General features: G+C 43.6%; 53 protein-coding genes and 1 tRNA gene (1 of these 54 cut by a window edge). 25 read left to right on the forward strand and 29 right to left on the reverse strand.

The annotated features are described in order from the left end of the window. Nucleotides 1-346, forward strand: partial view of a mechanosensitive channel MscK gene (mscK, locus tag FE392_RS11580; protein ID WP_319930379.1) — the end only. 3086 nt of this gene lie to the left of the window's left edge; only the last 346 of its 3432 coding nucleotides appear in the window; its start codon lies off the left edge, out of view; the stop codon is at nt 344-346. 34 nt (nt 347-380) lie between these two features. On the opposite strand, the gene rsmS is transcribed toward mscK, so the two are convergent. Together rsmS and priC are read right to left on the reverse strand one after the other, a co-directional pair. Further along, nucleotides 381-545, reverse strand: a complete 165-nt coding sequence (gene rsmS / locus FE392_RS11585; protein ID WP_319930380.1) for a pleiotropic regulatory protein RsmS — start codon at nt 543-545, stop codon at nt 381-383. Between the two features lie 20 nt (nt 546-565). Next, complete coding sequence (gene priC / locus FE392_RS11590; protein WP_319930381.1) at nt 566-1108, reverse strand: primosomal replication protein PriC; 543 nt, start codon at nt 1106-1108, stop codon at nt 566-568. A 208-nt stretch (nt 1109-1316) separates the two neighbouring features. On the opposite strand from priC, the gene apt reads away from it, so the two are divergent. From apt to recR, 4 genes are all read left to right on the forward strand, one after another. Then, on the forward strand, nt 1317-1868 hold the full coding sequence (gene apt, locus FE392_RS11595) for an adenine phosphoribosyltransferase (protein WP_319930382.1): 552 nt from the start codon (nt 1317-1319) through the stop codon (nt 1866-1868). 121 nt (nt 1869-1989) lie between these two features. Continuing rightward, nucleotides 1990-3984 (forward strand): DNA polymerase III subunit gamma/tau, encoded by a 1995-nt coding sequence (dnaX, locus tag FE392_RS11600; RefSeq protein ID WP_319930383.1) that lies wholly within the window; start codon nt 1990-1992, stop codon nt 3982-3984. A 48-nt stretch (nt 3985-4032) separates the two neighbouring features. Continuing rightward, nucleotides 4033-4362, forward strand: a complete 330-nt coding sequence (locus tag FE392_RS11605) for a YbaB/EbfC family nucleoid-associated protein (protein ID WP_319930384.1) — start codon at nt 4033-4035, stop codon at nt 4360-4362. Continuing rightward, nucleotides 4362-4970, forward strand: a complete 609-nt coding sequence (gene recR, locus FE392_RS11610) for a recombination mediator RecR (protein ID WP_319930385.1) — start codon at nt 4362-4364, stop codon at nt 4968-4970. Before FE392_RS11605 ends, recR begins: the two co-directional genes overlap by 1 nt. 1 nt (nt 4971) lies before the next feature. On the opposite strand, the gene FE392_RS11615 is transcribed toward recR, so the two are convergent. Beyond that, nucleotides 4972-5133: a hypothetical protein gene (locus tag FE392_RS11615; RefSeq protein ID WP_319930386.1), complete on the reverse strand. Its 162-nt coding sequence runs from the start codon at nt 5131-5133 to the stop codon at nt 4972-4974. A 123-nt stretch (nt 5134-5256) separates the two neighbouring features. Between FE392_RS11615 and htpG the strand changes: the two genes are divergently transcribed. From htpG to FE392_RS11640, 5 genes are all read left to right on the forward strand, one after another. Beyond that, on the forward strand, nt 5257-7146 hold the full coding sequence (gene htpG / locus FE392_RS11620) for a molecular chaperone HtpG (protein WP_319930431.1): 1890 nt from the start codon (nt 5257-5259) through the stop codon (nt 7144-7146). Between the two features lie 169 nt (nt 7147-7315). Continuing rightward, on the forward strand, nt 7316-7963 hold the full coding sequence (adk, locus tag FE392_RS11625; protein WP_319930387.1) for an adenylate kinase: 648 nt from the start codon (nt 7316-7318) through the stop codon (nt 7961-7963). A 192-nt stretch (nt 7964-8155) separates the two neighbouring features. Then, a complete protein-coding gene (gene hemH, locus FE392_RS11630) occupies nt 8156-9121 on the forward strand; it encodes a ferrochelatase (RefSeq protein WP_319930388.1) in 966 nt (321 codons plus the stop codon). Nucleotides 9122-9285: 164 nt separating this feature from the next. Beyond that, nucleotides 9286-10389, forward strand: a complete 1104-nt coding sequence (wzz(fepE), locus tag FE392_RS11635; protein ID WP_319930389.1) for an LPS O-antigen length regulator Wzz(fepE) — start codon at nt 9286-9288, stop codon at nt 10387-10389. 161 nt (nt 10390-10550) lie between these two features. After that, the gene (locus tag FE392_RS11640) at nt 10551-11861 is read left to right on the forward strand and encodes an inosine/guanosine kinase (protein ID WP_319930390.1); all 1311 of its coding nucleotides are present in this window, start codon (nt 10551-10553) and stop codon (nt 11859-11861) included. 82 nt (nt 11862-11943) lie between these two features. Here the strand turns inward: FE392_RS11640 and ybaL are convergent, their stop codons facing one another. After that, a complete protein-coding gene (gene ybaL / locus FE392_RS11645; RefSeq protein ID WP_319930391.1) occupies nt 11944-13662 on the reverse strand; it encodes a YbaL family putative K(+) efflux transporter in 1719 nt (572 codons plus the stop codon). A gap of 220 nt (nt 13663-13882) precedes the next feature. Then, nucleotides 13883-15121, reverse strand: a complete 1239-nt coding sequence (locus FE392_RS11650; RefSeq protein WP_319930392.1) for an MFS transporter — start codon at nt 15119-15121, stop codon at nt 13883-13885. 305 nt (nt 15122-15426) lie between these two features. Here FE392_RS11650 and ushA point away from each other — a divergent pair, with 305 nt between their 5' ends. Continuing rightward, nucleotides 15427-17085, forward strand: coding sequence for a bifunctional UDP-sugar hydrolase/5'-nucleotidase UshA (ushA, locus tag FE392_RS11655; RefSeq protein ID WP_319930393.1), 1659 nt, complete (start codon nt 15427-15429; stop codon nt 17083-17085). 591 nt (nt 17086-17676) lie between these two features. Here the strand turns inward: ushA and ybaK are convergent. The 3 genes from ybaK to copA all read right to left on the reverse strand — a co-directional run bounded on the left by ybaK (nt 17677) and on the right by copA (nt 22060). Further along, nucleotides 17677-18153 carry a Cys-tRNA(Pro)/Cys-tRNA(Cys) deacylase YbaK gene (gene ybaK / locus FE392_RS11660; protein WP_319930394.1) on the reverse strand — a complete coding sequence of 159 codons (477 nt, stop codon included), beginning with the start codon at nt 18151-18153 and terminating at the stop codon, nt 17677-17679. A 58-nt stretch (nt 18154-18211) separates the two neighbouring features. Beyond that, nucleotides 18212-19021, reverse strand: a complete 810-nt coding sequence (locus FE392_RS11665) for a TraB/GumN family protein (protein ID WP_319930395.1) — start codon at nt 19019-19021, stop codon at nt 18212-18214. A 216-nt stretch (nt 19022-19237) separates the two neighbouring features. Beyond that, nucleotides 19238-22060 carry a copper-exporting P-type ATPase CopA gene (gene copA, locus FE392_RS11670; protein WP_319930396.1) on the reverse strand — a complete coding sequence of 941 codons (2823 nt, stop codon included), beginning with the start codon at nt 22058-22060 and terminating at the stop codon, nt 19238-19240. A 79-nt stretch (nt 22061-22139) separates the two neighbouring features. On the opposite strand from copA, the gene cueR reads away from it, so the two are divergent. Further along, nucleotides 22140-22544, forward strand: coding sequence for a Cu(I)-responsive transcriptional regulator (cueR, locus tag FE392_RS11675; protein ID WP_319930432.1), 405 nt, complete (start codon nt 22140-22142; stop codon nt 22542-22544). Here the strand turns inward: cueR and FE392_RS11680 are convergent. The 5 genes from FE392_RS11680 to tesA form a co-directional block, all read right to left on the reverse strand. Beyond that, nucleotides 22541-22996: an NfeD family protein gene (locus FE392_RS11680; protein ID WP_319930397.1), complete on the reverse strand. Its 456-nt coding sequence runs from the start codon at nt 22994-22996 to the stop codon at nt 22541-22543. The two genes, cueR and FE392_RS11680, sit on opposite strands and share 4 nt — an antisense overlap. A 2-nt stretch (nt 22997-22998) precedes the next feature. Further along, nucleotides 22999-23928: an SPFH domain-containing protein gene (locus FE392_RS11685; RefSeq protein ID WP_319930398.1), complete on the reverse strand. Its 930-nt coding sequence runs from the start codon at nt 23926-23928 to the stop codon at nt 22999-23001. Between the two features lie 47 nt (nt 23929-23975). Then, nucleotides 23976-24854: a tetratricopeptide repeat protein gene (locus FE392_RS11690; RefSeq protein WP_319930399.1), complete on the reverse strand. Its 879-nt coding sequence runs from the start codon at nt 24852-24854 to the stop codon at nt 23976-23978. An 88-nt stretch (nt 24855-24942) separates the two neighbouring features. Continuing rightward, nucleotides 24943-25719: an SDR family oxidoreductase gene (locus FE392_RS11695; RefSeq protein ID WP_319930400.1), complete on the reverse strand. Its 777-nt coding sequence runs from the start codon at nt 25717-25719 to the stop codon at nt 24943-24945. A 64-nt stretch (nt 25720-25783) separates the two neighbouring features. Then, nucleotides 25784-26416 carry a multifunctional acyl-CoA thioesterase I/protease I/lysophospholipase L1 gene (tesA, locus tag FE392_RS11700; RefSeq protein WP_319930401.1) on the reverse strand — a complete coding sequence of 211 codons (633 nt, stop codon included), beginning with the start codon at nt 26414-26416 and terminating at the stop codon, nt 25784-25786. Between tesA and ybbA the strand changes: the two genes are divergently transcribed. Both ybbA and ybbP read left to right on the forward strand, forming a co-directional pair. Beyond that, nucleotides 26387-27073 (forward strand): putative ABC transporter ATP-binding protein YbbA, encoded by a 687-nt coding sequence (ybbA, locus tag FE392_RS11705; RefSeq protein ID WP_319930402.1) that lies wholly within the window; start codon nt 26387-26389, stop codon nt 27071-27073. The two genes, tesA and ybbA, sit on opposite strands and share 30 nt — an antisense overlap. Then, nucleotides 27070-29502, forward strand: coding sequence for a putative ABC transporter permease subunit YbbP (ybbP, locus tag FE392_RS11710; RefSeq protein ID WP_319930403.1), 2433 nt, complete (start codon nt 27070-27072; stop codon nt 29500-29502). Before ybbA ends, ybbP begins: the two co-directional genes overlap by 4 nt. A gap of 64 nt (nt 29503-29566) precedes the next feature. Here the strand turns inward: ybbP and FE392_RS11715 are convergent, their stop codons facing one another. From FE392_RS11715 to ppiB, 9 genes are all read right to left on the reverse strand, one after another. Further along, nucleotides 29567-30634, reverse strand: a complete 1068-nt coding sequence (locus tag FE392_RS11715; protein ID WP_319930404.1) for an LLM class flavin-dependent oxidoreductase — start codon at nt 30632-30634, stop codon at nt 29567-29569. A gap of 69 nt (nt 30635-30703) precedes the next feature. Further along, entirely contained in the window at nt 30704-31957 is a 1254-nt protein-coding gene (locus FE392_RS11720; protein WP_319930405.1) for an MFS transporter, read from the reverse strand. Nucleotides 31958-32003: 46 nt separating this feature from the next. Next, a complete protein-coding gene (locus FE392_RS11725) occupies nt 32004-32816 on the reverse strand; it encodes an outer membrane protein OmpK (RefSeq protein WP_319930406.1) in 813 nt (270 codons plus the stop codon). Between the two features lie 259 nt (nt 32817-33075). Beyond that, entirely contained in the window at nt 33076-33405 is a 330-nt protein-coding gene (locus FE392_RS11730) for a hypothetical protein (RefSeq protein WP_319930407.1), read from the reverse strand. A gap of 74 nt (nt 33406-33479) precedes the next feature. Then, nucleotides 33480-34544: a hypothetical protein gene (locus FE392_RS11735; RefSeq protein ID WP_319930408.1), complete on the reverse strand. Its 1065-nt coding sequence runs from the start codon at nt 34542-34544 to the stop codon at nt 33480-33482. A gap of 436 nt (nt 34545-34980) precedes the next feature. After that, the gene (gene purK, locus FE392_RS11740) at nt 34981-36048 is read right to left on the reverse strand and encodes a 5-(carboxyamino)imidazole ribonucleotide synthase (protein ID WP_319930409.1); all 1068 of its coding nucleotides are present in this window, start codon (nt 36046-36048) and stop codon (nt 34981-34983) included. Beyond that, nucleotides 36045-36569, reverse strand: a complete 525-nt coding sequence (gene purE, locus FE392_RS11745) for a 5-(carboxyamino)imidazole ribonucleotide mutase (RefSeq protein WP_319930433.1) — start codon at nt 36567-36569, stop codon at nt 36045-36047. The genes purK and purE overlap by 4 nt, the downstream gene beginning before the upstream one ends. A 189-nt stretch (nt 36570-36758) precedes the next feature. Beyond that, nucleotides 36759-37481, reverse strand: a complete 723-nt coding sequence (gene lpxH / locus FE392_RS11750) for a UDP-2,3-diacylglucosamine diphosphatase (RefSeq protein WP_319930410.1) — start codon at nt 37479-37481, stop codon at nt 36759-36761. 37 nt (nt 37482-37518) lie between these two features. Beyond that, complete coding sequence (gene ppiB / locus FE392_RS11755) at nt 37519-38013, reverse strand: peptidylprolyl isomerase B (RefSeq protein ID WP_319930411.1); 495 nt, start codon at nt 38011-38013, stop codon at nt 37519-37521. Nucleotides 38014-38298: 285 nt separating this feature from the next. Here ppiB and cysS point away from each other — a divergent pair, with 285 nt between their 5' ends. Next, a complete protein-coding gene (cysS, locus tag FE392_RS11760; RefSeq protein WP_319930412.1) occupies nt 38299-39687 on the forward strand; it encodes a cysteine--tRNA ligase in 1389 nt (462 codons plus the stop codon). A gap of 141 nt (nt 39688-39828) precedes the next feature. Here cysS and sra read toward each other — a convergent pair whose 3' ends face one another. The 4 genes from sra to folD form a co-directional block, all read right to left on the reverse strand. Further along, a complete protein-coding gene (gene sra / locus FE392_RS11765) occupies nt 39829-40059 on the reverse strand; it encodes a stationary-phase-induced ribosome-associated protein (RefSeq protein WP_319930413.1) in 231 nt (76 codons plus the stop codon). A 201-nt stretch (nt 40060-40260) separates the two neighbouring features. Then, nucleotides 40261-40866, reverse strand: coding sequence for a DUF8616 domain-containing protein (locus FE392_RS11770; protein WP_319930414.1), 606 nt, complete (start codon nt 40864-40866; stop codon nt 40261-40263). Nucleotides 40867-41014: 148 nt separating this feature from the next. Next, nucleotides 41015-41227 carry a ribosome-associated protein YbcJ gene (gene ybcJ / locus FE392_RS11775; protein WP_319930415.1) on the reverse strand — a complete coding sequence of 71 codons (213 nt, stop codon included), beginning with the start codon at nt 41225-41227 and terminating at the stop codon, nt 41015-41017. After that, entirely contained in the window at nt 41227-42102 is an 876-nt protein-coding gene (gene folD / locus FE392_RS11780) for a bifunctional methylenetetrahydrofolate dehydrogenase/methenyltetrahydrofolate cyclohydrolase FolD (protein WP_319930416.1), read from the reverse strand. Before folD ends, ybcJ begins: the two co-directional genes overlap by 1 nt. 190 nt (nt 42103-42292) lie before the next feature. Here folD and FE392_RS11785 point away from each other — a divergent pair. Further along, a tRNA-Arg gene (locus tag FE392_RS11785) sits at nt 42293-42369 on the forward strand. A gap of 67 nt (nt 42370-42436) precedes the next feature. Here the strand turns inward: FE392_RS11785 and FE392_RS11790 are convergent. The 3 genes from FE392_RS11790 to FE392_RS11800 form a co-directional block, all read right to left on the reverse strand. Then, nucleotides 42437-42619: a helix-turn-helix transcriptional regulator gene (locus tag FE392_RS11790; RefSeq protein WP_319930417.1), complete on the reverse strand. Its 183-nt coding sequence runs from the start codon at nt 42617-42619 to the stop codon at nt 42437-42439. 472 nt (nt 42620-43091) lie between these two features. Continuing rightward, a complete protein-coding gene (locus tag FE392_RS11795) occupies nt 43092-43511 on the reverse strand; it encodes a hypothetical protein (RefSeq protein ID WP_319930418.1) in 420 nt (139 codons plus the stop codon). A gap of 306 nt (nt 43512-43817) precedes the next feature. Further along, a complete protein-coding gene (locus FE392_RS11800) occupies nt 43818-44429 on the reverse strand; it encodes a helix-turn-helix domain-containing protein (RefSeq protein WP_319930419.1) in 612 nt (203 codons plus the stop codon). 352 nt (nt 44430-44781) lie between these two features. On the opposite strand from FE392_RS11800, the gene FE392_RS11805 reads away from it, so the two are divergent. The 9 genes from FE392_RS11805 to FE392_RS11845 all read left to right on the forward strand — a co-directional run bounded on the left by FE392_RS11805 (nt 44782) and on the right by FE392_RS11845 (nt 50765). Beyond that, nucleotides 44782-45018: a transcriptional regulator gene (locus FE392_RS11805; protein WP_319930420.1), complete on the forward strand. Its 237-nt coding sequence runs from the start codon at nt 44782-44784 to the stop codon at nt 45016-45018. A 78-nt stretch (nt 45019-45096) separates the two neighbouring features. Then, entirely contained in the window at nt 45097-45879 is a 783-nt protein-coding gene (locus FE392_RS11810; RefSeq protein ID WP_319930421.1) for a helix-turn-helix domain-containing protein, read from the forward strand. Between the two features lie 15 nt (nt 45880-45894). Then, on the forward strand, nt 45895-46479 hold the full coding sequence (locus tag FE392_RS11815) for an ATP-binding protein (protein WP_319930422.1): 585 nt from the start codon (nt 45895-45897) through the stop codon (nt 46477-46479). Beyond that, nucleotides 46476-47837, forward strand: coding sequence for a replicative DNA helicase (locus FE392_RS11820; protein ID WP_319930423.1), 1362 nt, complete (start codon nt 46476-46478; stop codon nt 47835-47837). Before FE392_RS11815 ends, FE392_RS11820 begins: the two co-directional genes overlap by 4 nt. Nucleotides 47838-47852: 15 nt before the next feature. Further along, a complete protein-coding gene (locus tag FE392_RS11825; RefSeq protein WP_319930424.1) occupies nt 47853-48251 on the forward strand; it encodes an antiterminator Q family protein in 399 nt (132 codons plus the stop codon). 180 nt (nt 48252-48431) lie between these two features. Beyond that, nucleotides 48432-48632, forward strand: coding sequence for a hypothetical protein (locus FE392_RS11830; RefSeq protein ID WP_319930425.1), 201 nt, complete (start codon nt 48432-48434; stop codon nt 48630-48632). An 88-nt stretch (nt 48633-48720) separates the two neighbouring features. Continuing rightward, nucleotides 48721-49761, forward strand: a complete 1041-nt coding sequence (locus FE392_RS11835; protein WP_319930426.1) for a DNA-methyltransferase — start codon at nt 48721-48723, stop codon at nt 49759-49761. A 71-nt stretch (nt 49762-49832) separates the two neighbouring features. Next, nucleotides 49833-50219: a hypothetical protein gene (locus FE392_RS11840; RefSeq protein ID WP_319930427.1), complete on the forward strand. Its 387-nt coding sequence runs from the start codon at nt 49833-49835 to the stop codon at nt 50217-50219. A 213-nt stretch (nt 50220-50432) separates the two neighbouring features. Next, nucleotides 50433-50765: a phage holin, lambda family gene (locus tag FE392_RS11845; protein ID WP_319930428.1), complete on the forward strand. Its 333-nt coding sequence runs from the start codon at nt 50433-50435 to the stop codon at nt 50763-50765. Nucleotides 50766-50805: the final 40 nt, after the last annotated feature.

Below are 50805 nucleotides of genomic sequence, written 5' to 3' on the forward strand. Positions count from 1 at the left end.
TGGTGTCGCATATGGCTCTGATCTTGATAAGGTGAAAGAGGTGCTGTTAAAGGCCGCCAATGATAATAATCGAGTGATGAGCGAACCCGGGCCACAGGTCTATTTCATGAGTTTTGGTGCCAGCACTCTGGATCATGAACTGCGGCTTTATGTGCGTGAATTGGGAGATCGCAGCCGTACCGTTGATGAAGTCAATAGAAGCATTGATAAATTATGCCGGGAAAATGATATTAATATTGCCTTCAACCAGTTGGAAGTCTACTTACACAATGGCCAAGGTGATAGTTTGCAAGAGGTGCAGAAGCCACTAAACGGCGGCAATCACCATTCTGATGGGCATTTTTAAAAATGCGGCCTGATGAAATAAGAATGGATTGAACTTATTTATCAGGCTGCTGAGACTGCTTTTCCAGTTTCCCCTGCAAATCGTGTTTAACAATTTCTAATGCGGCCAGTGCGATGTCAGGGGAAACTTCATTACACTCAAGGAGGTAAATAAGATCGACTGCAAGCTGAATTTCAGGTGGTGCTTGTTTGAGACTCATGATGGGTTATATCCTTCTGACTAATCAGAGTTTTCTTTTTTTTCTATTGTTCTTTCAATGCGCATTAATGCTTGGCGGCAGCGAGCCAGCCTTCCTGCCAGAGCCGCAATTTCTTTTTGCAGTTTATATTTATTTTCTAGTGTAACTTGTTTATTTAATTGTAATTCCCGGTCATCAACCATCGCCATTAAACGGCGTTCATAATCCTGATGCTCTGCCAGGCGTTGGTAAAGATCCCGTTCTTGTGAATGGCGTTCAAATTTATCTTCTTGTTGCCGTAAAGTCTGGGTGGCAATTTCCCGTTTCAACGCCTCTATTTGTGTCACCAGACGTTCAGAAAGGAATGTGACCTGCTCAATGCGGTTGCTGGTTACGCACGTTTTCAATTGTTCCATATTTTGCTTGATTTCCTGCATGTACCCACCCAATTTATTACTGTGGTGATGGAACAGCGATTGATCAAAGCGGGCGATGGAAAAAGGCGTATCAGGGAGTTGTGCGAGATCTTTTTCCAGATTGCTTATCTGTTTTTCAAGTGCACTTAATAAACTTTGTATGCCCATCTACAACCCTTTATCATTAATAATCTGCTCATCAAAGAGCATTTCGTTAAAATGTCTTAATATTGGCTACAGAGCCTTCAGATGTGATAAATGCAAGGCTTGACTTAAGTCAATAAAACATAAGCTGCAATTTGTATCACAGTTGCTTTTTTCTGGTAGTTTGAATAAATTCCACCGTTTCCCTTTTTATAACTGGCTGGCATCGATTATGACCGCTAATGCACAACAACTGCAATTAATTAAAGATAGTATCGAAACAATCCCTGATTATCCGAAAGAGGGCATCCTTTTTCGTGACATTACCACCTTGTTGGATAATCCTGCGGCTTACCAAGCGACAATCGATTTATTGGTAGACCGTTATCAGGATAAAGGCATTACAAAAATTGTCGGTACTGAAGCCCGTGGTTTCTTGTTTGGGGCTCCTGTTGCACTTCGTCTGGGAGTGGGTTTTGTTCCTGTCCGTAAAAAAGGCAAATTACCCCGTGAGACGTTAAGTGAGACTTACGATCTGGAATATGGTACTGACACGCTGGAAATTCATAAAAACAGTATCACAGAAGCCGATCAAGTTTTGGTCATTGATGACTTACTTGCAACGGGCGGCACGATTGAAGCGACAGTAAGTTTGATTCGTCGCCTCGGTGGAAACGTGTCTGAAGCCGCATTCATCATTGGTTTACCAGACTTGGGTGGTGTGGAGCGTTTGAAAAAACAAGGTGTGGAAAGTTATACGATTGTCGAGTTCCCGGGACACTGATTTCCTGCCTACTGTAACAATTGATTGTTCTGATTTTTGCATTATTGGTACATCAGCCTCGCCGTTCATAGTGAGGCTGTGCTAGCATGATAGACAGTCATGTTCAATTTCCTCGGTATTCATGAGCTATCAGGTACTTGCCCGTAAGTGGCGCCCACAAATATTTTCTGATGTGATCGGTCAGCAACATGTGCTGACTGCATTGGCTAATGGTCTTGAGCACCAACGCCTCCATCACGCATATCTTTTTTCCGGCACTCGCGGTGTAGGTAAAACCACGATCGCACGTCTGTTGGCAAAAGGACTGAATTGCGAAACGGGTATAACAAAGACTCCGTGTGGTCAGTGTGCAAACTGTCTTGAAATTGAACAGGGGCGATTTGTCGATCTGATTGAGATCGATGCGGCTTCCCGAACAAAAGTAGAAGATACCCGCGAACTGCTGGACAATGTCCAGTACGCTCCTGCACGCGGCCGTTTTAAAGTTTACCTTATTGACGAAGTTCACATGCTTTCCCGCCACAGTTTCAATGCCTTGCTAAAAACATTGGAAGAACCGCCGGGACATGTGAAATTCCTTTTGGCAACAACCGATCCACAAAAGTTGCCAGTGACAATTCTTTCACGTTGCCTGCAATTCCATCTGAAAGCACTCGATGTGAATCAGATCAGCAGCCAACTGGAGCATGTTCTTAACGCAGAACAAATAGAGAGCGATGCTCGAGCTCGCCAGCTTCTTGCCCGCGCTGCGGATGGCAGCATGCGTGATGCATTGAGCTTAACAGACCAAGCCATTGCGCTCGGGGGCGGGGTGCTGACATCGGATATCGTCAGCCAAATGTTGGGAACGCTGGATGATGAACAACCATTGGCAATGATTGAATCATTGGTTCATGCTGATGGGCAAAAAATGATGGCTTTGGTTGAACAAGTTGCATCCCGTGGTATGGATTGGGAAAACTTGTTGATTGAAATGTTGTCATTGTTGCATCGTATTGCCATGCTCCAACTATTGCAGCAGCAGCCAGAAAATGATTCTTCATCAATGGAAGGGCGCTTGCGCTTGCTGGCAAGGTCTATTTCTCCCACTGATTTGCAGGTTTATTATCAAGCACTGTTGGTCGGTCGCAAAGAACTCCCTTATGCGCCAGAACGCCGGATGGGCGTTGAAATGGCATTATTGAGGGCGTTGGCATTTCATCCCAAAGCGGTCATTGAAGAAACACCCTCACCCGCGGTGGAAATACCTGTAGCCCCCATTCCAGCTCAGGTTGCTCCAAATAATACAGCTAGCGCAGGTCGTACAGGAAATGCTGGTAGAGCAGAAAATGCAGGTAGTGCAGGAAATGAGCCCGTGGCGCAGAATGTGCCTCAAACAATGGATACCACCTCCACTGCCAACAGCCCGACCGAGAAATTATTGCAAGCAAGAAATTTGCTGAATCGTCAAGGGAATATTCCACCAAAAAAGCTTAAGCCGGCAGAGTCTGGGAAGGCTAAGCCGGCAAGTTCGGCGCTGGAGCGATTGGTGGCTGTGGCTGAACAGCGTCCTCAGTCTTATGTCCCCAAGGCACAAGAATCTAAGCCGATAAAGAAAGAAGCATATCGTTGGCGGGCCACGAATGTTCCGGTTGAAGAAAAACAACAATCGGTTACCACACCAAAAGCGATAAAAGCGGCACTTGAGCATGAAAAAACCGTTGAATTAGTTGCCAAATTAGCGGTGGAATCGAAACAAAGGGATCCGTGGGCTGCGGAAATTGATAAACTGAACATTCCCAAATTGGTTCAGCAGGTAGCATTGAATGCCTTCAAAGAACAGATTGATGAAAATCGGCTTTGTTTGCATTTGCGTTCAAAACAACGTCATCTTAACTCTGCATCGGCACAAAAAGCTTTGTCCGAAGCATTAAGTGAGTTGCATGGGAAACCTATTGAACTCAATATCATTGAAGATGATAATCCTGCGGTAAAAACGCCTCTGGAGTGGCGGCAAGCTATTTATGAAGAAAAATTAGCACAAGCTCGCCAATCCATTATTTCGGATAAAACGATTCAAACACTTCGGCAGTTATTTGATGCAGAATTGGATGAGGAAAGTATCCGGCCTGTTTAACCGTCACAGCGTATTTGTATGTTGTGTCTATAGCAAAGAGAGATAATTATGTTTGGTAAAGGTGGTTTGGGCAATTTGATGAAACAAGCCCAGCAGATGCAAGAAAAAATGCAGAAAATGCAGGAAGAAATTGCAAGCCTTGAAGTTACTGGCGAATCCGGTGCTGGTATGGTGAAAATCACTATCAATGGTGCACATAACTGCCGTCGTGTAGAAATCGATCCAAGCTTAATGGACGATGACAAAGACATGCTGGAAGATTTGATTGCTGCTGCGTTCAATGATGCTGCCCGTCGCATTGAAGAAACCCAGAAAGAAAAAATGGCCAGCGTTTCCAATGGAATGCAGTTGCCACCTGGATTTAAGATGCCATTCTAATGCAAACCAGTCCTCTTCTTGAATCGTTGATGGAAGCATTGCGCTGTTTGCCCGGCGTAGGCCCCAAATCTGCCCAGCGGATGGCATTTCATCTATTGCAGCGAGATCGCAGCGGTGGCATGAGATTGGCTCAATCGCTGACAAAAGCAATGTCTGAAATCGGTCATTGCCAGGATTGCCGGACGTTCACTGAACAAGAACAGTGTACAATTTGTGCAAACTCCCGCCGTCAGCAAAATGGTCAGATTTGTGTGGTGGAAAGTCCGGCGGATATCCATGCCATTGAGCAAACCGGCCAATTTGCGGGGCGTTATTTTGTCTTGATGGGGCACTTGTCTCCTCTGGATGGCATTGGGCCAATGGATATCGGATTGGATCGTTTGGAAGAACGCTTATCAAATGAAGCCTTATCAGAAATCATTCTGGCAACGAATCCGACAGTCGAAGGAGAGGCAACGGCAAATTATATTGCGGAAATGTGTTCGCAATATGGTGTAACGGCCAGCAGAATCGCTCACGGTGTCCCTGTGGGGGGAGAGCTTGAGATGGTGGATGGCACAACGTTGTCTCATTCACTGGCTGGCCGTCAAAGGATCACTGATGTGTGATCTATACTCGCAGGATTTTGAGTTGCCCAGCCAACAAAGCTGCAACCTGAAAGATAGCCGGTATATAACCAGTCCCACATGAGGCGTTGTAATGGATGGTGCTGCGGATAATGCCGCCATCCATAACAGGTTTTACTTCTGGCAAACCAATTTTTACTTCCACTAAACTAATTTTTGCATTCTTCTTATTTTCCTAACTTGAAACTTCCCAGATCTATCCCCATCTGTTTACCATCGTCCGAATTTACATATCTGAACTGGATTTAGATTGAGGTAATAAATGAACATGAAAGGTCAGGAAACCCGTGGATTTCAGTCTGAAGTCAAACAACTGTTGCAGTTGATGATTCATTCTCTCTATTCCAACAAAGAAATTTTTCTCCGTGAATTAATTTCAAACGCATCTGATGCCGCAGACAAATTGCGTTTCCGTGCATTATCAGCGCCAGAGCTGTATGAAAATGATGGTGAACTGCGTGTTCGTCTGGCTTGTGATAAAGAGCAGAAAACCATCACTATCAGTGACAATGGCATCGGTATGTCCCGCGATGAAGTGGTTGATAATCTGGGAACAATTGCAAAATCCGGCACTAAAGCATTTCTTGAATCCATCGGTTCTGATCAGGCAAAAGACAGCCAATTAATTGGTCAATTTGGTGTTGGATTCTATTCAGCATTTATCGTTGCGGATAAAGTCACCGTACGTACCCGTGCAGCAGGTGCAGCAGCCGATCAGGGTGTGTTCTGGGAATCAACGGGTGAAGGTGATTACACTGTCGCAGATATTGAAAAAGCAGGGCGTGGTACAGAAATCACACTGCATTTACGTGATGGAGAAAGTGAATTCCTCAATGATTGGCGTCTTCGTTCGATCATCGGCAAATATTCTGATCATATCGCTTTGCCGGTTGAAATCGAAACTCAAACTAAAAATGAAGAAGACGATACCGTCACAGTCACTTGGGAAAAGATCAATAAAGCCCAGGCACTGTGGACTCGTGGTAAAGCAGAAATCAGCGACGAAGAGTACCAAGAGTTTTATAAGCATATTTCCCATGATTTTGCTGATGCCCTGAGCTGGAGCCATAACCGCGTTGAAGGTAAACAGGAATATACCAGCCTGCTGTATATCCCTTCTCAGGCTCCGTGGGATATGTGGAACCGTGAGCACAAACATGGTCTGAAACTGTATGTACAGCGCGTTTTCATCATGGATGAAGCTGAGCAGTTCATGCCAAATTACCTGCGTTTTGTTCGTGGCCTGATTGACTCCAACGATCTGCCATTGAACGTTTCCCGCGAAATTTTGCAAGACAGCACAATTACCCGCAACTTACGCAATGCGCTGACTAAACGTGTATTGCAGATGCTGGATAAATTGGCAAAAGACGATGCAGAAAAATACCAGACTTTCTGGCAGCAATTTGGTCTGGTGCTGAAAGAAGGGCCAGCGGAAGACAGCACAAACAAAGAAGCCATCGCTAAATTGCTGCGTTTTGCTACAACGCACAATGACGCTTCAGCGCAAACTGTTTCTCTGGAAGAGTACATCGGCCGCATGGTTGAAGGGCAAGAGAAAATTTATTACATCACTGCCGATAGCTATGCTGCTGCGAAAAACAGCCCTCATTTGGAACTGTTCCGCAAGAAAGGCATTGAAGTACTGTTGCTGTCTGACCGCATCGATGAGTGGATGATGAGTTACCTGACTGAATTTGATGGCAAATCATTCCAGTCTGTTAGCAAATCTGATGAATCCCTTGAAAAACTGGCTAACGAAGATAGCTCAGAGCAAGAAGATGCGGACAAAAAACTGGAACCATTTGTTGAGCGAGTGAAAACCCTGCTGGGTGAGCGAGTAAAAGAAGTTAAATTAACCCGCCGTCTGACAGATACACCTGCGATCGTCACAACTGATGCCGACGGCATGAGCACTCAAATGGCGAAGTTGTTTGCGGCGGCAGGTCAATCTGCACCAGAAGTAAGCTATAATTTTGAGCTGAACCCAGAGCATGATCTGGTCAAGAGAGCTTCTGACATTCAAGATGATTCACAATTTGCGGATTGGATAGAATTGTTGCTGGATCAAGCTTTGTTTGCAGAGCGAGGTACGCTGGATGATCCAAACCAATTCATTCGCAGAATGAATCAGTTATTATTAACTGAAAAAGCGTAATCTCTTTGAGGTCATGATAAAAACCACGCTTCCATAGAAAATGGAGCGTGGTTTATTTTTTTATAATGCGAAAACGTTTACCTGTTTTCTTGAGCCACACCCCATTCAAATGGTATGGTGGTTCGTTTTCTTTAAAATACGAAAAGCAAATAGCAAGGGGATTTACGCGATGCGTATTATTCTGCTGGGCGCGCCAGGCGCCGGTAAGGGGACTCAGGCGCAATTTATCATGGAGAAATATGGGATCCCTCAGATTTCGACAGGTGACATGTTGCGTGCGGCAGTGAAAGCTGGCACAGAGTTGGGTTTGAAAGCAAAAGAATTGATGGATAATGGTAAGCTGGTGACTGATGAATTGGTCATTGCTTTGGTTAAAGAGCGCATCAAACAAGATGACTGCCGCAATGGCTTCTTGTTGGATGGGTTCCCGCGCACAATCCCTCAAGCTGATGCCATGAAAGAAGCGGGTATCAAGATTGATTCTGTTCTGGAATTTGATGTTCCCGATGAAATCATCGTTGACCGTATCATCGGTCGTCGTGTACATGCTCCATCGGGCCGTGTTTATCACATTAAATTCAATCCACCAAAAGTGGAAAATAAAGATGACGTTACAGGTGAAGAGCTGACCACCCGTAAAGATGATCAGGAAGATACTGTCCGTAAGCGTCTGGTTGAATACCATACACAAACAGCACCTTTGGTTTCTTATTACCAGAAAGAAGCTCAGGAAGGCAATACACAATACTTCAAACTTGATGGAACTCGTCAAGTATCTGAAGTCAGCGCAGAATTGGCGAAGATTCTGGGTGAATGATTAATCATCTCCGGATAATCACTTCCTGAACTGCCAGAACAGGCGGTATTCTTTACCGCCTGTCTCTTATCTTTATCAACATCCCTTATTTTTATTCCCTCACAAGTATCATTCACTCGAATGAAGAATTATATGTGTCCATCACTTATGCCTTATACTAGGCCGTCAGGTATTTTAATGGAGCACTAAAGAATGAGTCGCAATAAGTATGGTGTCCTGCTCGTCAATCTTGGTACGCCGGATGCACCCACACCAGCAGCAATAAGGCGTTATCTGGCACAGTTTCTGAGTGACAGAAGAGTTGTTGATATTTCTCCATTAATTTGGAAACCCATACTGTATGGCTTGATTCTTCCTTTCCGATCTCTTCGGGTTGCCAAACTTTACCGAGAAATCTGGACAGAAGAGGGATCGCCTCTGCTGGCTTATGGCCGCCGCCAACAAAAATTACTGGATGAGAAATTGGCGGGCATACCTGTTGTCTTGGGCATGACTTATGGCTCTCCCTCTTTATCGCAATCCATTGATGATTTGCTGCAGCAAGGCGTGGATGATTTAATTATAGTGCCGCTGTATCCCCAGTATTCCAGTACTACTTCAGCCGCAGTATTTGATAGTGTCAGTAAAATATTGCGGGGATATCACACTATTCCAAATTTGCATTTTGTCCGCAGTTATGCTAACCATCCGGCCTACATTGAAGCATTAAAGAAAACCATTGAGCAGAATTTTGAGAAACATGGTCAGCCTGACCGTTTGCTTATTTCCTTCCACGGAATACCTGAACGTTTGGCTGCAATGGGCGATATTTATCCACAAGAGTGCGAAGCAACGACTAAACTATTGGCGCAGGCCTTAGATTATCCTGAAGATAAAATTGTCATGACGTATCAGTCTCGCTTTGGCCGTTTACCGTGGTTATCACCTTATACAGATAAAACAATGGCATCATTGCCGGCTCAGGGAGTGGAACATATTCAGGTGATATGTCCCGGTTTCTCAGCGGATTGCTTGGAAACATTGGAAGAAATTGATCAGCAAAATAAACATATCTTTTTGAACGCGGGTGGGAAAAAGTTTGAATATATCCCGGCTCTTAATGATAATGAGTCCCACATTTTACTGCTCGAAAAGTTAGTAAATAATATCATCAAATAATTTTTAACTATTTATTCGGCAACCTTAACTAACACTATGAATGGTGGGTGTTGGTAATTGTATGATTTTTTAAGGATATTGTTTAAATCAATGATTACCGTGAGCGGAATAAAGCGCTTGCCTATCAATGAAAAACAAAACTATTTGGATTGGATATACAGATAATGAGTGATAAACCTATTAAACACCCCGATTTTTATACAGAGAATGCAAGTTATCATCATCTGCCTCAAGAAGATGAAATAGATTTGTTTGAATTATTCTCCGTACTTTTCCAATCAAAATACCTGATCATTGCAATCTCTCTTGTCTTTGCCTTGATTGGTTTTGGTGTTGCATCATTTTTGCCACAAAAATGGACCAGTACTGCGGCTGTGGTTAAACCTGAACTGGAAGAATATCAGCCATTAAAAAATGTCTTAACGGATTTACGTGTTCTGAATCTTGAGCCGAATGTGACAGAAGGCTCACTGTATCAGCGCTTTGTTGATAATTATAATTCACGTGTATTACGTGAAAAATATTTGGTCAGTACCGATTATTTTAAAAACTTGCTCGCCAAGAAAGAAGATACATCTGAGCAAGAAAAAAGACGCTTGATTGAAAAAATCGTGAATAAAGACATTACATCCTCTTTGCCCAAGAAAGGTGATGAAGTTGATGAAGTGATGCTCTCTTTCAGTGCAGACAATGCGAAAGATGCTTATGATCTGTTGGGTGGCTACACCAAATTTGTCTCTGCGGTTGTTCGTGAGCAAGTTAAAGATGAACTGAATGATATGGTTCATCAGAAATTGGCTTATTCACAAAAAATGTATGATATTGATTTATCCCGTATCGCCAATATGCGCAGTGTAAATATTGAGCGTTTAAAATATGCGATTTCTATTGCAAACTCTGCCGGTGTTAAAAAACCCGTTTCGAATGGTGGAGCAATGATCAAGGATGACCCGGATTACTCAATTGCGCTGGGCTCTGATGCGTTGCAACGTAAGCTCCAGATTACTGAAGAAATTACCGATCCAACGAGAATTGATGCGGATTTGCGTAACCGTCAGTTGTATATCCAAAATCTGCAAAAAGTAAACATCGATAAAGTTAATTTTGAGCCATTCAAATATATGCAGGCACCTTATGAGCCGACATCAAAAGACTCACCTAAGCGTCTGCTGATTCTGATTGGTGCGGGCTTTATCGGATTTATTCTATCCATTATGTATGTGTTGCTGCGTCATATGGTACGTAGTCGCCAGAAACAAAGCGCTTAATATTATTATCGAATAGTACAGCGTGAATCTATAGCAGCCAATGTTACCACAACATTGGCTGCTTATTTTTTACCACCTTGTTTTTTGTTTTGCTCCAGTATGGTACTAAATGATGTTGTGCTAAAATGCCGCATGTTTTGGCTCTATTGCAGCAATTAATTATGAAATTCCCTGGTAAACGTAAATCTAAACACTACTTTCCTGTTAGTTTAAGAGATCCTCTTCTTCAGCCCATCAAAGAAATGATGGATACCGAAAATAACCGAGCTTACATTGTTGGTATTGATCAAACGTTGGTGGATATTGAAGCTAAAGTCGATGAAAGCTTCATTCAGCGTTATAACTTGAGCCAAGGACATTCGTTAGTTATTGAAGATGATGTTGCTGAAGCGCTCTACAAAGAACTGACAGACAATAACCTTATCAGTCACGAATTTGCCGGTGGAACCATAGGTAACACTTTGCACAACTACTCTGTACTGGCAGATGATAAATCTGTTCTGCTCGGTGCCATGTGCAATAACATCCAGATAGGAAGTTATGCTTATTGTTACCTGTGCAATACATCCAGCCGTATGGATCTGAATCACCTTCAGGGCGTAGATGGCCCCATTGGCCGCTGTTTTACCTTAGTGACAGAAAATGGTGAAAGAACATTTGCTATCAGCCCGGGTTTAATGAATCAACTTCAGCCGGAAAGCATTCCTGAGCACATTATTGCAGAAGCCTCAGCATTGGTTCTTACCGCATATTTGGTACGCTGTAAGCCCGGTGAACCAATGCCGGAAGCGACGATGAAGGCGATTGAATATGCGAAGAAACATGATGTGCCAGTGGTGCTGACATTGGGAACAAAATATGTCATCGCTGATGATCCTCAATGGTGGCGTGATTTCCTGGCTGAAAATGTTTCTGTTGTCGCAATGAATGAAGACGAGGCATATGAATTAACCGGTTTCAGCGATCCATTGCTGGCGGCGGATATGGCGCTCAATTGGGTCGATTTGGTACTGTGTACTGCAGGGCCTGCTGGATTGTACATGGCGGGTTATACAGAAGAAGAATATAAACGCCAGACATCTCATCCTCTATTGCCTGGTGCAATTGCGGAATTTAATCGCTATGAGTTTAGCCGAGCGATGCGCAAAGTAGATTGCCAAAATCCAATGCGCGTTTATTCCCATATTGAACCTTTTATGGGCGGCCCTGAAAAAATCATGAATACCAATGGCGCTGGAGACGGAGCATTATCGGCTTTATTGCACGATATCACCGCTAACAGCTATCACCGGATGAATGTGCCGAATTCCAGCAAACACATGCGCTCGTATTTGACTTACTCCTCATTGGCACAAGTATGTAAATATGCAAATCGGGTGAGCTATCAGGTATTGAGCCAACATGCCCCACGTTTAACTCGAGGCTTGCCAGAAAAAGAGGATAGTCTGGAAGAGTCTTATTGGGAGCGTTAATATTGGGAATTTGTACCAGTATGCTGCCTTAAATATTCCATTAAAATATCCCCACTATGTGGGGATATTTTTAGGCAGTAAATTATGCCGCAGAGGATGAGCTGGCTGGTAAAAGTGATTGCGGTGGATCTATCGGGCAACCTGCCTCATTATTTTCAGGAAGGGCATCAGCCATAGCCCTTGCTATCTCGTGTTCACCGATAATAATTTGATTTGCCCCACGCTCTGCAATATAGGTGACTTCTTCATCATAATGAGCCCGAACAATGATATTGATATCAGACCGGGTTTCTCTGGCATTCGCCACAATTTCGCCGGCAGCGTAGCCATTGGGAATTGTCAGGAATAGCGTACAGGCACAATCGAGCCGTGCCAGTGCCATAATATCTTTATTGGCTGCATTTCCCATTACCGTGCTGATCCCGGCTTCTCCCAGCTCTTCAAACCGAGCGCGAGTATCTTCAATGACGACTACCGGGAAATTTCTCTCCTGTAAACGCTGACAAAGCAAACGACCAACCCGGCCATAGCCGACGACGATAGCATGACCACAGATATCGACCGGGATCTGTGTTTCCTCTTCCAGCGTTTCTTCAATTAATTGCTCTTCAAGAGTCTCTGTTTTTTCCAGATAACGATCCAGTAAACTAAACAGCACAGGATTCAGCATAATGGAAATAATAGCGCCGGCCAGAACAAGGTTGCGTGCTTCTCCATCCAACAGCCCCAGAGTGATGCCAAGCCCTGCCAGAATAAAGGCAAATTCACCGATTTGGGCAAGGCTGACCGAGATGGTTAAGGCGGTTCGTCGTGAATGCCCAAACATTCTTACCAATACCATGGCAGCCAAAGACTTACCAATAACAATAATGGCAAGGGTTCCTAAAATCGCGAGGGGTTGCTGGAATAGCACCATCGGATCAAACAACATACCTACCGACACGAAGAAAAGAACTGCGAAAGCATCCCTCAGCGGCAAAGTATCTTGCGCTGCACGATGACTTAATTCTGATTCATTCAATACCATGCCGGCGAAGAAAGCTCCCAGGGCAAATGAGGCATCAAATAATGTGACAGCACCATAGGCAATGCCTAATGCTATTACCAGTACAGCCAATGTAAATAACTCACGGGAACCGGTGCTGGCGGTTTTCGCCAGTAACCAAGGGATTAAGCGCCGTCCGACAAAAATCATCAATAAAATAAAGGCAATGACTTTGCCGATTGTAATGGAGAGTTCAAGCAGCAATTGGCCGATATTGGCATTCTGGTTATCAATGATGCCTGCTGCTGCTGGCAGCAATACCAATGCCAAAACCATTGCCAGATCTTCGACAATCAACCAACCAATGGCGATTTGCCCTCTTTGGCTATCAATAAGCTGGCGTTCTTCTAGTGCTCTGAGCAATACCACGGTACTGGCGGTAGACAAACAGAGGCCGAAGACAATCCCGCTGAACAGCCCCCAACCGAGCAATGTGGATAAGCCGACTCCCAATAAGGTTGCAACGGCAATCTGAGCGATGGCCCCTGGAATGGCGATTGATTTGACAGCTAACAAATCTTTAAGCGAAAAATGAAGACCGACACCAAACATCAGTAATATCACGCCAATTTCTGAAAGTTCTGGCGCTAAAGAGGTATCGGCTACAAAACCGGGAGTAAAAGGCCCTGCTAATACACCGGCGACAAGATACCCTACCAGAGGTGAGATTTTAAGGCGTTGCGCAAGCATGCCAAGCAAATAAGCAAGAACAAAACCGCCAACAATGGTCGTGATCAGAGGTGTCGAATGCTCCATCAAGGCTCCTTCTGAGTGGGTTTTAGATAAATTGTATGATTAGGTGAGGTAATAATATATTTTATAAATAATTCAAGATAAGCTTGTTAAAAAATATACTGAGTGGTGAAAATGAACGTGATCTGCATAAACACTATTTTAATGTAATTTTATGCAGATCTTATTATTATTTACGCTTGTTTACAAAGGCTGAGAAGGTGAGTGATTTATGAAAAATAATTTATGTATTTAACTGATTATTTTGATTTTTTTCTTTCATATTTGGTAGTAATAGCGTAAAAATACCAAGAAGTGGTAAAAAGGCGCATATTTTATAAACTAGCTCTATGCTGGTTTGGTCTGCAATATAACCGAGTACAGCAGCACCAATACCACCCATCCCGAAGGATAGACCAAAAAATAGGCCAGAGACCATGCCTGTTTTGCCAGGGACGAGTTCTTGGGCATAGACTAAAATGGCAGAAAATGCAGATGCCAATATGACACCAATGATAACCGTCAATATGCCTGTCCAGAATAAAGATACATAAGGTAGCATCAGCGTAAATGGAGCAACCCCGAGAATTGATCCCCATATGACATATTTGCGACCAATTTTATCGCCAATCGGCCCGCCGATCATCGTGCCCGCAGCGACAGAAAATAAAAAGACAAAGAGATGGATTTGGGCATCTTGAACAGATACGCTGAATTTTTGCATCAAATAAAATGTGTAGTAACTACTGATGCTGGTGAGATAAAAATATTTTGAAAAAACCAGTATCAATAGAATGGCAAAGGAGCCCACAATGGTTTTCTTAGAAAATCTTGATGGAGAGGCAGAGGGCGCTGATTGAGATGAATTGGCTCTATGCTGCATTTTATACCACTGGCTGACTTGCAACAGAATAACGATTGCCAGTAGTGCCGCCAGAGAAAACCAGCCGACATTTCCCTTGCCGTATGGCGCGATAAAAATGGCCGCCAATAATGGCCCCAGTGAAGTTCCGAAATTTCCACCCACTTGAAAGAGTGATTGTGCCAATCCGTGGCGCCCGCCAGATGCCATGCGGGCAACTCTGGATGATTCCGGGTGAAAAACGGATGAACCCATTCCGACTAGCGCGGCGGCCAGCAATATGACCGGAAAAGTTTCTGCGTAAGCCAGCAGAAGCAGCCCTGATAAGGTAAAACTCATGCCGATAGGCAATGAATAGGGCTGAGGATGTTTGTCTGTATACAAGCCAATAAGAGGCTGTAACAGTGAGGCGGTTACCTGATAAGTCAGAGTTATCATCCCAATCTGAATAAAACTCAGGGTAAATTCAGATTGCAGCAATGGGTAAATTGCCAAGATCAATGACTGAATCATATCATTCAGCAGATGGGATAAGCTGATGGCACCAAGTATTGAGAATACTGTACGATGTGTTTTTTGGGGTGCATCTGACAAGGATTTTATATTGCTTTGTTCACTCATATTTATTCGCTTATCAATTGAAATCAGTAGGGAATAGCAGATGACCAGTGTCTAAGTTTTGTTTACTTTTTCACACTTAATCCATCTTGGATTGTGAATAAAATCTTTATACATATGGATATAATTTGACACTTATCTCAAAAAAATGAAAGAAGGCATTATTTTACGGTGCAACTATGTAATCCTGAGCACAAATTCGATGAACTTTGTATACCCATTGGATTTCAAGGTACAACCAATAAAAATGCCGTTTGAAAAATGACGGATATATATCAGTAACATTATTACAGGACGTGGAGATACCCATGAAGTTTTCAATTAAAGCATCAATATGTGCTCTGTCAGTTTCTCTGTCGTTATTCCCCCTAATTGCAACCGCTTGGGAAAAAGACAAAACCTACGATATTACAATTCTGCACACTAACGATCATCATGGTCATTTTTGGAATAACGATCATGATGAATATGGTTTGGCGGCTCAAAAAACGATGGTTGACTCTATTCGCCAGGAAGTTGCCAAAAAAGGGGGAAGTGTATTGCTATTGTCTGGTGGTGATATCAATACAGGTGTACCAGAGTCTGACATGCAAGATGCTGAGCCAGATTTCAAGGGCATGAATTTAGTCGGGTATGATGCAATGGCACTGGGAAATCATGAATTTGATAAGCCGTTTAGTGTGTTGCAGCAGCAGCAAAAATGGGCAAATTTTCCGTTTTTATCCGCCAATATTTATCAAGCCAGTACGGGTAAACGTATATTCAAGCCTTATGTCATCTTTGATAAGCAGGGAATAAAAATCGCGGTACTGGGTTTAACGACTGATGATACGGCAAAAATAGGCAATCCAGCCAATTTCCCGGATGTTCAATTCCGTTCTCCAGCTAAAGAAGCGAAAGCAGTTATTGAAGAACTCAAAAAGAACGAAAAACCGGATGTCATTATTGCCGCTACACACATGGGGCATTATGACAATGGCCATCATGGAACCAATGCCCCGGGAGATGTTGAAATGGCGCGCAGCTTACCTGCGGGCTATTTAGATATGATCGTGGGGGGGCATTCGCAAGATCCCGTTTGTATGTCTAAAGAAAATAAAAACTATAAATTAGTGGACTACGTTCCGGGAACGCCTTGCTCTCCAGATCGCCAAAATGGAACATGGATCGTTCAGGCTCATGAATGGGGAAAATATGTTGGTCGTGCTGATTTTCAATTCCGTAATGGTGAATTCAAGCTGGTTCATTATCAGTTGATCCCCATTAACCTAAAGAAAAAAGTGAAAAAAGAAGATGGCAGCACAGAGCGAGTTTACTATACCCATGAAATTGCAAAAAATCCGGATATGCTCAAATTGCTGACCCCTTATCAGGAAAAAGGCAGTCAAAAACTGGGGGTTAAAGTAGGTTCAGTCGATAACAAATTGGAAGGTGATCGGAATAAAGTTCGTTTCGTGCAGACTAATATGGCGCATCTTGTATTGGCTGCCCAAATGGAACGCACAAACGCAGATTTTGCTGTAATGAGTGGTGGTGGTATTCGTGATTCCATTGAGCCGGGTGATATCACTTACAAAGACGTACTGAAAGTACACCCGTTCGCCAATCAGCTCGTTTATGTCGATTTTAAAGGAAGTGAAGTCTTACCTTATTTAACTGCGGTCGCAAATATGGAACAAGATTCTGGCGCCTATGGTCAATTCTATAATGTCAGCTTCGTGATGGATGGTAAAACTATCAGTGACGTAACAATTGGCGGCAAGCCATTAGATCCCAATAAAACTTATCGTATGGCGACGCTGAATTTCAATGCGATTGGAGGAGATGGTTATCCACGGGTTGATAACTTGCCGGGGTACGTTGATACGGGTTTTGTCGATGCTGAGGTATTGAAAGGATATATTGAAAAGCATTCGCCATTGAAAGCCGCTGATTATGAACCAAAAGGTGAAATAGTACATAAATAATAGCTATTAAATCATATGCTATTGTTTATTTTTGGCTATATAAAAAGACCATCTAAAATACAGATGGTCTTTTAGTTACATAGGAGTAGTGATGTAAAATCTAAAATAAACACTTTGTCTTTCAAGCTACCTCTTTATTGGCTGCGTTAGGTCACTCTGGTCACCGTTTTTATAAATATACGGTTATCTATATTCCCGGAGATGCTCTCCCTTGATGCCACGATGCAACTTGAAATCCATTGTATATAGAGACGGTTGGTTGAAACTAAAATAAATAATTATTGATTAGCGTAGTAATTAATGAAAATTTTTCTCCTTTTATTAATGATTATTAAATTCCGTTTTTATTTCTTCAATAGCAAACTTACAAAAATGGCAATATTACAAAGGAATGGTGGAGCGTTATTTTTCTTTCGATTGAGTAAACTAAGTTAATTAAAATATTAATTGGTGTTTTGTGCTATGAAGAAAGTATATCGACATTCTTTTTCGTCACCAAGCTCTGCTTTACAAAAAACAGAGCCGGCTCGAAAAAATTTAATGTGAGTTGCATTTATCATGCAAAAGCCAAGTCATGCAAACCCAAGGTCTTCAAACCTTGGCAATGTCCGAAAACGAACAGTTAAGCAATTGGCATAAATCAGCGGGAGATAACTCAATATCCAGCCCACGTTTACCCCCTGAAATAAATAGAGTGGGTAACGTTTCTGCCTGAATATCGATAACAGTTGGAAGGCGCTTTTTCTGCCCCAATGGGCTAATGCCGCCAACCAAATAACCAGTCACCTTTTGTGCCAAAAGAGGATCGGCCATATCCGCTTTTTTGGCTTTGAAAAACTTAGCGATTTTTTTCAAATCGAGTTGCCCGGAAACTGGCGTTACTGCAACCGCCAAATTTTTGGGATCGCCATTTAACGAAACCAATAGGGTTTTGAAGACTTGTTTAGCATCTAAACCGAGTTTTTTGACAACTTCATCACCGAAGTTGTTTTCGTTGGCATCGTGCTCATAAGGATGGAGTTTGAAATTAATTTTTTGCTTTTCCAGTAAGACAATGGCGGGAGTCATATTTTTTCCTGTGAAAATTTTTTGCAAAGATAAAACATAGGGTAAACGGTTTGTTGTTCTATAGGCTTAACAAAATCTGCCGTAAATTGTTATCACCGTGCAGATGTAAGGCTCCCACAGCAACCACATACTTCCCTGCCGGCAATTGGTGCAATTGTTGGCTCCATTGTTGATTACGTTCAGTCATTAAAATTTGATAAATGTCCTCACAAAATGTCATCGGCAACATCTGGCCTTCTGACTCAGAATGATAGTTCATCCACCAATTGATCATAGTTTGCAAAGTCTGGGCATTGGTGTGCCAATGAGTGATTGTGTCTTCGAGCAAAGAAAGCCCATCATTTGGCAGTTGGGTAAGTAAATCTATCTGCGCGTCTGCGCCTTCTAATTCAATAATGGGTTTATTGATGGCTTTTGCACTGTTCAGCAATTGGTAATCGATACCATATTGGGGACGCAAGCCCAAATATTGAGCCTGCGTAGCCTGTAATATCAATGAAATTTGCCATGACGGTAAGGGATCCAGCAGGGAAATGGGGTATTGGATTTCTCGGCAGTAATTCTGCAAACAGTCAAAATACTCTGGAGATAAACGTTGTGACAGTGGTGCAAATTGCCCGTCCAATTGCTCTTGGAAGGGCGCTTCTGCCTGCGTTATATCAGCTTCGACAATCAGGGCATCAGATTGCTCCAGTTGCTCCAGCAGTATTTCAGAAAGTGGGAACATGTTTCTTGTTCCCATATGGATACTGCCAACAATATGCAACTGTCTATTTTGGCTTAGATTAATATCGAACGCGGGATAAGGGTAATTTTGTTGGCGGTTTAGCCCTAAAACATTACCGAAATAGGTCATCAATTTTCCCATGTTCCATACTCCTAAAGTTGGCAGTAATCAGTATGCTAATATACCCGTCGTCTTTCAAGTTGCCTCTTTGTTGGCTGCACTCATTCGCTCCGGCCTCTCGACCTTATGACCAACCTTTGGCTGTTCAAATTCGTTCCCGACGAATTTGTCATTCCCTTGCCGCCGCGCCGCATCTTGAAAACTATAGGGTATAAAACATTCTGTGGAAATTTCACGTCAGGATTTAGGCTTGAAGCGCAATAGCCGATTGGCGTTACTGACGACGGTAATGGAAGATAACGCCATTGCTGCACCTGCAATCACCGGATTCAGTAATGTCCCCGTGAAAGGATATAAAATGCCTGCCGCAATCGGAATACCCAACGTATTGTAGATAAATGCGCCAAACAGGTTTTGTTTCATATTGCGCAGTGTTCCTCTGGATAATTCAACCGCATCAGCCACCCCATGCAGGCTATGGCGCATGAGCGTAATTGACGCCGTTTCAATGGCAATATCACTTCCCCCTCCCATTGCGATCCCGACATCCGCTTGTGCCAGTGCAGGAGCATCATTAATGCCGTCGCCTATCATTGCCACTTTTCGGCCTTCCGCTTGAAGTGACTGGATAGCGGCAGCTTTGCCGTCAGGCAAGACTCCGGCAATAATGTGGTCGATACCGGCTTCTTTCGCAATGGCATTCGCTGTTACAGGGTTATCCCCGGTTAACATGACTAAACGATAACCCTGATGGTGCAGGCGTTGCAGAGCAGAAACTGTGTCTTGACGCAGAGGATCACGGATAGAAAACAGAGCTGCGGCTTTCCCATTAACAGCTAAGATAACGGGTGTGATGCCTTTTTCTGCCTGGGCTGCAATTAAGGGTTTCAACTCCGTGGTATCAACGTGATTTTGCTCAAGCAAATTTTGATTGCCCAACAGCAGAGAAGTATCCTCAACTTTTCCCTGTATTCCCAATCCGGCCAATGTACGGAATGCCTGAACTTCCGGTAATGTTTGCCCTTCAACTTTCAGCAAAATGGCTTTTGCCAGTGGATGATTTGAGCCATTTTCCAATGCACCAGCCCACATCAATACCTGCTTATCGGTAAAGCCGTTGAAAGTATGGATTTCCGTTACCTGTGGCATGCCTTCTGTCAATGTGCCTGTTTTATCAAAGACTATCGTATCCAGTTGGCTGGCTTGTTGCAGGGCATCGGCATCACGAACTAACACACCTAATTCGGCTGCCCGCCCTACACCGGAGATGATGGACATGGGAGTTGCCAATCCAAGTGCACAAGGGCAGGCGATGATTAATACCGTGGTGATGATAACCAGCGCATACATGATTTGCGGGGCAGGGCCGACAAAATACCAGATGGCACCTGAAATTAAGGCAATGGCAACGACAACCGGCACAAATATGGCGGAAATTTTATCAACCAATTGACCGATTTCCGGCTTACTGCTTTGAGCCTGACGAACCAGCTTGATGATACGGGCCAGCGTTGTTTGGCTGCCAACCGCATTTGCTTTAAACAACACACTGCCATCCTGAACCACCGTACCCGCATGAACAGTATCACCCGCGGATTTTTGCTGGGGGACAGGCTCGCCGGTCAGCATGGCTTCATCCAGCCAGATCGTGCCCTGAATAATTTCACCATCAACGGGAACACGATCCCCGGTTACCAAACGCAGAGTCATGTTGGGAAGTACATCGGATAATGGCAGTGTTTTTTCGCCTGTATCGGTAATCACCCGGGCAGTGGGTGGTGTTAAATCCAATAATCGTTCGAGAGCTTTGGAAGAACGCTGGCGAGCGCGTTGCTCCAAGGCATGTCCGAGGTTAATTAACCCGATAATCATGGCACTGGCTTCATAATAGAGATGGCGAGACTGGGGAGGGAACAAATCCGGCCATAAATTGACGCTCATGGAATAAAGCCATGCCACACCCGTACCCAATGCAACCAGTGTATCCATTGTGGCACTGCCGTTTTTCAGGCTCTGCCACGCATTGCGATAAAAATGCCCGCCTGCAAATACCATGACAGCCAATGTAATCAGGCCAATCGTGAGCCAAATTGCATGGTTTGAAGATGAAAGGATCATATTGTCGCCCATCATGCCCCAAATCATGACAGGTACACCGACCGCTAAAGCAAATACGGATTGCCAACGGAAACGGCGCATATTGGTTTGTGCAACCTGCTGCTGGCGCTCACGCCGCTCTGTTTCATCCTGAATGATTTCCGCGCCATAGCCTGCCTTGGTTACTGCTTCAATCAGGGCATTTGACGATGGATTGCCAGTCACCAAGGCGCTTCTTTCGGCGAGATTGACTCTGGCATGTTCAACTCCATCAACAGACAGCAGCGCTTTTTGTACTTTGCTGACACAGCTTGCACAAGTCATGCCATCCAATAAAATTTGAACACTATTATCATCCGAAATTGAACGATCATCCGAAATTGAATTTTTATTATGTTCACTGGGCGTTGTTGCAACAGATGTTGTTTCAGTGGGAACGACAACTGCCTGAGGTGCTGTTACCGGAGGCATTTTCATTGTTGATGCTTTTGCCGCTGCCAAAGACTCCGGTACTTGTGAGGCAGGTATTGTCAGCGGCTCAGTTTTTGGGAAATCGGCTCCGGTTGCCAATAATTCAGCATGATAACCTATTTGCTCTACGGCATTAATTAATGCTGAGCTTTCTGCCTGACCATAAATTTTTGCAGTTTGGGTATCCACTTCTGCTGCGATGACGCCTTCAACCGCTTCCAGTGCCTTTTTGGTTTTATTAGCGCATCCCATGCAGCTTAAACCTGACAGTTGCAATTCTATATCGGCGCTTGTAGCAACAGCGGCTTGATAACCGGCTTCAACAATGGCTGCAATTAATACATCGGGTGAAACATCATGAATAACTTTGGCATAGTTCAGACTGACATTGGTCTGTTCAACACCGGGTATATTTTCCAGTGCTTTCTTGACACTGCCAACACAATGCATACAAGTTAAACCTTGAAGTGCAAGAATGGTGGATGTAGACATAATGATATCTCCTGATACAAAGTAGTATACTTATCATTAAGGCTAAACCTTCCTGCAAGGGGAAGGTCAAGGGGGAATGATGAACATTAGTGAAATTGCCCAAAAAACGGGTTTAACCAGCAAAGCTATCCGGTTTTATGAAGAAAAAGATCTTATCACTGCGCCAATGCGGGGAGATAACGGCTATCGCTATTATCAACAAAAGCATATTGAGGAGCTGATGCTTCTTCGTCAGGCAAAAGAGGTTGGGTTTACATTGGAAGAATGCCGTGAGTTATTGCGATTATTCCGCAATCCCAGTCGTCACAGTGCAGATGTAAAGACAGCGACTTTGCAAAAAGTGGCTGAAATAGAAAAGACCATCGCTGAATTACAAAAAATAAAGAAAAAATTGCTGGTCTTGGCGGCGGATTGCCCGGGAGATGATGGGGCGGATTGCCCCATCATTGAGCACTTATCGGGTAGTTGCGTGCATCACGCTTAATGGCGAACGGGCCTGACCTGTAAGGTGATGCCGTCAACGGCAACAATTTCCACTTCGGTATTAGCCGGGAGTTCTTGGTTACAGTGAACACGCCAACTGCCATCGGCCAATTTGACTCGTCCATAGCCATTTTCGGTATCTGCAATTAAGTGAGTACGGATACCGATTAACTGATGATTTTTCTGATTGAGGGTCTTATCGCTTGCTTTCTGCGGGCGGCGGCGCAACCAACCGCGCCACGCAATAACAGAAACTAAGGTCAGGACAGCAAATAGGACACCTTGCAGTTCCCAGGCCATATTGGGGAAAATCCATGTGAGCAGGGCAACAACAACCGCGGCTGTCCCTGTCCACAAAAGATATCCACCCGTGCCCAGTAATTCGGCAATCAGAAGCAAGCCACCAAAACAGAGCCAGAACCAGACTGGTTGAGCGGCTATCTGTTCAATCATGGTTATTTATCCTGTTTGCTCTTTTTGCTTTCATTAATTAACTCAGCAATACCCCCGATGGCACCCATTAAGTTACTGGCTTCCAGCGGCATCATAATGACTTTACTGTTATTGGAGGCACCAATGTTAGTCAGGGCATCTGTGTATTTCTGGGCAACAAAGTAATTAATTGCCTGCATATCACCACTCGCAATCGCATCAGAAACCATTTTGGTGGCGCGTGCTTCTGCTTCAGCCGCACGTTCACGGGCTTCTGCCTGAAGGAAAGCGGATTGACGTTCACCTTCTGCTTTCAGAATTTGTGACTGTTTTTCCCCTTCAGCTTTCAAAATCGCGGCCTGACGAACACCTTCCGCCTCAAGGATGTCTGCACGTTTGGTACGTTCTGCTTTCATCTGGGCATTCATCGCAGAGATCAGCTCCTTGGGAGGACGTACATCACGGATCTCAATACGCGTTATTTTGACGCCCCAAGGGTTAGTGGCTTCATCGACGATTGTCAGCAGGCGACTGTTAATGGAATCACGCTGGGATAACATTTCGTCCAACTCCATTGAACCCAGCACCGTACGGAAGTTGGTCATGGTCAGGTTAATGATGGACAACTCCAGATTACTGACCTCATAGGCTGCACGCACAGGATCAACTACCTGAATAAAGCAGACGGCATCAATGGTGACATTGGCGTTATCGCGGGAAATGACTTCTTGCGATGGGATATCCAATACCTGTTCCATCATATTGATTCTGCGACCGATACGATCGACGAATGGCATAATAATATGCAGGCCGGGTGTCAATGTACGGGTATAGCGGCCGAAGCGTTCAACAGTCCATTGATAGCCTTGTGGAACGGTCTTCACACAAGTAAAAACGATAACGACAGCAATAATGATTAAAATCGGTACAGCACCGAAAGAGAGTAAATCCATAATAATTCCCTTATTAGCTAATTATGGGATATATAAACGTTTCTTACTTAATAGAGCAAAGAGTATACATGACGACGGTATTTAGATGCCAGAGAATCTCCGGAGCCCAAAGTAGAAATGATATCCATCAACATCTTTTTCACTGCACCATCCGCAGCAGCAAGATCTTTTTTCAGAAAACCAAACAGCAACTCAAGTGCTTCTTCATTACGACCAACTTCGTGTAATTTAGCCGCAAGTTTAATAGCTAATTCTGCATTTTCTGGTTGGGTTGCCAGTTCTTGTTGAAGTTGTTGGATCTCGGGTGAATCAGCCGCTTCTCTTAGGGACTTAATACCTTCCAGCAATTCATGATAATGCTCGTCCTGCTCTTCCAATGGCACGGTATCCAACAGATTTTGGGCGTCATCGAGGTGATTTAAAGTTAAGTGAACTTGAGCCAACAGCAAAATGACATGCGTATCCTGCGGATCTTCCTGATGGAGTGTTTTCAATAAAACTAAGGCTTCCTGATTGTTGCCAGTGGCAAGCAGCTCATTGATTTGTTCCAGCGGTGATTTTTCTTCCTGACCGAGAATCTGAGCGAACATGTTTCTGATTGATTCATCAGACTGGATGCCTTCAAAGGCATGCACAGGGCGGGCTTCTTGCACAAACATGGTTGTAGGTAAACCACGTATGCCAAATTGTGCCGTGATATGGGGAAGCTGGAGGCTGTTAACTTTTGCCAAAATAAATTGCCCGGCATGCTCATGCGCTATCTTATCAAGAGTGGCTTCTAATTCATGGCAATGAAGGTCTTGCGGAGACCAGAAATAGAATACGACGAGTTGATTAAGTGATTGTTGAACTATTTCAGCAATATTGGATTCATCAATGTTAACAATATAACCTGCGTTACTGTTTGTATTCAGTGTAGCTTCCATTGGGCATTCCTCTCTGGTTCTTCGTTGCAAGGTTTATACCAATAAATAAGGCTCATTTATTCGTTTTTCAATGTTCATTGGCTGTTCATTAGCTTTGCCAACGAATAATTTTGTCCAGCCATTTTTCAGGGAGTATACGACGTAACACTTTTACTGCGTGAGTCAATAATGTAACAGGATAGCGTAATTTCGGATTGGGACTTTCCAGTGCGTGAATGAGTTTAGAGACAACATCTTCAGGCTTTAGGGTAAAACGGCTGGCAAGCCCCGGGTTTTCGACAGGATTATCTTGCTGTGTTTGGTTTACATTATCTGTAAAACGCGTATGGATTGGGCCTGGTTCCAACAGGCTGACTTTGATATTTGTGTTTGCCAATTCCCCCCGCAACGCATCAGACCATGCTTCGAGCGCATATTTACTGGCGGCATAAGCACCACGGCGAGGGGTAGAAATAAGCCCCATTACTGAGCTGGTCTGGACAATTCTTCCTTCACCATAAGCGCGTATGGCTGGCAATAACAGGCAAGTTAACTGGTGGGTACCAAAAAAGTTAGTGGAAAACTGCTTTTCCATTTGCTCGCGGGAAACACTTTCCAAAGGCCCATAAACACCGAATCCGCCATTATTGAAAAGGCCAAACAAACGGCCACCGGTTAATTCGATGACTTTTTTGGCTGCAAGCTCAACGCTTTCCTTATTATCTAAATCCAATTCAACCGGTTCAAACCCCAATTCACTCATGCGTGCCAAATCGGCGGCCTGACGGCAGGCTGCGAGTACACGATAACCACGTTGGTGCAGTGCCTTCGCAGCAGACAATCCAATTCCACTAGAACATCCAGTAATGAGAATTGCTTTTTGCATAACTTTACCTGTTTTTTTGCATCAATTATGGAAATAAATGATTACTATTGAGAAACATCCTTACTTAAGGATGATTGATGTATTTTGATAGGTGATGGGACATCCAATTTGCAATAAAGGGTTGAGCATTTTTATTAGGGTGTAACCCGTCATCCTGCATCCACTCTGGTTTGTCAGCAACCTGTTCCATGAAAAATGGCAGTAAGGGAATTTGGTTGCGCTCAGCCAGGGCTGGATAAATTTTTGCAAAGGATTCGGTATAGCGTTTCCCATAATTAGGTGAAATTCTGATTTGCATTAGCAAAGGCTGTACCCCAGCTTGCTTAATCAAGGTAATGCCCTGTTGCAAATCTTGTTCTATGTTTTGAATAGGAAAACCACGCAGGCCGTCATTGCCGCCAAGCTCTAGCAAAACCCACTTGGGTTTGTGCTGTTTCAGTAATTCAGGCAGGCGTTCAAGTCCCTGAGAGGCGGTATTGCCACTGATACTGCCATTGACAATAACTGTTTTTTTACCGGCTTGTTGCCACTGTTTTGCCAGCAGAGAAGGCCAGGATTGTTCAACAGGCAAACGGTATCCGGCACTGAGACTATCGCCCAATATCAGCAAGGTATCAGCCGCTGCTGCTCTGGCGCTGCATAGCAACAATAATAAAAGGAAAAATACATGGCTGTAGAAAATATTCTTGAAGTTCATCATCTCACTAAACACGTTGGTCAAGGGGAACAGGTAATTAATATATTGCAAGGTGTTGAGCTGATTGTCGAGCCAGCACAAACAATTGCATTAATTGGTGAATCAGGATCCGGTAAATCAACCCTATTGGGGATCATCGCGGGATTGGATGATGGCAATGCAGGTGATGTTCATTTATTGGGACAGAATATCAGCCGGATGAATGAAGAGCAGCGGGCACAGTTACGGGCAGAAAATGTCGGTTTTGTATTTCAATCATTTATGCTGATTCCGACCTTGAACGCATTGGAAAATGTGCAGCTTCCTGCATTGTTGCGGGGAGAGGCGGAAAATAAAAGCCGACAACAGGCCATTGAATTACTCGAACAACTGGGGCTGGGAAAACGCCTGAAACACATGCCAGCCCAGCTTTCAGGAGGGGAACAGCAGCGGGTGGCGCTAGCACGGGCATTCTGTACTCGTCCTAAGATTTTGTTTGCTGATGAACCAACAGGAAACCTTGATCGGCAGACAGGGGATCGCATCGCCGATTTGCTGTTTTCCCTCAACCATGATTACTCCACAACATTGATTTTAGTGACTCACGACAGCCAACTTGCTGCTCGCTGTCAGCGTCGTTTGCGTTTGGTGGATGGAAAATTGAGGGAAGAAGTATGATTTGGCGCTGGTTTTGGCGTGAATGGCGCACGCCTTCTCTTCTGATTGTTTGGTTATCCCTGACGTTGGCCGTGGCTTGTGTACTTTCGTTAGGCCGAATTAGTGATCGTATTGATCAGAGTGTGCATTATCAAAGCCGGGATTTTTTGGCGGGTGATTTGGTTTTAAGGGCTTCGTATCCGGTTGATGAAACATGGCTGAAAAGGGCGCAGGAACAAGGCCTGACCTTGAGCCGCCAGATCTCATTTTCGACCATGACATATGCAGGGGATATTCCGCAATTGGCTCAAGTGAAAGCGGCAGATAACCGCTATCCGCTGTACGGTGAGCTGGAAACCAATCCCCCAAAATTAAGGCCAGAACAAGGTACTGTGCTGGTTGCTCCCCGCCTCCTGAGATTGCTGGGCGTTGAGGTCGGCGATAATCTCGATGTGGGAGATGCCACACTGAAGATCAGCGGAGAGTTATTGCAAGAGCCGGATAGTGGTTTCAGCCCATTCCAGATATCACCTCGAATTTTAATTAATATCGCTGATGCTGAAACAACGGGAGCAATTCAGCCGGGCAGCCGTTTGACCTATCGCTATATGTTCTCCGGTGCTCCGGATGCTATCGAATCATTCCGGCAATTTGTGGATCCACAATTAAAAGCCGATCAACGCTGGTTGACGCTAGAGCAAGACAATAGTGTATTGGGCCAATCCATCGAACGTGCCCAGCAATTTTTGTTGCTGTCGGCGTTGTTGACCCTGCTGCTGGCCGTGGCCGCTATGGCGGTTTCAATGAGTCATTATTGCCGCAGCCGGCATAATCTGGTTGCCATCCTGAAAACGTTGGGAGCAGGTCGTTGGGCTTTGCGGCAGTGGATCATCGGGCAATGGCTAGTCATATTAAGTGCTGCCATCGTTCTGGGTTCCGTTTTAGGTTTGATATTTGAATCAGCACTGATTCGCATTTTGGCAGGAATGCTGCCCAAGATGCTACCCGCAGCCGGAGTGTGGCCTTGGGTATGGGCTATCGGAGCGTTATTGGGGATTACCTTGCTGGTGGGGGTTCGCCCTTATCATCAACTCATGGCGACTCAACCCTCTCGGGTATTGAGAAGTGACATAACGGCCGCGATTTGGCCATTGCGTTATTATCTGCCGGTCGTAGCCATGATTTTAACCGGGGGATTGATACTGCTGGCAGGCACTAAGCCCCTGTTGTGGTCATTGTTGGCAGGCATTCTGATTATCGCGCTATTATTGGCGTTATTGGGGTGGGGCGGGTTATGGTTGCTGAGACGAGTGACATTCCGCCAGTTAAGTTTGCGCCTGGCGGTCAACCGTTTGATCTGTCGTCCATTTCAAACCATGACACAACTGGCGGCATTTTCTCTGTCATTCATGTTATTGGCTTTGCTTGTCATGGCAAGAGGCGATTTGTTGGATCGTTGGCAACAACAATTACCGCCTGACAGCCCGAATTATTTCCTGCTTAACATCACTCAGCCACAAATTACGTCGATTAATGAGTTGTTGGCTAAGCACCAAGTGAAACCCACCGAGTTTTATCCCGTTATCCTCGCACGCTTAACTGAGATAAATGGGCAATCTGCCATAGAATGGGCTGATAAAAAGCATCCCAATAGTACAACAGTGCGCCGTGAACTGAATTTAACATGGAAATCAGCGCTGCCGCCTTTCAATACCGTTATCAAGGGAACATGGCCACCGAAAGCAAACGAAGTTTCCTTGGAACAGGGCGTTGCAGAACGGTTGAAAATTGATGTGGGCGATCAACTGACATTCACGGGTGATACCCGAACTTTTCATGCCACAGTGAGCAGTATCCGTAAGGTCGATTGGGAAAGTGTGAACCCGAATTTCATTTTTATCTTAGCCAAAGAGACATTGGAAAATCAGCCTAAAATGTGGCTGACCAGCTTCCATTATGAAGGTAACGGAAAGCTGCTGACGGAGATCAATCGCCATTTTCCGACTATCAGCATGTTGGATATCGGCTCAATCGTCAAACAGGCACAAGGCATTTTGCATCAAGTCAGCAAGGCATTGGAGATTATGGTTATCTTGGTCATGATTTGTGGCGCATTGCTTTTGCTGGCACAAATTCAGGTAGGCATGAGCCAGCGCCAGCTTGAATTGGTGGTGTATCGCACTTTGGGGGCGAGCAAAAAACTATTGCGTCGTACATTGTGGAGTGAATTTGCACTGCTTGGTTTTATGGCAGGTTTAGCTGCGGCATTTGGTGCTGAAGTTGCACTTTGGTTATTGCAGACTCAGGTCTTTGATTTTCCTTGGCAACCGCAATGGCAAATGTGGATCTTGCTTCCCATCATGAGCAGCCTGTTACTCTCACTCTGTGGTGGTTGGTTAGGAATTCGGTTATTGCGGAGGCAAAGCCAGTACCGGCGTTTGCCGGAGTAACGCGAAAAACCGGTTTGATATGGGGAAGGCTTTGAATGGATGTCTTCCCCATTGCCGGAGGTCATTACCGGGCATTCTCAGAGTATTCTTCCCTGAATCTAGGGAGTATGTGATCACCAAACATCTTCAATCCCTTGATATAATCGGTGAAAATCAACATAACACCATCCAGTTCGCAATTGCGCATTAAACTCGACAACTGCTTATAGCAATTTTCTGGCGTTCCGATAATCGTTTGAGTCATAAAAGCCTGCTTGGAACGCTCAACCATCGCAATGTTTTTTCCGCTCGTATCAAGGCCATAACTGTTCATCATATTTTTGACACCCTCCACATCCACGCCTTGGCGATAAAGTTGGGCGAGCGTTTCTGCATGGGCATCTGTTTCGGCGAAAATAATGGTACACAAGCTGAAAGTTTTGGTTGTTTTATTATATTCAGCGGCGATGCGTTTGGCATTTAAACTGATTTTCCGGGTATCTGCTTCATCTCTGCCACCGATAAAACAAACATCGGCATTTTGTACACTGAAGCGAAGGCCCCGCTCGGATTGACCGGCACAAAATAGGCTAGGGCGAGGATTGGAAAGGGGCTTGGGTTCAGAAACACATTGTTTAAGGTTAAAATAAGTTCCCTCATGATCCACTCGCTTTTCACGCCAAAGCCGCTTGATAAGCTGTGCCCATTCTGTTGTCATGGCGTAGCGTTGGGTATGATCCAGGCTGTCATCCCATGCTCCCATTTGCTCAAACTCATCCCGGAATGAGCCGGAAACAATATTCAGGCCTGCACGCCCTTGGCTAATATGATCCAACGTGGTAATCATTTTAGCTGTAACCGCCGGATTATGCAGACCAGCATGGACTGTGGCTATCAATTTTGCGCGATGTGTGACCTCTGCAATACCGGACAGCATCGTAACCGCTTCCAGTGAAGTGCCCCAGTGATCAGTTTCGCCGCCAAAACCTTTCCACTTGCCTATAGCCATAATGTAGTCAAGGCCGATTTGATCGGCAAGAATAGCAGCCTCACGGTTTTGTTTATAAGACGCATCCAAGGGAGGCGTGTTTTTGGAAACTATCCACCCACCATTGGCGATGGGCAGAAATACACCGAACTCTTTCTTCGACATTATCATTTCCTTGTTTGTGTGAGTTGTTTCAGTTCATTTATCCCCCCATTCAGTAAATTGAACTTCTTTTTATGGCTGTTCTCTCAGTTTCTGAATGGGAGGTTTCATCAGCAACGTGACGACAATAACAACTAACACAGGAATAATGATGATTAAAAATGCTAAAGTAAAACTGCCGGAATAGTCTTTAATGGCTCCGGTAAAGAAAGGTGCCAGACAAGCCAGTGTGGAAATCAGGTTCATGATGGAAAACAGTTCCAGATAAGGTTTGCGGCCAAAATAGTTAGCCAACAAAACGCTGGAAGCAAGAAACGTCACGCCATATCCCATACCGACACACACCGCGAATGCAATTAAAAACGGCCAGGAAGACGCAATACTGAGTGCAATCAAGCCAAGAATGATAATCGTCAGACTGCCAAGCAGTAATTTTTTGGGATCTATCCATTCGCCGACTGCCCCGCCAGCCAATCGGGAAAAAGCATTGATAAAGGCCATCGAGCTTAATAAACCTGCGGCGATAGCTTCACTGAAACCATTTTCAATGATATGGGCAACGGCGAAACTATTGACGGTAATACCACACCATAAAAATGCCGTGTAGCTTGCGGCAATGACATAAAATTGCCATGTCCTCAATGCATGATGCACAGTCCAGTGTTGTTGGGTGCGATAAATGCTGGGGGTGTCCTGATTATAATGTTTTTGGTTTACGGCCTTGGCATGGGCAATTTCCCGCTTTCCTTCCTGAAGAATAATAATTGTCAGGAGCACGAAAATGGTCAGTACGATTGCGGAGATCATCCAATGCATTCGCCATGTTCCCCAAACACGGGTTGCGAGAAAATAGATCCAAGGGCCAATCACACCCCCCAATCCTCCAATCGTAAAATAGAAACCGAAGGCAAGGGATTGTTTTTCATATAGGCGTGAAATGACATAAGTACCGGGAACAGTAGCCAAAAAAGTAAAGCCGACACCAATCAGAGCCGTACCGATAAAGTACGATAAAATAGCGTGTGTGTTATAAAGACTATAGAAACCCGCCAAAAAAATCAGCAGGCCGATCGCCAAAGTAAAACGAACACCAACCTTACGAATAAATATCGTTGGCAGGAAGCTGGACAACCCACAAGTCAAGCCAAGCAGTGTGAAGCCTAAACCGGCATTAGTCCAACTCCAGCCCAACTCATTAATCATGCTGGGAAGAACAACGCCCAATGAGGTAAATGTTGTTGCGGTGGATAAAAAATAGACCATACCTAAAAGTATCAGCACAACCCACTGATAAATGCGCCCGAACTTCTCGTGTTGAGTGGACATTGTGACCCCATCAAGGAATTAAAAACGGCACTATCTTAAGTGTTTATTAGAAAAAGCTGTACCTAATAAACATCCCATAGCTAAATTGATTGGTGCGAAAGTAAGGCGTATCTTTAATTTTGTACTTATTTTTTCCAAGGTTTACGACAACGCCCGTCCAAAGATGACCTGATTGATAGCCCAATTGTTTTCCTAAGTCATAGTGCAACTCAGGTTTGAATTCGAGCATCTCAGGATTGTCCCGCCGCCCCAGAGTGTAATCGAACGTTCCGACGACACGGAAATCACCCAATCGATTATTGAAAGGTATGCCGTAATCAATATGGATACGCTGGTCGTTCCAACTGCCTTTGGCGTTGTTCTCAACATAAAAGATAGTACGCAGCCAACTGAACCCGCCTACCTGCCAATCAAGGCTGATACCGGGGAAATAGTCATATTTCATGTTTTTGGTCTTGGCAATCCATTGAGCGAACAAGATATCTTTCAATGGGCCATAGGAAAAATCATACCCTGTAATTTTGCTGGCACTAAGCCTTGGCACAAATTTATAGTAATAAGTGCTTTTATCGCCGTTATAGTCATGCTGCAAAGCATTTTGCCAAATGCTGTAAACATACATATCACCGATTTTATAATCGCCAAAAGCTTCTACAATGGGGGAAATGGTTTTTTGAGGGTCGATTTTGTTTTCAAATTGAACGTAAAGGCTGGTATCAATAGATTGAAAATTAACAAAATCATTGGATTGCGCAGGCGGAGAAAAAAGACAGTATAATGAAATAGCAGGCAACACTGAACTCGCCGTCAGCCGTGGTCTGAATGTTTTGTTTTTTTCTTGCTGGGTGAGAAATGGCACTTAGTTGCTCCTCGTTATTTTATGGACAATGAGGTTACTTCCTTTATGTCCTATAAATTAACGTCATACTTAGCGAAGAACCAGTACTAAAACCAGTAATTTGACTGAAATGAATATCGCCATTCCATTTCACGACTTTATAAATAGCTTTCTCTGATTTTAGAGAGACTATAATAAGGTACTGATGTTAACTTCAGTACCTTATTAAAAATGAATCTGGTTTTGATAGCGTTAAATGACCTGTTTCACTTTTTTTATATTAACTATCAACATCTGATAATGTGATTTTATTAACAATGCCGCTATTACATTCTATTTCAACTTGTATCCCGGAAGATTTTGCAGTAAGTAACAGAGTGAATAATGCTCTGCCATAATCAGTATTTATCCCGTAGCTTGGAGATAATTGCATCCAGTTATCTGAGTCTCCTGATAATGTGAAAGTTGGGCTATAAGAAGCATTATAATATTGAATAGAGCCGATATAACCTTTACTTTCCTTAGAGCAGGAATGAGCGTGGGCAAATCCAATGGAGAAAGAAAGAGTGGCTAGGAATATAACGTAATTGAGGAGTTTTTTATATATCATGATGATTATCTCTCTTGTTTTTTAGTCTGGTTTTTGTTGGTAATCTGCGAATGTATTTTTATTTATTGCTCTAATTAGAACATCTTCATAAAATATAATGTTGTTACGATTTTCCCTCGTAAAGGTACTCTGACTCGTTGGTCCCTTTCTTTGTATTGAAAAAGATTATTGCGGCCACCAATTACTAGTTGGTGTAAATCAAGGAAAATAATAGGGATTGGGTATTTTATTCTTTTTCCGGGTGAGGCATTATTGATGATTGCTCGTGTATATGCGCATTGCATAGCTTGGGCATAATTCAGAGGAGTCCCTGGAAGGGTTGTGTCTTTATAATAATCAGTGTAAATTATTGCTTCAATAGGTATATCCTGAGGTTTGTAGTTTAAACTCTTCCACGATCTTATGACGACTTCATTTTGAATATAAGCTCGTTCTTCATGAGAAAGATTTATAGATCTTCTTGCTTCTAAATTTAATGCAAAATCTTTTGCTCCAGTCATCCTGTCAGAATCAAAAGAGCATTGATGGGCATACCTCCTTGGGTGATCACCTGTAGGTATTTTATTGAAATCCTTTTTCCATTCTTCGAGTGTTGTTATTCCTCTTGCAGAGCAACGGCCTGGAATGTTTGGGAATAACTTACTTCTTGTGCACCCCTTCTCATATTCGTATTTCGATGGGCGTTCACGAGAGACACCGTCAAGGGGATAAGCACATTTAGCATAAGCCTGCTTTCCATATGGATTTCTGGATGTAACGCGTCCATTAATAGCATAGGATATAAATCTGTCATGAAAAAATTTATAAGTGTTAAGATCGGCACGGAAATAAGAGAATGCTTCTTCGTTACCTTTCCAAAATTCGGGCTGATCTAATACAACTGCTTGCAATAAAATCCCACTGCACTCGTAAGCTGGGCTGCTATGGTTGCTTTGTGTTTTGCATTCATTGACAAGATTGTTAAACCGTTTATTAAGCCTTTTCGCTATAACTTCGCCACTCTTAGGCTCTTTGTATGTTAACTTATTGGTAAAACTTATATTTCTACAGAGTTCCAAATCAGGTTTCTTATAAGCAAAAAGAGCTGTTGGTATCAATATAATAAATACAGATAAATATTTTTTGAATTTAATTTTCATTGTTTATATCCTTTTTTAATACTGGATAATGTAATTTTTATTATTTTATATTTTTTGTTTTATTAAAGGTTAAAGTTGTTGCTGAAGGGCAATTCCCAGTAAATTAATTTTTTATTTTTAATGATGTGTGATGAACCATATCTTAAATAAAAATTAGCTTATAATGAAAATAGGTTATCACTTGATAAGTTAAAGTTATCGCTCTTTTTAAATAAAGCTGTCCGATTGGGAACTGAGATGGATGTTATATGTATAAATTTTATAATATGGATAAAATATTTTGGTTTTTAATATGGAATGAAATTGGTGCGATGAGGTGGTGAAAATAAAGTTAAATGTTATTTCTGGAAAATCCATAATTTCAATGGATGCAGGCGTATTATAAATAATAAGCGGTAAGCTATTTTGGTGCACTACCGCTTTTTTGGAATATTATTTAACTTAATTTATTTTGTGCCCATTCCAACCCGCTTTGATATTCCTCAGGCAATAACGGGATTAATTTTTGTAAGGTTGCTTTTAATATATTGCAATCAGCATGAACTATATTCAAATGACCGACTTTACGAACAGGGCGCACTTCCTTTTCATACCAATGTAAACGAACCAAGGGCAGATTCAGCCATGCGGGATTTATTCCAGTGCCTATCAAATTGATCATGACTGATGGCGCAAATATTTCGGGTTGCGGCATTGGGAGATTTAGAATGGCTCTCAGGTGGAGTTCAAACTGACTGATGGATGCACCATTTTGCGTCCAGTGGCCGCTATTATGAACCCGTGGAGCTAATTCATTAATCAACAAATTATCACCCACAATAAAGCACTCCATCGCCATAACACCAACATAGTTCAGGCGCTCCATGATGGCTGACAGCATTTTTTCTGCTTGTTGCTGTAAATTCTTATCTGTATCAGGCAACGCAACGCTGGTGCGCAAAATACCGTCCTGATGCAAATTGTGAGTCAATGTATAGAATACTGATTCACCTTTGGCGTTACGGGCGCCAACCAGAGAGACTTCGCCTGAAAATGGAATGCCTTGCTCTACAATGCATTCACCGTAAATTTCAGGGGGCAATTCAGTTTCATCGCCCGGTCGGATGCGCCATTGGCCACGGCCATCGTAGCCGCCTGTCCGGCGCTTAACAATGATAAAATCTCCTAATTCAGCAAACAGTTGCTGCCATTGACTGGGATCGGAAAGCAGTTTCCACGGTGCGGTTGCCAGACCTAAATTATCCATAAGTTGCTTTTGTGGTAAGCGGTCAGCTAATTGCGGGAAAATATCACGATTGATAAAAGCCTTATGATGCGCTAATTCCCGCGTTAATGCCGTTTCTGGCCAGCGTTCAATTTCTGCGGTAATCACACTGCTCTGGTAGGGAACCGCTTCTGGCTCGGCATCCAATCCAACAGGATAAACAGCAATTCCCAACGGTTCTCCTGCCTGACGCAGCATTCGGCCTAACTGACCATTTCCCAATACGCAAACGGGTTTCATGCATCCTCCCGTGGATCAGGATTATCCAAAACATCCTGTGTTTGTGTCTGGCGCCACGCTGATAAACGTTGAAACACGGCGTCATCATGCAAAGCCAGTACCTGAGCTGCCAACAATGCTGCATTTGCTGCACCGGCTTTGCCAATTGCCAATGTACCGACTGGAATGCCCTTTGGCATTTGGACAATAGAATACAGGCTATCAACACCACTTAACGCGGCACTTTGAACAGGAACCCCAAATACAGGAACTAATGTTTTGGCTGCCAACATTCCCGGCAAATGTGCTGCCCCACCAGCACCTGCGATAATGACATCAAAACCGTTTTCTTTCGCTTGTTCAGCAAACCGGAAAAGTTTATCTGGTGTCCGGTGTGCCGAAACAATTTCAACATGAAAGGGGATGGCAAGGTCGGACAAAATATCAGCGGCATGTTGCATGGTTGCCCAATCACTTTTTGAACCCATGACAATGGCAATTTTAGCGTGATATTGCGTGGCATCGTGTTGAGTGGCTGCCATTGAGATAGCGTTTGTGGAAATAGCGTTTGTGGGATCTGAGCTGGCCGTCATAAATCAGATGCTCCTGTATTAGGCTGTCTACCAGAACAAGGATAATGTTTAAGTTAGGCGATCATATCACGCAGATTCCGTTAGGAAAACGTTTGCGTTTTTTGATTTGGCTATTTTTTTAAAAAATTAATCCTAGATTCAAAAAGGGAAGGATATCAGTTCAATGTCGTTTTCTGTCACCTTGAACATTGATCCCTTATCATGCCACGCTCCCAATACCCCGCGATGCACGGTTTTATTTCCTAGTTGAATGTCATGTATTGCCGGGCGATGAGTATGCCCGTGGATTATCCAATCGGCCTGATACCGTGCAACATGTTCAATCACCGTTTGCTGGTTGACATCCATAATAGATTCGGATTTTTGCCGGTTGGCATATTGACTGTTGGCACGCATTTTGGCGGCGATTTTCAAACGGATAAAGAGAGGGAGCAACAAAAATAGCCGCTGTATCCACGGAGTATGGACTTTCTTGCGGTATTGTTGATAACTGACATCATCGGTGCAAAGTGTATCGCCATGCAGGATCAGGATACGCTTGCCATACAGTTGCAACACTTTTTCCTGTGGCAGCAAAATTAAGCCGCTGTTTTTGGCAAAACGGGAGCCCAGCAAGAAATCGCGGTTACCATGAATGAAATAACAAGAAACTCCTTTCTGTTTCAACTCATAGAGTGCTTGGGCTATCTGAGTGTGAAGTGGGTTGGGATCATCATCACCAATCCAGTAATCAAAAAAATCACCAAGGATATAAAGACTTTCGGCATGGATTGCATCCTCACGTAAAAAACGCAGAAAACCGGCAGTAATTGCCGGTTCTTGCTGGCTGAGATGCAAATCTGCAATAAACAGCGTGCTCATGTAACGATTAACTATTCTTTCAGTTTTTTCAGAATGATTATTCGCTGACAGTAACGCGTTCGATGATCACATCTTCACGTGGTACATCTTGGTGCATGCCGCTGCGGCCAGTGGAAATGCCTTTGATTTTATCAACGACGTCCATGCCTTCAACGACTTCAGCGAATACGCAGTAACCCCATCCATCAGGACGTTCTGAGCGGAAGTTCAGGAAATCGTTGTCAACAACGTTGATGAAGAACTGGGCAGTTGCGGAATGTGGATCATTCGTACGTGCCATCGCGAGAGTGCCACGGTTATTTTTCAGGCCATTGTTGGCTTCATTCTTGATTGGAGCCTTAGTGACTTTTTGGTTCATGCCTGGTTCAAAGCCACCGCCCTGAATCATAAAGCCATTGATAACACGGTGAAAGATTGTATTATCATAAAAGCCTTCAGAACAGTAACTTAAGAAGTTTTCTACAGTTACAGGCGCTTTATCTGCAAATGTATTGATTACGATATCGCCAAAATTGGTGTGGAAAGTCACCATAATAGAAATCCTAATAATAGTTTTGATTGACCCTGTTTTCAGGGTGTCGGAGAACGCTGTTATACCATATCTGCGATTTTGAGTCAGTATTCTGAAAGCTGTATCAGACGCCGCATCAAAAGAAGGCTGATTTGCAGTACTTGCAATACATGGCATATCAAGGTGAAATATCTCACTTGGCTTCTCTACATGCTAGTTTATTTATCTTCTTGATGAAGAAGTCTATAGCCAATAAATTTATTTGATTTTATTACACGTACATCAATTTTTACGGAAAACCCACTGATGCTAAAAATTTTCAACACTCTCAGCCGCCAAAAAGAAGAATTTAAGCCGATTCATGAAAAGAAAGTGGGCATGTACGTGTGTGGTATCACCATCTATGATTTGTGTCACATTGGTCACGGCAGAACATTTGTTGCATTTGACGCCATTGCCCGCTATTTGCGCTATCAGGGATATGATCTTACCTACGTGCGCAATGTTACGGATGTGGATGACAAAATTATCAAACGTGCAATTGAAAACAATGAAAGCTGTGACGATCTGACCACACGCATGCTGGCAGAAATGCATAAAGATTTCGATGCATTAAATATCCTGAGCCCAGATTTAGAACCGCGGGCAACACACCATATCCCTGAAATTATTGAAATCACCCAACAGCTAATCAAACGTGGTCATGCTTATGTCGCTGCTAACGGCGATGTGATGTTCTCCATTGATTCTAATCCGAATTATGGCCTGCTTTCCCGTCAGGATTTAGAACAATTACAGGCGGGGGCTCGTGTTGAAGTTGCTGATGTAAAACGCAATCCAATGGATTTTGTCCTGTGGAAAATGTCCAAGCCGGGCGAACCTAGCTGGGAATCTCCTTGGGGAGCGGGGCGCCCGGGCTGGCATATCGAATGTTCCGCGATGAATGGAAAAACATTGGGGCATCATTTTGATATTCATGGTGGCGGTTCTGATTTGATGTTCCCGCATCATGAAAATGAAATTGCTCAGTCTACTTGCGCCCATGACGGCCCATATGTCAATTACTGGATCCACTCTGGGATGGTCATGGTGGATAAAGAAAAAATGTCCAAATCACTGGGCAATTTTTTCACCATCCGTGATGTACTGAAATATTATGATGCTGAAACTGTGCGCTATTTCTTGTTGTCCGGCCATTATCGCAGCCAGTTGAATTATACAGAGGAAAATCTCAAACAGGCACGTACTGCGCTTGAGCGTTTGTATACCTGCTTGCGTGGCACTGATCAATCGGCTCAGCCTGTTGGCGGAGAAACATTTGAAGCACGTTTCATTGAAGCAATGAACGATGATTTCAATACGCCGGAAGCCTATTCAGTGCTGTTTGATATGGTGCGTGAGATCAACCGTCTGAAAGCTGAAGACATGACGGCAGCGAATGGTCTGGCGGCTGAACTTCGTAAACTGGCGGGGATCCTAGGCCTTTTGGAACAAGATCCAGAGCATTTCTTGCAAAGTGGGGCTCAGTCTGACGCTGATGATGATGTGGCTCAAATCGAAGCATTGATTAAACAACGCAACGATGCCCGTAAAAATAAAGAATGGGCGCTGGCCGATGCAGCACGCAATCAGTTAAATGAAATGGGTATTGAGCTGGAAGATGGCCCACAGGGAACAACGTGGCGCCGTAAATAACCTCTTGATTGACTGCTCATTGTCAAAATCCCATAGAACCGCCCGCATAGGGCGGTTCAGTCTTTTAACGTATCAGCGCTTTCACCGTGGTATCTTTTAGCAGCATAACAATCGCATATCAGCTAAATAAAACAGCTCAATTTATTGATGAACGCTTAGATATTTAGGATAGAAAATGTTTCCGGAATGATACGTCGTTTTTCCTGAAACTGAATTCCGCTTCATGGCAACAAAAGAAGAATTACTCAGATGTTCTGGTAGTTGATGTGCAGTATCACCAGACTTGAGAAGAGAAATCGTCACTCTAGGTTTAGAATTACTTACTTTATAAGACATACCCAACAACCTTCTTGCAGCTCTATTACTTAACATAATCAACTCCTTTTCAGTTGTAAGCCAGTCTCTGAGTATAGCGATTAATTAGAAAACCAAAAGGTCATGAATGTGCTTATTCATTAATATATTGCCTATGTCACATAAGTAACGCCCTAAAACCGTAGTTCATCGCCTTACTCCTCACATCTCGAGGAGTAAGGCGCTTTCAAAATCTAAGAGTATCACTATGATGAAAACCTATTTATTAACTTGCGGGTAAAACCAGACAAATTGGCGATCGTAAATATTGAGATCATGCCGCTGATTATTATCAACGGGTATTTTTTTATTGTAATCTTTAGCAATGATAGAGCGATTGGTTGTAAATTCTTTTTGAGTAAACTCGCCCATTACAATTAGTTTCCCGATATAAGCTTTAACGGGCATATTTGTGATATTGGCAAGTTCTTGGGCGAAGCCTGTTTTTCCTAGGTGGCAACAACAGAGTCTTATATTATTAATATTATAAGTATAGATTAGTGTTCTTATATAATAAAATAAATCTTTAGGTCTTAGGTGGTGGAGGCGATAATCCAAAGTAGAATAGGTATTGTAGCGCCTGTTCCCATGACCGACAATATTTAACCTCATAGGTAATTCATTTTTGGGAATATCAATAAAATAAATAATTCCATTATTGAGATGTTGAAATTCTACACTATGTTCATTCCAATTTAATATTTCACTTTGCCTTATTCTTGGGGTTGTCCATGAATTTATATGCTTGGATGATGCTGTTGGTGTTCTATCTATTTTTCTTATTAAACTGTCTAGTATGTCTTCATCTTCACGATATCTTCCCATGATAGGGTTCTCATTGTTTTAAGGATATTATTGGTGTTTTTTAAAGTTATATAAATTACATAAAACTTTCATGAAGCTATTTAATTAAAAAATAGCACATTTATAGATCTAATGTGCTATTCGCTTGTGATGATATTAATAATATAGTTTATGTTTCTACTCGAACAAATTCACCATTAAAAGAAACAATTTTGCCCGCAGTAATCTTGCAACGTTTGCGAGTTTCAATTTGGTAATCCACTTCAACTAAACCTTCTGCAATTACAGCCTTTGCAGCAGCACCGCTTTCACTCCATCCCTGGAATTTCAGCAAATCGCACAGTTCTACATAAGGGTGCCCATCTAAAGAAAAAATTTCCATCAGTAACCTTCAGTTGTATCTACATCATGATATTCCTCGCAAGCCTGCAAGGTATTTTGAATCAAAGTTGCAACAGTCATTGGGCCGACACCGCCGGGCACAGGAGAAATCCAGCTGGCACGTTCGGATGCTTTATCAAAATCCACATCACCGATAACCTTGCCATTTTCCAGTCGATTAATGCCGACATCAATCACAATCGCCCCCGGTTTGATCCACTCACCGGGAATAAAATTTGGCTTACCGACAGCAACAACCAACAAATCAGCCTGTTCAACATGCTGGCGTAAATTTTGCGTAAACCGATGTGTTACCGTAGTTGTACAGCCGGCCAGCAGCAACTCAAGGCTCATTGGCCGCCCTACGATATTAGAAGCGCCAATAATAACCGCATTCAGCCCATAAGTATTGATATTGCAGCGCTCAAGCAGAGTTACAATCCCACGTGGGGTACAAGGGCGCAGTTTTGGGGAACGCTGGCACAGACGGCCGATATTATAGGGATGGAATCCATCTACATCTTTATCAGGATGAATACGCTCCAGAACTTTGACATTATCAATACCGGCAGGTAAAGGCAGTTGAATTAAAATGCCATCAATTTCTGCATCGGCGTTCAGATTATCTATTAGAGAGAGCAATTCGGCTTCGCTGGTAGTATCTGGCAGGTCATAAGAGCGGGACATAAAACCGACTTCTTCACAGGCGCGTCGTTTGCTTGCGACATAAATCTGGGAAGCGGGGTTTTCTCCCACCAAAACAACAGCAAGGCCTGGGGCACGTTTTCCGGCAGCCACACGTTGCCTAACCTTTTCTGCAACTTCGCTTCTGATTGTCTGCGCAATCGTTTTCCCATCAATAATTTTTGCTGACATGTATTTAAGATTCCATCATCAAGTATAGGAATAGATGCTATTTTGTCAGAACATGAACCGCCTGTCAGTTTTATTGATAATCATAAAATGAGCATATGAGCGAAAAGGCCATTGACTCATTGGATTATGCCCGTATAATCCGGTGCTACATCAAAGCATTAACGATGTTGCTTATTCTGCATACCGTAATGCGCCCTTAGCTCAGCTGGATAGAGCAACGGCCTTCTAAGCCGTAGGTCACAGGTTCGAATCCTGTAGGGCGTACCATTAAAATCAATGACTTAACAACTTTTCTCTAGACCTTGCAGGAAGTGCAGGTGCTCTAATGGGTGTCTTAAGGTTTTTTCTCGTTGACCCACTGTTCATAAATTTCTTCAGGCCAACCCAAAAAAATTCCGCTTTCCGTTTTTGATGGTTTTGGGAATTCGTTTCTTTTTGCCCACATCCGCCACAGTGTAGGATGACTCTTTCCTACCAATTTGCACATCTCCTTAAGACTAATGTATCGCGTTGCCATGACTTACCATTTCCTTTCTAATAATTGTAATTGCTTGCCAAAGCCACTCTGACAATTTTTTCTGTGGCTACCTTTCTAACTGTTACCCTAAAATGGTGTATTCCAGCTCAGTCCACGACTGGGGGATGCCATTTGAATTTTTTGATCTTTCGTTGTAGGGCATCTCATCAGATGCCCGTTCGTCATATCAGTCTAAGAATTGTTTCCTGTTTTCATCTGCAATATTGGTCATGTCGGCAGAAACACCCTTCAGATTTTTCATTATCTGGAGAAGAATTGTGGGTTCCTTTATTTGCTTATGAGATAATTTGTTCATGATTTAAATGCATTTTTAATGCAGCGTTCAGTTGCCATATAATATATACGTTTCATATTCTATTCTTATGTATAACCGGTTTGAATTTATATTGAGATATTCCCCGGTGCAGGCGCTATAATTAATTATTATACTTATAAAAAATATGGATTTTATTTATTGTCTTCTTGTATAACGATCCCCTATCGCCGATAGATTTTTATTTTTTGTCTTAATAAGGGGTATGATATCAATTAAATACATATACCGTCCTCTTCGTTTGTAAAGTGCATAACCATAATCGATAATGGTTTCTAATTTATAACAAGAAACCGGTTCTGTATGTTTTTGGCTGGCCAGATAGGTTGTCAATATATGATGTTTGAATTCATTTCTGTTTTTTATATCCATACAATCATTCTGTTTTTTGTACTTATTATATGAATTCAGACACGGGGCTAACAAAAAGGTGGGATGTGTTGTTCCTGAGTACAGGATGTTTGCTTGTGCGATATTTGCAATAATATATTTAATGTTTATAGCATTTTTTTGTTTTGTAGTCGGTTTCTCGATGGTGCCAGAAATAAAAGTACTCATAAATCCTCGCCATTAATCTTTTAGTGATTATTCCTATCACTTTGATGCGCCTAACATTATCACTTAAGTTCTGTTAAATCCATACCTATAGTGATAAAAAATGCTTCTATTTAATTATCCTATTGATATTAAATAATTTTATAGCATGCAAATTGTTTCTTTTATTGATAATTACTATGGGTTTAGTAACATCCAAGACGCTGTGTTAAAAAGACAGTGTCTTGGTGTTAAAGAGTGGAGTGATATTGGGAATATTTCGAGTTAGACCGGGAAGTTATGCAGGCAGGCTAAGGCTAAGGGAGAAAATTATCGTCTTCGTTTCATGTCGCGAAATAAATAGACAATAACACCGACTATCTCAATGTCAGACGAGATGGTTATCAACGGAATACGTGTATCGTCAACAGACAAAAAACCGACAGAGCCGCCTTGTTTATAACGATAAACCGAATAATGATCGCCTATGCGCGCATACACTAAATCATCATTGGCTATTTCTTCATATTTACCAACAACGATCAACGTTCCTTCCGGTGCTTCAGCGCAACCTGTATTTTGAGTGATACGGTAAGCCCGACATGAATCAAAATGGGTCTGTAGTCCAGAAAGGACTGGCACCATGAATGATTCATGGGTTTCGTGCTCTCCCTCATAAATTTTTATAGGCACATAACGGTTGTTATGCATGACCGCAAAATCTGCCTCATCAATTTGATATTTATTGCCACTGCCATCACTGAGCCATTCCGGGCGTACGTCAAGTGCCTTGGCCAAATCAACAAGCTTACCGGTTTTGGTTGCTTTCCCTGAGAGTAATTTCCATATCATGGATTGAGCCATGCCGGCTTTTTCTGCAAGGGCGGATTGGGTAAGCCCTTTATCTGCCATGGCTTCTTTCAATCTATCAGCAAGAGTCATAAGTGCCTCATGAGTGGTTTACCTTCGTGTTTACAGAGAACAAATTAATTTATCTCTTCAGTTCAATCTCTGTACCGATGAGGAAACTATTTAAAAAGGGTTATTGGCTCTAACGGTCTGTGAGTTATCCCCGCCCTTACGAGGAGCCAGCGAGCTTAGGTAAAGACACTGGCGAACCATGATTGTTATTCCCACATTTACGTGAAATACAGGGTATAGCCCAAGAATTCTCTGTCTTGGCGCCTCTGTTTCTCATTCTATCTCTAAAGTGATACCTTTACAAATACACCAATAGTGATTTACATTGATCTTTAGTGATATTTGTATGACTGTGGTGTTGGAGAAGGCATTAATGAAAAACAGCGTGATAAACAAAGTGATAAAAATTGCAGGGAGCCAAACCAAGCTGGCTCAGGTTCTTGGGTGTAGACAATCTCTTATCAGTGCCTGGTTATACGGAAAAAAACGGGTTTCGGTGTCATTGGTGCCTGATATCGTGGTTTTTTCGAACGGAACAGTGCACGCCCATGAACTGCGTCCTGATCTGCCTAAAGTTTTTCCACCGCCTGAAAACCAAACCCAAGAATAAATTCCCGTCGAGTGTTGATTATGTATGGCATTTGAGATGAGCCCGATATTTAACGTACGGTAATAGGGAGGAAGCATCATGAGTATGGGTCTGATGGCGAAGGCAATGAGTATCAGGGTAGGGAATCCCCTGAGAAAATTGGTGCTTATCAAATTAGCGGATAATGCAAACGATAAGGGCGAGTGCTGGCCTTCATACCGGCACATCGCAGATCATTGCGAATGCAGTAAGAGTGCGGTGAGAAGTCACATTGATGCGTTGATTGAGATGGGGCTGCTTATCAAGGAAAACCGGCTGGGTAACCATAATGGTAAAGGTAATGCCTCGAATTTATATTACCTGAATTTATCGGTTGCTCCTATGCCACTAAAAAGCATACCCCCTGTGCTACCAGAAAACATACCTATGCCACCTATTGGCACTCCTGTGCCACCAAAAAATATACCCCCTATGCCGCCAGATGGCACCAGAACCAGTCACTCTTTTGAACCGGTCAAGGAACCAGTCAAAGAACCTATAAAACCCAAAGGGACCAGGCAGGAAAAAAAGACAAAAAAATCAGAATTTGATCCACTCACAGCTAAACCTGAAAACGTCAGTATCGAAACGTGGGCGGAGTGGGTGAAGTTCAGGCAGGAAATCAGAAAACCTCTGACAGAAACCAGTTGCCGGCAGCAAGCTAAACAATTAGCGGGGTGCATTAATCCTGACGAGGTCATCAACACCTCCATTGCTAACAGCTGGCAAGGGTTATTTCCTGATAAACCGAAACCCGGGCGGCAGTCACAAGCCAACACACATACTGGATTTGAGCACAAGCGTTATGAATCACACGGCGCGAACTGGACAAAAAGTCTTTGAGAAGGAGAAGACGCAATGGAAGCATCTGATTTCGGCATATTGAATATTGTTCCCCGTTTTGCGCAGGCCAGCTTTGCTACCTATCAGCCGCAGAGTCTGATGGCAGAAAACAATCTGAAAATTTGTCAGGGCTATGTCCAGACATGGGCGGATCGTAAGAAGGCTGGGGAAGGAATGATCCTGTGTGGGCGTCAGGGAACGGGGAAAACGCATCTTGCTGCCGCTATCTGCCGTGAGATTGCTGTAGGGGGTGATGAGGATGTATTTATCACCACCGCACCACGCCTCATCCGGGCTTTTCGTCGTTCGTGGAATAGCGAAGGTGAGATGAGCGAATTTGATACCCTGAGATTTTATAGTGAGCTGGATTTGCTGGTAATTGATGAAATTGGCGTGCAGTACGGCACGGAATCTGAACGTAATATTCTGTTCGAGGTGCTGAATAATCGTTATGAAGATCTGCTGCCCACGATTCTAATCAGTAATGTGCCCGTGACTGAGCTGGCTCAGTTTTTAGGTGATCGGACTCTGGATCGGTTGCTTCAAGGGGGGACGGTATTGGCATTTGATTGGGAAAGCTACAGAAGGGAAACGGTATGAACGAATATGATTTAGAAGCGGCGGTCATCAGTGGCTTGCTATCAGGCGGGGCGACACCGGACGCCTACGACGTATTGGCTATTTTGCCGGATGATGCATTCAGCTCCGTTCATTTGCAGCGAGTGTACGGGGAAATTAAAAAGCAGGCCCTGAGCAGTGCCATTATCGATCCCTTTTTCATTGCAGATGCGATGGGGGAAGAACGCGGCATTTTGGCTAATTTATTGGAACTGGCTAAGACCCCAGTTTGGCGGGCGAATTTAAAAGGTTATGCTGAAAAAGTTATGCGCTACTGGCGTGTACGTCAGGTCACTGAATTGATTAACCGTTACCAGAAAGATATTCATGCTTGTAGAAATCATATGCAAGCAGAAGTTTTGATCGAGGCCTTTGCTTCCCAATTCAATGAGATATCGCGGAATGACCGCAGCTTGCAGCCTGTTGTCATAGGCACATTACTGGATGGCTATGTCGAAACGCTGGAGGCGCGTAATCAGGGCAAGACAGGCATGATCCTGACGGGAATTGAGCCACTGGACGAACTGACAGGCGGATTTAACCCGACTGACTTAATCTTACTGGGTGGGCGACCGGGCATGGGAAAAACAGAATTGGCTCTGTATATGATTGATGGAATGACCCGCGACGGCGGCGGTGTCTTACTGTTTTCCATGGAAATGGCGGCACAACAAATTGCTGAGCGTATGGTGGCAGGTTCGGCAGCAATGCCCGTTTCTAAGCTCAGAAATTGTGAACTGTATGATGAAGACTGGGGACGCATTGGCAATGCACTGGGTTCTCTCATCGATCGAGATATTCATGTTCTGGATGCCAGCGACCTGAGTATTGAACAAATCTGTGCCATCAGCGAAACACATAAGCGCCGGCACCCTAACCTGAAAGGGATATTTGTGGATTATCTCGGGCTGATTAAAAAACCGCGAACTGAGCGTCATGATTTGGGGGTGGCGGAAATATCGAAGGCATTGAAAGGATTGGCTAAACGGTTACACACGCCAGTCACGGCATTGAGCCAGTTATCAAGGGAGGTGGATAAGCGGCCTTTGCATCAGCGCCGGCCGGTTGCCTCTGATTTACGTGATTCCGGCTCGTTGGAGCAGGATGCGGATCGCATTCTCTTTACTTATCGGGATGGGGTGTATAACCCGCTTAGCCCCGCCAGTCAGTACGCGGAGATTATTCTGGAGAAAAATCGTCATGGGCAAACCGGCACGGTTTATCAGGCATTCAGGCACGGCCATTACCTGCCGACTGATCAGATAGCTGCTGCTGAAGTGTGCCGCAGGCCGCAACACACCAAACAAAAACAACGCTGCTATTCCGGCAGGGCACTTTAACAAGGGAGTGGGCGAATGCGTGATATGCGAATGATCCTGAATCAATGGGGCGCATGGGTTTATGAGGGCAAAAGCCCGGTGGACTGGCCCTCGGTTGCTGCCGGATTTAAGGGATTGCTGCCCCGTAACCGAAGAATGCGTTCTCCGTGTTGTGATGATGATGGCATGGCGCTGGATGCGGCTGTATTGCGGTTGAAGCAACACGATCCTTACTTATTCCAGCTTATTGTGCTGCACTATATTAAAGGGATCGCATTGCGGTCAATGAGTGACCCATTAGGGATTTCCCATAACGAAGTGACCAAACGGGTACAGGTAGCGGAAGGATTTATCGAAGGCGTACTGGCGGCTTCCGGGGTGACGTTGGAAATAAATAAAGGTGTGCGAAAAGAAGTGGTTAAAGCGGTTGCGTAATTACAAAAGTCGGTATATTGTGATAAGCGTGACTGCAATGTCAACGAAGATACCGATTTATCAGGCCTCGCAAATGCGGGGCTTTTTTGTACCTGGAATAAACATAAGACTTGCTGTTGTCCTTGGTCAGAGTTACATGTATGTTCATGCACAAAAACTCACCAAAAGGTTAACTTTATCATGTTAAAACATGAAGATATGACAACCGCCGCCGCCTGCGTTTTAGAAACTCTTCCTTCACATGATTGGGTCTCGGTTTCCGATGTTTCTACCTTGACAGGGGTGCCTGAACCCCGCTGCCAATTACTGTTAACGCAATTTCGTCTGGCGGGTTTGATGGAAAGCCGGGACAACGACACGTTTTTCAAGCGCAACCCTTGATAAGATGATGTCTTTCACGGTGAAAAGTTAAATCTTTTCACCGTGGCTTTCCTAAAATCCGCCAGCGCCGATTTTAGGAAAAACCCCTGTGCTTTTAAACTCTGTCACATTAATTAACGACGACTCACTGAAATTTATCAAAACCCTGCCGGATAACTGTATCGATTTAATCGCCACTGACCCGCCGTACTTTCGTGTGAAAGACTGTAGTTGGGACAAGCAGTGGGCAGACACTACGGCATACCTTGCGTGGCTGGATGAACTGCTTGCTGAATTCTGGCGGGTACTGAAACCGAACGGCAGTTTGTATATGTTTTGTGGTTCGCGTCTGGCCTCTGATACGGAACTGCTGGTGCGGGAACGGTTTAACGTGTTGAACCATATTATCTGGGCGAAACCCTCTGGCCCGTGGCGCAGGCAGAATAAAGAAAGCCTGCGGATGTATTTTCCCGCCACCGAACGGATTATTTTTGCCGAACATTACCAAGGGCCATACCACCCGAAAGGCGATGGCTATTTCAAACAATGTCAGGATCTGAAACAGTCGGTGTTTAAACCACTAGTGGATTATTTTCGTGATGCGCGAAAAGCGTTAGGTGTCACGGCAAAAGCTATTCACGCCGCCACCGGAAAGCAGATGGCCAGTCACTGGTTCAGCGATAGCCAGTGGCAGTTACCTAATGAAACTGACTACCAAAAATTGCAGGTGCTGTTTAACCGTACCGCTAAAGAAAAGCACCAGTGTGGTGAATTGAGCATCCCGTATGCGGAGCTGGTGGATTCCCATTTCACTCTGTCGCGTCAGTACGATGAATTACGACAGGAATATGGTTTGATGCGCCGTCCGTTCTCGGTGACAGCCACCGTGCCGTATACCGATGTTTGGCAGTTTGCCCCTGTTCAGTATTATCCGGGTAAACATCCCTGTGAAAAACCGGCAGAACTGATGGCACATATTATTCAGTCCAGCAGCCGGGAAGGGGATCTGGTGGCTGATTTCTTTATGGGGTCTGGTGCAACGTTGAAAGCTGCGCTGAAACTCAATCGCCGTGTATTGGGTGTAGAGATGGAAGAAGAACGTTTTCATCAAACTGAACGAGAGATAAATAAGGTTATGTGTTTAAAATGAAAGATTATGATTGATAAGAGTAATTGATTATATTTTAATGTTACTTTCATTGAAATATAGGGAAGTAACTCGTGTACAGTGATATTGTTGATCCGAAAATATTGAATATTTTTTTACGTTATATGATTAACGCAGCTCGTCATAAGAGGCTAATCCCTTATTATGAGTTACAGGGAATTTTTGGCCTTGATCGTGGAACAGTGGGAAAATATGCAGGTTGTTTAGGACATTTTTGCTATGATAATAACTACCCGTTATTGAACTCCTTAATTGTCAATGCTGATAACCCAAGGCCATCTTATGGTTATGATGAATGGATGTTGGAAGCTGAGGTAGAAGTAAACTGGGAAGAGGAAATGTTCAAATGTTTCAAGCATTATCACGTTACTTCAACCAATGCTAAGCATTTCGAAAATCTTACCGGGATGACGAAAGAAGTAGCAGACTGGTTTGATTAAGGGCTTGCTTCTACATATTGTAAGATAGAGCAATGATCCAATAAGTTCTCAAAATAAATATGACAAGGCCGCTTTACGTGGCTTTTTTCATAGTTGCCACCACAATCACATCTGTATACACGCATTGCGGCTCGCATCCTATTAACAATAACTCACAGGGGTTGATATTACTCACCCTAAGGACACCTATTGTTCTAATAAGGGAATATTAAGATGAAAGAAAATCCTGATATTTGGGCACACCTCAGTAACTGGCTCATATCAATAAAAGAACAAGGTATCGGGGCAATCCTCGCCGGAACAATGGCTTTCCTTCGTGGTCACTATAACGGCGGTGGTTGGATAAAGGTATCAATCGATGCTTTTATGTGTGCCATGTTCGCTTGGTTTATTCGTGATGTGCTAAATCTGTTTGGCCTGAATTCGGATTTAGCCTATATCGGCAGTGTAATGATTGGTTATTTGGGTACAGATTTTATCGGCCAATTGTTACGTAAGGCCGCAGAGAAAAAAACGGGAACATCTTCAGATGGAAATCAGCGATAAAGGCCTTGAGTGCATCAAGCAGTATGAAGGCCTGAAGCTG

It is taken from the genome of Xenorhabdus santafensis (genome assembly GCF_033949405.1).
Lineage (GTDB): Bacteria > Pseudomonadota > Gammaproteobacteria > Enterobacterales > Enterobacteriaceae > Xenorhabdus > Xenorhabdus santafensis.

Excerpts from the sequence above, each read along its gene's own strand:
- rsmS (WP_319930380.1), bottom strand. The coding sequence starts at position 545 with ATGAGTCTCAAACAAGCACCACCTGAAATTCAGCTTGCAGTCGATCTT.
- priC (WP_319930381.1), bottom strand. The coding sequence starts at position 1,108 with ATGGGCATACAAAGTTTATTAAGTGCACTTGAAAAACAGATAAGCAAT.
- apt (WP_319930382.1), top strand. The coding sequence starts at position 1,317 with ATGACCGCTAATGCACAACAACTGCAATTAATTAAAGATAGTATCGAA.
- dnaX (WP_319930383.1), top strand. The coding sequence starts at position 1,990 with ATGAGCTATCAGGTACTTGCCCGTAAGTGGCGCCCACAAATATTTTCT.
- FE392_RS11605 (WP_319930384.1), top strand. The coding sequence starts at position 4,033 with ATGTTTGGTAAAGGTGGTTTGGGCAATTTGATGAAACAAGCCCAGCAG.
- recR (WP_319930385.1), top strand. The coding sequence starts at position 4,362 with ATGCAAACCAGTCCTCTTCTTGAATCGTTGATGGAAGCATTGCGCTGT.
- htpG (WP_319930431.1), top strand. The coding sequence starts at position 5,257 with ATGAAAGGTCAGGAAACCCGTGGATTTCAGTCTGAAGTCAAACAACTG.
- adk (WP_319930387.1), top strand. The coding sequence starts at position 7,316 with ATGCGTATTATTCTGCTGGGCGCGCCAGGCGCCGGTAAGGGGACTCAG.
- hemH (WP_319930388.1), top strand. The coding sequence starts at position 8,156 with ATGAGTCGCAATAAGTATGGTGTCCTGCTCGTCAATCTTGGTACGCCG.
- FE392_RS11640 (WP_319930390.1), top strand. The coding sequence starts at position 10,551 with ATGAAATTCCCTGGTAAACGTAAATCTAAACACTACTTTCCTGTTAGT.
- ybaL (WP_319930391.1), bottom strand. The coding sequence starts at position 13,662 with ATGGAGCATTCGACACCTCTGATCACGACCATTGTTGGCGGTTTTGTT.
- FE392_RS11650 (WP_319930392.1), bottom strand. The coding sequence starts at position 15,121 with ATGAGTGAACAAAGCAATATAAAATCCTTGTCAGATGCACCCCAAAAA.
- ushA (WP_319930393.1), top strand. The coding sequence starts at position 15,427 with ATGAAGTTTTCAATTAAAGCATCAATATGTGCTCTGTCAGTTTCTCTG.
- ybaK (WP_319930394.1), bottom strand. The coding sequence starts at position 18,153 with ATGACTCCCGCCATTGTCTTACTGGAAAAGCAAAAAATTAATTTCAAA.
- FE392_RS11665 (WP_319930395.1), bottom strand. The coding sequence starts at position 19,021 with ATGGGAAAATTGATGACCTATTTCGGTAATGTTTTAGGGCTAAACCGC.
- copA (WP_319930396.1), bottom strand. The coding sequence starts at position 22,060 with ATGTCTACATCCACCATTCTTGCACTTCAAGGTTTAACTTGTATGCAT.
- cueR (WP_319930432.1), top strand. The coding sequence starts at position 22,140 with ATGAACATTAGTGAAATTGCCCAAAAAACGGGTTTAACCAGCAAAGCT.
- FE392_RS11680 (WP_319930397.1), bottom strand. The coding sequence starts at position 22,996 with ATGATTGAACAGATAGCCGCTCAACCAGTCTGGTTCTGGCTCTGTTTT.
- FE392_RS11685 (WP_319930398.1), bottom strand. The coding sequence starts at position 23,928 with ATGGATTTACTCTCTTTCGGTGCTGTACCGATTTTAATCATTATTGCT.
- FE392_RS11690 (WP_319930399.1), bottom strand. The coding sequence starts at position 24,854 with ATGGAAGCTACACTGAATACAAACAGTAACGCAGGTTATATTGTTAAC.
- FE392_RS11695 (WP_319930400.1), bottom strand. The coding sequence starts at position 25,719 with ATGCAAAAAGCAATTCTCATTACTGGATGTTCTAGTGGAATTGGATTG.
- ybbA (WP_319930402.1), top strand. The coding sequence starts at position 26,387 with ATGGCTGTAGAAAATATTCTTGAAGTTCATCATCTCACTAAACACGTT.
- tesA (WP_319930401.1), bottom strand. The coding sequence starts at position 26,416 with ATGAACTTCAAGAATATTTTCTACAGCCATGTATTTTTCCTTTTATTA.
- ybbP (WP_319930403.1), top strand. The coding sequence starts at position 27,070 with ATGATTTGGCGCTGGTTTTGGCGTGAATGGCGCACGCCTTCTCTTCTG.
- FE392_RS11715 (WP_319930404.1), bottom strand. The coding sequence starts at position 30,634 with ATGTCGAAGAAAGAGTTCGGTGTATTTCTGCCCATCGCCAATGGTGGG.
- FE392_RS11720 (WP_319930405.1), bottom strand. The coding sequence starts at position 31,957 with ATGTCCACTCAACACGAGAAGTTCGGGCGCATTTATCAGTGGGTTGTG.
- FE392_RS11730 (WP_319930407.1), bottom strand. The coding sequence starts at position 33,405 with ATGATATATAAAAAACTCCTCAATTACGTTATATTCCTAGCCACTCTT.
- FE392_RS11735 (WP_319930408.1), bottom strand. The coding sequence starts at position 34,544 with ATGAAAATTAAATTCAAAAAATATTTATCTGTATTTATTATATTGATA.
- purK (WP_319930409.1), bottom strand. The coding sequence starts at position 36,048 with ATGAAACCCGTTTGCGTATTGGGAAATGGTCAGTTAGGCCGAATGCTG.
- purE (WP_319930433.1), bottom strand. The coding sequence starts at position 36,569 with ATGGCAGCCACTCAACACGATGCCACGCAATATCACGCTAAAATTGCC.
- lpxH (WP_319930410.1), bottom strand. The coding sequence starts at position 37,481 with ATGAGCACGCTGTTTATTGCAGATTTGCATCTCAGCCAGCAAGAACCG.
- ppiB (WP_319930411.1), bottom strand. The coding sequence starts at position 38,013 with ATGGTGACTTTCCACACCAATTTTGGCGATATCGTAATCAATACATTT.
- cysS (WP_319930412.1), top strand. The coding sequence starts at position 38,299 with ATGCTAAAAATTTTCAACACTCTCAGCCGCCAAAAAGAAGAATTTAAG.
- sra (WP_319930413.1), bottom strand. The coding sequence starts at position 40,059 with ATGTTAAGTAATAGAGCTGCAAGAAGGTTGTTGGGTATGTCTTATAAA.
- FE392_RS11770 (WP_319930414.1), bottom strand. The coding sequence starts at position 40,866 with ATGGGAAGATATCGTGAAGATGAAGACATACTAGACAGTTTAATAAGA.
- ybcJ (WP_319930415.1), bottom strand. The coding sequence starts at position 41,227 with ATGGAAATTTTTTCTTTAGATGGGCACCCTTATGTAGAACTGTGCGAT.
- folD (WP_319930416.1), bottom strand. The coding sequence starts at position 42,102 with ATGTCAGCAAAAATTATTGATGGGAAAACGATTGCGCAGACAATCAGA.
- FE392_RS11790 (WP_319930417.1), bottom strand. The coding sequence starts at position 42,619 with ATGGCAACGCGATACATTAGTCTTAAGGAGATGTGCAAATTGGTAGGA.
- FE392_RS11795 (WP_319930418.1), bottom strand. The coding sequence starts at position 43,511 with ATGAGTACTTTTATTTCTGGCACCATCGAGAAACCGACTACAAAACAA.
- FE392_RS11800 (WP_319930419.1), bottom strand. The coding sequence starts at position 44,429 with ATGACTCTTGCTGATAGATTGAAAGAAGCCATGGCAGATAAAGGGCTT.
- FE392_RS11805 (WP_319930420.1), top strand. The coding sequence starts at position 44,782 with ATGAAAAACAGCGTGATAAACAAAGTGATAAAAATTGCAGGGAGCCAA.
- FE392_RS11810 (WP_319930421.1), top strand. The coding sequence starts at position 45,097 with ATGAGTATGGGTCTGATGGCGAAGGCAATGAGTATCAGGGTAGGGAAT.
- FE392_RS11815 (WP_319930422.1), top strand. The coding sequence starts at position 45,895 with ATGGAAGCATCTGATTTCGGCATATTGAATATTGTTCCCCGTTTTGCG.
- FE392_RS11820 (WP_319930423.1), top strand. The coding sequence starts at position 46,476 with ATGAACGAATATGATTTAGAAGCGGCGGTCATCAGTGGCTTGCTATCA.
- FE392_RS11825 (WP_319930424.1), top strand. The coding sequence starts at position 47,853 with ATGCGTGATATGCGAATGATCCTGAATCAATGGGGCGCATGGGTTTAT.
- FE392_RS11830 (WP_319930425.1), top strand. The coding sequence starts at position 48,432 with ATGTTAAAACATGAAGATATGACAACCGCCGCCGCCTGCGTTTTAGAA.
- FE392_RS11845 (WP_319930428.1), top strand. The coding sequence starts at position 50,433 with ATGAAAGAAAATCCTGATATTTGGGCACACCTCAGTAACTGGCTCATA.